The organism is Psychromonas aquimarina ATCC BAA-1526, from assembly GCF_000428725.1.
In the GTDB taxonomy this organism is placed as follows: Bacteria; Pseudomonadota; Gammaproteobacteria; order Enterobacterales; family Psychromonadaceae; genus Psychromonas; species Psychromonas aquimarina.
On the sequence record NZ_AUAM01000029.1, the window covers coordinates 1 to 57,671 of the forward strand.

Consider the following 57,671-nt stretch of genomic DNA (forward strand, 5'->3'; position numbering starts at 1 on the left):
CAGTTGAAATAACAGCGCATTTCGACGCTTTATAAAAGTAAAACGTTATTCCTGAATAGCATAAAAGTTTTAAACCAGTAAAAAGCACTTGGCTTGTTAAAAAAGTAGATAACCTTATGTCTGAATCTGAGCACTCTGTTGTTGATAATCAACCGCCTAAATTTATTCACCTGCGTGTGCATAGTGATTTTTCCATGGTGGATGGTTTAACCAAAATAAAACCGCTAGTTGCTAAAACCGCTTCTATGAAGATGCCGGCGCTGGCAATTACCGATCAGACCAATTTCTGCGGACTGGTTAAATTTTACGGAGCTGCCCACGGTGCGGGTATTAAACCGATAGTGGGTGCTGACTTCTGGGTTCAGAGTGAACTGCTTGATGATGAGCAGTTTCGCTTAACCGCGCTGGCAATGGATAATGACGGTTATAAAAACGTCACTGAATTAATCTCCAAAGCTTATCTGCGCGGCCATGTCGGCGGCCGTGCGGTTATCGATCAGGACTGGCTGATTGAGCATAATAAAGGCGTGCTGCTGCTTTCCGGGGCAAAAGACGGTGACCTGGGCCGTATGCTGTTAAAGGGCAATGATGAGGCAGCTGAACAAATAACAGCGTTTTACCAGAAGCATTTTCCGCAGCGTTATTATCTCGAATTGATTCGTACTAACCGTGTTAATGAAGAAGATTACCTGCATCTGGCGCTTGCCTGGTCGGAGAAGTATGCACTTCCTGTGGTGGCGACTAATGAGGTGGTTTTTGCTGATCAGGAACTCTTTGACGCCCATGATATTCGCGTATGTATCAACCAGGGCTATACGCTGGGTGATGACCGCCGACCCAAAGACTACAGTCCGGAGCAGTATCTGCGCAGTGAACAGGAGATGTGTGAGCTTTTTTCAGATATCCCTGAAGCACTTGAAAACAGTGTCGAGATAGCTAAACGCTGTAATGTGATCCTGCGTTTAGGCGAGTACTTCCTGCCGGACTTTCCGACCGGGGATCTGTCGATCAACGATTACTTCTGTGACGTTTCCCGAAAAGGTTTAGAAGAGCGTTTAGAATTCTTATTTGATAAAAACTCTCCTGATTTTGCTGAAATCCGTAAACCCTATGATGAGCGTCTGCAGGTTGAATTAGACGTTATCAATACTATGGGATTCCCAGGCTACTTCTTGATCGTAATGGAGTTTATTCAGTGGAGCAAGGACAACAATATTCCGGTCGGCCCCGGTCGTGGTTCCGGTGCCGGTTCTCTAGTTGCCTATGCACAGAAAATCACCGATCTGGATCCGCTGGAATTTGAGCTGCTGTTCGAACGATTTTTGAACCCGGAACGTGTCTCGATGCCCGATTTTGATATCGATTTCTGTATGGACAGGCGTGACGAAGTAATCGATCACGTAGCTGAACTCTACGGGCGTGATGCGGTTTCGCAGATTATTACTTTCGGTACCATGGCGGCTAAAGCGGTAATTCGCGATGTCGGCCGTGTACTTGGCCATGCTTACGGTTTTGTTGACGGGATTTCTAAACTGGTGCCGCCGACACCGGGCATGACCCTGACTAAAGCCTTCGAAGAAGAACCGCGCCTGCAGGAACGTTATGACGGCAGCGAAGAGGTACGCGCATTAATCGATATGTGCCGTACCCTGGAAGGTACGATTCGTAACGCGGGTAAACACGCCGGTGGTGTCGTTATCTCGCCGACCACTATTACCGATTTTGCACCGCTTTATTGCGATGATGAAGGCCATAATCCGGTTACGCAGTTTGATAAAAATGATGTAGAAACCGCCGGTCTGGTGAAATTCGATTTCCTGGGTTTGCGTACATTAACTATCGTGCAGTGGGCGCTAGATATGGCTAACGCGCATAAAAAAATGCGTGGTGAAGAGCCTATTTACATTGAAAAAATAGATCTGGCTGAACCGGCCTGCTTTGACCTGTTAAAACGCTATGAAACCACCGCGGTATTCCAGTTAGAGTCGCGCGGTATGAAGGATCTGATCCGCCGTCTGCAGCCCGACTGTTTTGAAGATATGATCGCACTGGTTGCATTGTTCCGCCCCGGGCCGTTAGGCTCAGGCATGGTAGATAACTTTATCGAACGTAAACACGGACGTGAAGCGGTTTCCTACCCCGATGAAAAATGGCAGCATGAGTCATTAAAAGATATTTTATCACCGACTTACGGCATCATCCTGTATCAGGAACAGGTAATGCAGATCGCCCAGGTTCTGTCGGGTTATACCCTGGGCGGCGCCGATATGCTGCGTCGTGCTATGGGTAAGAAAAAACCCGAAGAGATGGCTAAGCAGCGTGCCACCTTTGAAGAGGGGGCTATTGCTAACGGCATCGACGGCGAACTGGCGATGAAGATCTTCGATCTGGTAGAAAAATTCGCCGGTTATGGTTTTAACAAATCTCACTCAGCGGCTTACGCATTAGTTTCTTATCAGACACTGTGGATGAAAACTTTTTATCCCTCCTATTTTATGGCCGCGGTTATGTCTGCGGATATGGATAATACGGAAAAAATCGTTGTTCTGGTGGCTGAATGTCAAAGCATGGGTTTAGAGCTTGGTCCTCCGGATGTCAATGAAGGTTTGTTTAAATTCAACGTGGATCCGGATCTGCGTATTGTTTACGGCATCGGCGCGGTTAAAGGGGTTGGTGAAGGTCCTGTTGATGCGATTATCGAAGCACGTGAGGCGGGCGGCAAGTTTAAGGATCTCTTTGATTTCTGTAACCGTATTGATCTGAAGCGCTGTAATAAACGTATCTTAGAAAAACTTATTTTAGCCGGCGCATTAGATAAATTAGGACCGCATCGGGCTGCTTTAATGGAAACTCTGCCGGGAGCACTGCAGTCTGCTGTACAGCATAAAAAAGCAGAAGCATTCGGACAGAGTGATCTGTTTGGCGTGTTAACCACTGACAGTGAAGAGATTGCTGATAAATTTGCCTGTGTAGCGGAGTGGCCGGAAAAACAGTGGTTAGCAGGTGAGAAGGAGACCCTGGGTTTATACCTGACCGGGCATCCTATCAATCAGTATGAAGCGCATGTGCGTGCATTCCACTGTACTAAACTGATTAATCTGGTTGCTAACCGCCGCGGTCAGAACAGCCGCGTGGCCGGTTTAATTCTGAGTATGCGTGTGATGGTAACCAAGTCGGGCAAACGTATGGGCATTATCACCCTGGATGATAAAAGTGCGCGTATGGATATTACCGTATTTGCGGATCTGCTGGATCAGTATGAAGAGCTGCTGGTTACCGATAATGTGCTGATACTGCAGGGGCAGGTAAGTGAAGACTACTTTAACGGCGGCCTGAAAATGAACGCCCGGGAGGTGATGAGCATTGATCAGGCGCGTGAACGTTTTGCTTCGAAATTACGTTTGAAAATAAATGCAGACTTTATCGGCCCGGATTTCCAGAGCGAGTTACACCAGGCTCTGCAGCCTGCGATCGGCGGCTTATGCCCGGTGTTTATTGAATATACCAATAAGCAGGCGCAGACCGAGCTTACCCTAGGGCGCCAGTGGGCAATAACACCGACAGATGATCTGCTGTTTGCTCTGGGACGTCTGCTTGGTGAAGAAAATGTTACTCTGCATTTTGACCATGTTAATTAACCCAAAGCGGATTTAAATAGATGACCGACAGTGATTTACTGGCTCCTTTTTCCAGGCAGTTAAATACATTAGCAGTGATGCAGGAACAAACAGAGTTTAATATTGCCTTAAGCGGCGGTTTAGATTCTGTTGTACTGCTGCATCTGTTTGCCCGGCTGCGTGATAGAGATAAAAAACTGTCGCTCTGCGCACATCATGTCAATCATGGTTTAAGCGCTAATGCTGAGTCCTGGACGCTTTTCTGCCGGGATTTATGTGAAGAGCTGGGTATTCAGTTTATTGTCTCGCATGTCAGTTTATTAAAAAAAAGCCGTACCAGCCTTGAAGCTCTGGCAAGAGAAAAACGTTATTTATGCTTAACAGCAGAGCTCTCTGAAAAGTCGTATTTAGTAACAGCCCATCATCAGGATGATCAGCTGGAAACCGTTTTACTTGCATTAAAGCGCGGTTCTGGTACTACCGGCCTGCAGGGGATCCTCAGCAGGCAGAAACTAACCTGCGGACACTTGATCCGGCCGTTATTAAATTTCTCGCGCCAGCAGCTTGAGTCCTATGCGCGGGATTTTCAGTTAAACTGGATTGAAGATGAAAGTAACAGCGATCAGGTGTTTGACCGTAATTTTATTCGTCATAGTATTACGCCGTTATTAAAAGAGCGCTGGCCGGCTATTACTAAAACCGCGGCACGTACAGCCGGACTTTGTCAGGAGCAGCAGGTCTTATTAGATGAAATCGGCGCAATCGATTTTCAACATTGCAGTAGTGCTTTGTTAAATCAACAGGTTGTAGATATAAGCCGTTTAAAAGAGTTAAGCACCGCACGTCGTAATAATGTTCTGCGCTACTGGTTTAAAGAAAGCAGCTATAGTTACCCGTCATCTAAGCAGCTGCTGACGATCTGGCAGGATATTGTTCTGGCTGCTGAGGATGCCTTGCCCGCTATGCAGTTTAAGGGCTACTCGGTGCGACGTTATCGCGGGCACCTGTATTTAGTTAAAGATCTGCCGGCACTGTCTGTACATGAGCCACCGAAAGTCTGGTCTGGTGAGCCGCGGCTAAGCCTGCTGGACGGACGGGTTAACTTACAGTTTAATATTGTTAGAGATAAGGCTGATAACGGCGAGGTCCTTTGTTTTAAGCGCGGTGCAGAAATTGCCGTCTATTTTCGTCAGCAGCTGCCTGCAAAACTGAGCTGCAGACCGGCCGGGCGCAGCGGTTCGCGCACTGTTAAAAAGCTCCTGCATGAGTATCATGTACCGCCCTGGTTACGTGATTTTGTCCCTTTTATTATGATTAACGGCAAACTGATGTCAGCCGTAGGTTTATGGTTGTGCAGCCCTGAGCCGCCTGGAAATACAGATTCCTGCTTAACGGTTAGCTTTGCTTAAAGCTTTATTCTGATAAAGTTTCTGGTCTGCCTGAGAAAACAGCTCATTGACACTTTTACCCATTTCCCAGTGACTGAAACCGATGCTGGTGGAAAACTGCAGTTCAGTTAAAAATGTATTGGCGCCGATTTCTTGAGACAAGCGGCTGATAACTTTATTAACTGAGCACTGTTCACCGGGCTGCAGAATAACCGCAAATTCATCGCCGCCTAAACGAAACACCATATCCGATGTACGCACGCTTTTTGTCAATAATCCGGCAAAAGTCTGCAGTACCTTGTCACCTTGTAAATGCCCGTAGGTATCATTGATAAGCTTAAAACCATTGATGTCTAAGACCATTAAAGATAAGCCCTGCTGGTTGCGGCTGCTTTGTTCAATTGCCCGGTTTAAACTTTCATCGTAATAGGCACGGTTGCCGATATTGGTAAGATGATCTTTGAGCACCATGGAATTTAATTCAGAGAATTTTAATGCATGCCTCAAACTGGGAACCAGCAGGTTGTGCAGTTCAGTTAATAGTTTATTTTCCGGTACAGAAAGCGGTTTATCACTCTGGTAGGTTATTGAGCCTATTCGTGCACTGGTTGAGGGTAAAGACAGGTTATAACTTTTGCTGTAATACGCCTTAGTGTCACTTTTTGAACTGAAAAAACCATGCGCAGACTGGAAACTGATATTCAAGGGGCGGACAAATTTTGCCGTTATAGAGGCAAAACTGTTCATCATGGTTTTTAAGTCCAATGATTCATGCAGCAGTTCGAGAACGGTTAATTTATTTTCAGGCGTTAAGACAGAGTCGTTAGAAAACACCGTAAACACGTTGGTGCTGATAGGAAATGCCCCAACTTCTGCTTGTGTGATTGTTTCCATATAAATACCTCTCTCTCTGACAAAAATAATGCTTACCAAATATTAAAAGCACAATCTATGCCATAACTCCAAAATGTAGTTGATCTTTTATTTATCATGCTTTGCCGAGGATTAGCTATGCTTAAAGTAATGCTTTTTATCTGGTTAAATTTGAATAGATAACTGATTAATTTATTTGCCTTTTTTAAATCTTACTGGCAGAAATATTTATTAAATAAAAATTATTAGGTGCAGATCTAATGATATTTCACTGTTTGTGTTCTTTTTTTGAAAATGATCGATGACATTTAAATGGCGTTATTTGGCAGTTTTTGTCAATTAGGAGGTCTTTAGGCTAGTGCTAAGCGATCTGTTATTACTATTATCTTTTGCCATTATCAGTGTGATTGTATTTCGGCGGGTTCGCTTGTCGAATATTGTTGCCTATTTGTTTACTGGGTTTGTGCTCGGCCCCTCCCTGCTTAATTTTCTAGATTCATACCATGAGATAGAACTGGTTGCGGAGTTCGGCATTGTATTTTTAATGTTTTCACTGGGACTGGAGTTTTCATTAAACAAGCTGATTGAAATGCGCCGCTCGGTTTTTGGTGTCGGCGCCCTGCAGGTAATTGCCTCATTTTTTATGTTTTTCTTTATCAGCCACTTGTTTGCTATGAGCTGGCAGCAGTCGTTTGCTGTTGCCGGTGTCTTAACCATGTCGTCAACGGCAATTATCGTTAAGGTGCTGGGAGATCAGCAGCGTCTGCATTCTAAAACGGGGAAACTGGCAGTTGCTATTCTGCTCTTTCAGGATCTTGCTGTTGTCCCTTTTTTGATTGTTATCCCGATTATTGCCGTGCCCGCCCAGGAAGGCGCAGTTCTGATGCCTTTGTCGATTGCTTTTGTAAAAGGCGCATTTGCAGTGGCAGTGCTGCTGTCTATCGGGCGCTGGTTACTGCCGCGTTTTTTTGATGAGATGGGGCGGGTCAGGTTTGATGAGGTTTTTATTTTATCGACTCTGTTTGTTACTTTACTGGCAGCCTGGTTTACCCAGCTACTGGGGTTGTCAATGGCATTAGGCGCTTTCCTGGCGGGCATGATGCTGGCAGAAAGTCACTACCGCCATCAGCTTTCTGCTGATATTCGTCCTTTTAAGGATATTCTGATGGCGATGTTTTTTATCTCCATAGGCACTCTGTTACAGTTTCATATACTAAGGGATAACCTTAGTACGCTGTTTTTAATTGTGGCCGGTGTGATGCTGGCAAAAACACTCACCATTATGCTGGCTGTTTTGTTGATGAAAGGGAGGCTGGCAACGGCGCTGAGTGTGGGCATTGCGCTGGCGCAGATGGGGGAATTCGGCTTTATCCTGGTTGCCTTAGCCAGCAAGTATCACCTGCTGGATGCACAGTTAGCATCGCTGCTTATAGCTACCGGTGTGATCAGCATGTCGGTTACTCCGGTTCTGGTTAAATACAGTCAGAATATCAGCCGTGAGGTATTACATCACTCTGAAAAAGTATTTCGTTTTCAAAAGACACTGCCCGGACAGTTTCATGAGCACACCATAATCTGTGGTTACGGACGTGTCGGACAGATTCTTTCCCGCTTTTTAAGAAGCGAATCTCTACCGTTTATTGTTTTAGACCGGGATCCTATGCGTGTTAAAGAGGCACGGGAGGGCGGTGAGATGATTGAATTTGGTGACGCCAGCCGCCGTGAAATCCTGCTGGTTGCCGGTATTGAAAAAGCCAGGCTGCTGATTATCACTTTTGATGATCTGCAGCGTTCGCTGACTTTATTGGAACAGATCCGTTCGGTTAACCCCAATGTTAAAGTACTGGTGCGTACAAAAAATGATAACGGCTTAGATATGTTAAAGGATGCCGGCGCAACGGAAGTTATCCCGGAAGTTTTGGAAGGAAGCCTGATGCTGGTCGCGCATGTGCTTTATTTATCCGGGGTACCGCGCCGCCGCATTCTGCACCGTCTGGACTGTGAACGTAAAACTAAGTATCAGCACCTGCATGGTTTTTATTATGGAGAGAACAGCCAGACAGAAAAAAATGCCTGGCATATAGAGCAGCTGCATGCGGTTACTCTGACCGAAAATGCCGAAGTAGTCGGTAGTTATGTTAACCAGTTTCACCTTGCTGACATTATTATTAAATCGCTGCACCGCCGCGGGGGAGAAGAGGTGGTGATATCGGCTGAAGTACGCTTTAAAGCTGGTGATGTGATCCTGCTGCAGGGGGAAAAAAGTGACCTTATACAGGCGGAGAAAATATTACTTAGGAAGCCGCACCAGGAATCTCTTTAAGTCAGCCGGCTGAAAGCGCTAAGCTGCAAATATTGAGCTGGCTAAAAAGAATGCTTGAAAAGCAGTGCGAAATAACGCCAATAATTGCTGTTCTTTTATATTCTCGGTAATCTATAGGGCTAATTGGTTAACTTTTAATGAGCAGCTTATGTCTGAAAATTTATCTAAAACGCTTTTTGCCCATAAATTTCATGTGCAGGAGACCTCGACACTTATTCCCAATTCTTCATCCAAAAAAAATCATAAGCAGGATAACGTTATTATGGATGGTGAAGAGCAGGACGGCTGGTATCGTTTATTAAAATTTATGCTCTGGTCATGGCAGGGATTAGATCTTATCGACTGTTATGATGTGCTTTCGCATATTTCAGTTTCAAAAAATAAGCGCAGTGATGAAGAAGTTTTAGATACGGTGATCGGCTTTCGTCCGGGAAACTGGAGCTATGAGTGGACGCAGAAAGGCATGTTTTATCAGAAGCAGGGTAATGAGTTTGCTAAAGAGGGCGATAAAGAGAAAGCTAAAGAAGCTTATTATACTGCTTCGCAGTTTTACAGCGTGGCCAGTTATCCGCATCTCAAAGGCGATGAATTAAGCATTCAGGCACAAGTTTTAGCTTTTAATAATTACCGGGAAGCATTTAAATACAATGATAATGCGCTGTTAAAAGAGATAAAAGTCCCCTTCAAAGGTAAGCAGATCAGCTGTTTTTTACATCTGCCGCATACTGAAACAATTCTGCCCGTGGTTATTGTCAGCGGTGGTCTGGATACGCTGCAGTGTGACTTATTCCGCCTCTTCGAAAAAGAACTCGCACCTGCAGGTATTGCTATGTTAACGGTTGATCTGCCCGGTATCGGTTTTTCATCGCAGATAAAACTTGAGCAGGATTCCTCTAACCTGCACCAGGCGATTATTCATTATTTAAAAGATGTGCCCTGGGTAGATCATGATCGTATCTCATTAATGGGCATGCGTTTCGGCGGCAATATTGCTACTCGTTTAGCTTTTTTAGAGCCTAAAAGCGTAAAATCAGTTGTCTGTGTCGGGGCTGCTGTCGGCAGTGTTTTTGATAAGTTAGATAATTATAAAAAGCTGCCGCCTATGCTGCTGGACTGCATCGCATCACGTATGCAGATTAATAACTCCAGTGTTGATATCCTATATCAGTACTGCGTACCCTTTTCATTAAAAAAACAAGGCCTGCTGGCACGTATGCGTATTAATACGCCGCTGCTGAGTATTGGTCATAAAAATGATATTCTCTGCAATGAGCAGGATTTAAAATTAATTGCTCATGCCAGCCGTGAAGGGGAATCGCACATTATTGATAAACCTCCCATTTTTGAATCATATTTAAACTCTTTAAGTTATTCTGCTCAATGGTTAACAAGACATCTGGCAGAGTGAGTGTTAAATTAACTTTTACTATCCCTTGGCATCAGGAATAAAAATTATGACTTCAGCTGTTAAAAATGGTCCGTCTCGCGGCCGGTTGTTTAAATTGTTCACCGATTTAGGTCCCTATTTTCGTAAATTGCAGTCAACTGAATCTTCCTTCTACTTTGACTGTTTAGAAATTTGTGTTGATGCAGAAAAAGAACCGGAAGAGAGGGAGTTTTACGGCTGGTGGCTGGTGGTGACCGAAAAAGAAACTTGTTTTGATTATGAACGCTTTAACGGTCGTTATAATTTAGAAGGGGACTGGGTGGTAGAAAGTCTTTCTAAAAAAGAGCAACAGCAGCTGGATCATTCTTTTGAGCTGTTTATTGACCGTTTACAAACATTGATTGATACAGAGACCGAAAAAACATTCTGCGAATTACAAACGGAATTAACTGAAGTCTAAAGACATCAAACCCTGAAAGGTGTTTTTACTTAATTTCATTGAATCAATAATGATATACTGAAAACAGTAACGAAAATTTCGTTACTGTTTTTTTATGGGCTTTTAAAAATTTGCCGCCAAAGCAAACTGTAAATGAGATTAAGCATGAAAACCAATAATAAGACAATTGTAGTCAAATTAGGCACCAGTGTACTCACCAGCGGTACAGCAAAATTAGATCGTGCCCACATGGTTGAGCTGGTACGCCAGTGCGCATATCTGCATAGTCAGGGGCATCATATTATCGTGGTGACATCGGGGGCGATTGCCGCCGGCAAAGAGCATTTAAATAAACCTGATATCGAACCCACTATTGCAAATAAGCAGATGTTAGCAGCTGTCGGGCAGGGACAGCTGGTCAGAGAGTGGGAAAATCTTTTCAAAATATACGGGCTGCATGTCGGGCAGATGTTATTAACACGCGCGGACCTTGATGATCGGGTACGTTTTCTAAATGCTCGAGATACACTTAATACCCTGTTAAAGCACCGCATTATCCCCCTTATCAATGAAAATGACGCAGTAGCAACCAGTGAAATCAAAGTCGGAGATAATGATAACCTCTCGGCATTGGTGGGATTACTTGCAGATGCAGATCAGTTACTGTTATTAACCGATCAGGTTGGTTTGTTTACCGCCGATCCGCGCAGCAACCCTGATGCGCGGCTGATCCCTGAAATTGAGCAGATTACCCATGAAATTCATGCCTTAGCCGGCGGCAGTGTCGGCGGTTTAGGAACGGGCGGCATGGCGACTAAAATTGAGTCTGCCAGTGTTGCTCACCGTGCAGGCATTGAAGTGGTTATTGCTTCAGGCCATAAAAAGAATGTTATTATTGATGCGGCTGCAGATAAAGCGGTTGGCACACGTTTTATTTCCGAGAATAGTCCTTTAGAAGCCCGTAAAAACTGGATTTTTGCAGGGTCTCGAGTTGCAGGTACAATCGTAGTTGATGACGGCGCCGCCAAAGCGATTGTTAATTCCGGTAGCAGTTTATTAGCTAAAGGTATTACCGGCACTATGGATACTTTTGTGCGCGGTTCGATTGTTGTGATTAACAATCAGGCCGGCAAAGGATTAGCACGCGGGGTTGTGCGTTATAAAAGTATTGATATTGAAAAAATTAAAGGGCTGCACTCAGAACAGATTGAATCCTGTTTAGGTTTTGAGCACGGGCGCGTTGTTATTCATCGTGATGATTTAGTATTGTTGTAAAATATTTTAATTTCTATGCGCAGTATGGGTGGCGGTTTTCTCTCTTATGTTGTGTATGAACATGCATCTTAATAAAGGAAAAGTTAATGGATTTACAAGCAATCGGAAAGCTGGCAAAAGAAGCAGGTTATGAACTTGCCGTTACTGACAGCAATAAAAAGAATGAAGCATTAGAGACCATCGCGCAGGCCTTAGAAGCAAACCAGGCTGAGATTATTGAAGCGAATAAACAGGATATCCAGGCGGGTATCGAGTCCGGATTAACGGATGCATTATTAGACCGTTTATTACTGGATGAGGCGCGTTTAGCCGGTATTATCGGTGATCTGCGCAGTGTTATCAGTCTAGCCGATCCGGTTGGTGAAGAGTTTGACAGCAAACTGCTGGAAAACGGTCTGAAACTAAGCAAACGTCGTGTTCCCGTTGGTGTACTCGGCGTGATTTACGAAGCCCGTCCGAATGTCACTATTGATATTGCCGCACTGAGTTTGAAAACGGGTAACGCCTGCATTTTACGCGGTGGTAAAGAGACAATCCGCTCTAATATGGTATTAGTTAAAATCATCCAGGGGGCGCTAAAGCAGGCGGGTTTACCAACTACAGCCGTACAGTATATTGAAAGTACAGATCGTGCTTTGGTTGGTGAGCTGCTTAAAATGGATCAGTATGTGGATATGATTATTCCACGCGGTAATTCCGGTCTGCAGCAGTTTTGTAAAGAAAACAGCACTATTCCTGTGATTATCGGCGGCATCGGCATCTGTCATCTATATGCTGAAAAAACAGCTGATTTTGCTAAAGCGATTGCGATTATTGAAAATGCGAAAGTACAGCGTCCGTCGGTTTGTAATGCGCTGGATACCCTGCTGGTTGATGAAAGTATTGCACCGGAATTTTTAGCGAAATTAGCCGAGCATTTATTACCGTTAGGCGTAACCCTAGTTGCTGAGCCGAAAGCCAAAGCGATTTTAGGTGATAAAGCGCAGGCCGCCGAGCCGGGAGATTTCTCCCGTGAATGGTTATCACTGAACCTGGGGGTTAAAGTGGTACAGGGTTTGCATGAAGCATTAGGGCATATTCGCGAGCACAGCTCAGAGCATTCTGACGGTATTTTGACCAATGATTTCAGCATTGCTAATAAATTTATCAATGCAGTGAATTCAGCTGCTGTGTACGTTAATGCCAGCACCCGCTTTACCGACGGCAGTCAGTTTGGTTTGGGTGCAGAGGTTGCCGTTTCCACTCAGAAGCTGCATGCGCGCGGCCCGATGGGACTGCAGGAGTTAACTACCTATAAATGGATTGGTATTGGTGAAAACCTGCTTAGATCTTAAGCGTAAATAAAATAAGATCTTAAGTGTAAATCAAATATTTATGATATATGCTGCGGGTCTTTTTTTTTCTTTTGGGTTGATGCTAGAGTTATTTGTAGTTGATGTGTTTATTGTCGGATCACTAAATTAGCAATGCGCTGTAAATCTATTACATGCTGCCGTTCAAACTTCTGTTCGGTAGTGATATTTTTTTAAGCGTAAATCTTATTATGTGCTTATATTAAAATACATTTTAAAAATATAGGGTCTTTTTATAATGAAAAAACAATCTGGTTTTACGCTAATTGAATTAGTGATAGTAATTATTATCTTAGGTATTTTAGCTGCTACAGCTGTACCGAAATTTGTCGACCTGCAGGGCGATGCCCGTGAAGCAGCTATGAAAGGTATGAAAGGTGCATTAGAAGGCGCCGCTACTTTAGTTTATTCACAATCAGCAATTGCTGGTCAAGAAAAATCTCCAGCTACTACATCTACTTCTACCTCTGGATTAAATATTGTGTATGGTTATCCGAAGGCAACAAGCGCTGATTTATCATTAGTAATGGAGCTAGACTCAGCTGACTGGACGATTACCGGCACAGGTCCTGCGTATATTACTGCCGCAGGTGCAACATCAGGCGCGAGCAGTACGTGTAAGGTGACTTATACAGATGCGACCAGTGTTGCCCGTCCAACAATCGAGGTTGATAATACTACCTGTTAATTATTGCCTCGTTCCCATGCTTTGCGTGGTAATGAATAGTACTTTAAATCCCGCGTATATCGCGGGATTTTTTTACCTGAAAAATGATTATCCCCGATAATAATCAAAATCACCAATCAGCTTTGCTGAGTTCAATATTTCAGCTGTTTAGTTACTCACTATCATTTGTACGCAGAAAGAACTGCGACGCAGATAAAAAGCGTAAGACATCTTTAATAAAAAGCACCTAAGTTTAAAAACAGGGTTATAATTTAAAGCTTACAATACAAACAGATGGATATTAAATGTCACGTGGTTTTGCTCAAAATCTCAAATCTAAACAACAGGCCTTTACTTTGATTGAGCTGGTGATCGTGATTATTGTACTTGGAGTATTAGCCGCGGTTGCTGTGCCTAAGTTTGTCAATAAATCAGGTTTTGAAGATTATACCGTCCAGGATCAGCTGATTGCTCGTTTACGTCTGGTGCAGCTGCAGGGCATGAATGCCGATCCGGATGCAGGCGCGGTTGAAAATGCCTGCTACTGGCTGGTGGTTAAATCGACCTGTTTTTATCATGAACATACAGTTAAAACTGCCGGCGGCTGTGCGCCTCCCTCTGCCCCTAATGTATGCGCTAGCGATGATTACAACCAGTATAATGCTGTCAGCTACCCTAGTGGTATGCTGACAGCTGGTAATTATCGATTTGATCTGCAGGGGAAACTGATTTCCGGAACCAGCCCGATTTTGATTAATGGTGATAATAATTTAAAGGTAAAAATTGAAACAGAGGGGTATATTCATGAGCAGTAAGGTTGTGGTTAAAGGCTTTACGCTCGTTGAACTGGTGGTCGGGATCGTGGTGCTGGCAATAGCCATGATGGTAATGAATACCATGATGATTTCGCAAAGCAAAGACTCTCTGGAGCCGCTTTACCGCTTACGGGCTTCGCAGCTTGGGCAGAGCATTATGGAGAATATTTTATCGCGCTCCTTTGATCACAACTCGGATCATAACGGCGCCCGTTACCGCTGCGGTGAAATATGGGGAGATGCCGGTTTATGGTATGACGGCAGCAGCTGGCAGACAACAGGCACGCCGACAAAAGTAGCCTGCTCGACAGTTTACGGCATCGATGCCGGTGAAACGGCAGGAGAACATCAGGATTTTAATGATGTGGATGATTTTATCACCGACGGTTTTGTGAATGCAGTAACTTATGGTGATGCGCTGGGTAATAATTTAGCGGATCAGTATAAGAACTACTGGGTACAAATTGCAGTGACTGCGGATGATTCTATGCTGGCTGTTGATGGGCTGCCTGCTGCCGAGCAGATGAAACGCATTGATGTGACTATCCGGACGCCGAGTGATGAACAGATACTCTTCTCTGCATTTAAGGGGAATTATTAATGAATTCTCTTAAGTCTGTTAAATCAATGGCGCACAAAGGTTTTACCTTAATCGAGCTGGTGATTGTGATCATTATTTTATCGGTATTAGGTATTGCAACCAGTAATTATATTGTCAGCGGTGTGGATATTTATACGGATATCGCAGAGCGTGATAACTCTCTAAACAGTGTGCGTTTTGTGATGGAGCGCCTGCGCCGCGAAGTCTCAAGCGCTTTGCCGAATAGTGCACTGGTAACCTCTGGCGGGCAGTGTCTAACCTTTACTCCAATTGCCGCCAGCTCAACATATGCGAGTGATTTTCCGATAAGCCCCCTAAGTGCAGGTGTCGCAACTATCGCACCAATGTCCATCAATTTCAGTAGTGCCAGTGCCGCTGTATATCTGTTATCTCAAAGCGAATTAAGCAGCAGTAAGGTTCGGGCTGTAAGCAGCTATACAGCAGGGCAAAGCACCTTAAGTTTTACTGAAGATGTCAGTTTTCCCCTAGGCTCTCCGGCAAAACGTATCTATATTATTCAAAATAATATCAGCTATTATTTTACTGCTGATGGCAGTTTACGCCGTGGAAGCGGGTGTTCGGATGGTGTTTTGATGGCAGAGAATATTAAAGGCAGTTTTACGGCAAGTGGAGCCTCATTGCTGCGCAGCAGCTTAGTGAAAGTCACTTTTACCTTAGATTTCGATGGACAGGAGGTGCCAGTTGAACAAACAGTGCATATCAATAATGTCCCATAGAATGAAAATAGCGAATTTAAAGAAACAGTCCGGCAGTGCTATTGTGGTCGCTGTCTTTGTGATCCTTGTTATCTCATTGTTAGGAGCCAGTTTAGTGTCACTGCAGCGGGACAGCGCCGAAGGTGCTGGTTATGAAGTATATGCGGCCCGTGCTTATCTATCGGCATATTCAGCAAGCGAAACGGCATTGGTGCAGTTATTTCCACTTAATGCTTCTACGGAGTCTAGCTGCGCCGCTGTCACTACTCCAACACTACCCGGCGATAATGCCGGATTTCACGGATGCACTGTTAATGTCACTTGTACCTCAACGCCGGCCTCTGCCGGATTCGCAACCCGCTATAGAGTTATCAGTACGGCAACATGTGAAAACAGTCAAATCAATACCCGCCGTCAAATTACCGTAGAGGCGTCTAATTTATGAAACCTGTTTGTTCTTTTTTCTTTTGGTTTTTAATCGTTTTTATGCCGAAAGTCTGGGCTGCTTGTGAGCCTCCCGCTGATCTGGCTGATTATACCGTTATCAATGGTAACCACGTCTTAATTTTTGCTAACGACTCCAGCAGCCCCGGTATATATGTTGACGGTAATGTGACTCTGGTCGGCTCTATCTTTACCGGTAATATTTACGCCACGGGAAATATTTCTCTGCAGTTATTTTCTTTGGTTAACGGAGCTGTTTACGCAGAAGGTTCGGTCTCAAAGATTCTGTTCAGCAGTGTGACAGGAGAAGAATGTGATGGTGTCCCCCCGCCTGCCGCCTCGTATTGTGACAACCCGCCCGATGTCAGCGGTTATATTTTTCATGGGGGAGATTTAACTGTTGGCAGCGGAACGACTTTAACTGGAGATCATTATGTCACTGGTAATCTTACACTTGCAGGAACCACAGGTAACAGTACAACTGAATTAAACGGCAATGTTTATGTGCAGGGCAATGCTCTACTAAATAAAAAATCTTATGTGTCCGGTGATGCTTATGTGGTTGGAACTCTTAATACAGATAATCAGGGCAATACAATTATTAACGGCGATCTTTGTGAAGGAGGTGATCCGATAGATCCGCCAGATATCCCTGAATGTGATAAATCCCTATGGGAGCATGTAAATACACAACAATGTAATGGTGATTTTGTTGTGCATGGATCTTCATCAGCCAGCTGTAATGGAGCTGCATATACTGACTGGTCTGTCCCTTTGAAAGTAAGCGGCTCAGTTTTAATTGAAGCCGCGGGTATTAATAACTTGAATATATTAGCCGTCGGTGCAGTACTGGTGAAGTCAGGCGGAAAATCTACGGGTCGTTTATATTCAGATACAAGTGTAACAGTTGAAGATGGTGCCGAGGTGGCCGCTGGACTGATATGTGTAAGTCCAGATCCTGGTGATGATTATATTTTTGAGATTATCACTTTGCCTGATGCGCTGACCTGTGAGCCGCATTCAGTGACAATACAAGTTAAAAATAGTGACGGTTCCACGGCAGTTGACTATACAGGGCTTATCACCTTAAGTACAAGCCCTGCATTAGGCAGCTGGAGTAAAATTAATGCATCGGGAACATTAACAGACAGCGGTAATGTAGATGGTCAAGCCGCTTATCAGTTTGTCAGCACAGATAACGGGGTTATTGAACTGGGTTTATTTAATAATGTCGCCAGTGGTTTAACGGTTCTGGCGGCCGGCGGTGCAGTAAGTTCGAACCCTGCATCCATTAGTTTTAGAGTTTATCAGCTAAAAAGTGTGCTTAGCTGTGTCAGTAATGACGCTGCAAACTGTTTTACCGTTGCTAATCGACCATTTTCGATGAGTTTAAGCGCCGTGGGTAAAGATCAAACAACGGATGCCTGTAAAGTGATTGAGGAGTATACAGGTGTTCAGCAGTTAAAGTTCTGGTCGAGTTATTTAAATCCAGTTTCAGCTGCTGGATTAAATGTTGAAGTTAATCAAACTGCGATTGAAAACAATGCTGCGGATGCCTCGGAGCAAAGTATTACTTTTTTAAATGGAGTGGCGACGGTCTCTGTTAATTATCCTGATGCAGGGCAGATTCAAATTCATGCGCGGGATGATCAAGGCATCGGCGCGCCGCCTGCGGATCCTGGTCAAGGTGATGAATTACAAGGCAGCGCGATTGCAGTTGTTAATCCTTTAAAATTAACTATCAGCAAGGCAACTAAGCATTTTCGTAATCTTGCCGCCGGCAGGGGTATTTCAGAGCAGGGCTGGATCCGCGCAAGTGTACCTGATTATTCTAATAACCCGTTAGAGGTTGATACATTTGATGTAACTGTGAAAGCTATTATAGATTGTACAAGTTCAGGAGTAGCTGCAAATTGTGGAGATACGACTGGTGATGATATCTATATTGAGGCGCCAAGCTTTGTAAATAGTATAAACCTTGAAAGTTCGCTTATCTCCCCTGCAGGCGGCAGGCTGGGCAATATTGCTTATGATAATAACAACCCCAAGGAAGATGCATTACCCTTAGAGGTAGAAATGAGCGGCGGAAAGTTTATCTATTCTGATTTAGCTTATGATGAAGTGGGGACTTTAGGTTTGCAGGCTACCAGTAGTAACTATCTTGCTATTACTGGTAATAATATTGCTGCTTCTGATATAAAAGTAACAAAGCGTTTTTTCCCAGATTATCTGGCTTACGGTGCCTATAGCCTAACTCCTGCCTGTAATAATGATTTTACTTACCTTGGGCAGCAGGAAGCTGTTTTTAATTATACAATGCAGGCTTATTTCCAGGGAGCCAGTCCTGGAGTTACTGAAAATTATGATCATAGTATTGGTTATCCAGTGGCAGAAAAAGCTAATTTCTCACATTATGCTTATGATCAAACATCACCTGCTGCCGTAGATTTAACCAGTCGTTTATTAGCAGGTGATTATTACCAGGAATCAGGCTGGGATGAAGGGAAATATACGATAAGTGAGCTGATGGGGATAAATAAAGACAGTTCCCCAGACGGGCCTTATTTCAGTTCAGATAATGCTGTTAACTACTTTATTAAATTAAATGGTAATGATGGGGAGAAAGTTCAAACTGACAGTGCAACAAGCTGTGATGATGACAAGTGTGTAATAGGCAGCTTAGGTGATTTAGCTTACGGCCGTTTACAGGCGGGCAATGGTTACGGCAGTGAATTTCAGCCGGTTCGTACTAATGTTGAAGCTGCTTATTATAACGGAACGGTTTTTGTGCCTATGACTCGTGATGTCTGCACTACTGTCTCTATGGCACAGGTAAGCACAAACCCTGTTAAAAATGGAGCAGATGAAATCACTGTTGGGACAGGTAAAACTAAATTAGAAATTTTAAACAGCCCGCTGATTGGTGGAAAAAGTTATTTTGATTTTTCTGCACCAAAGGATCGTGGAAAATTAGATTACTTTATCGATATACACACGGTTGCCCCTTGGTTATTAGATGGTGATAATGCCGTTGCTTGTCCAGGTGCTGCTGGTACTGAAAAAGAGTGTATATTTGGTGAGGTTTCATTTGGACTGTTCCGAGGAAACGATAGAATTATCTACCGCCTGCAGACGTTTGAATAAAGTATTTGTGTGACAAATTTGAAGGCGTATGTTGGAACGCCTTCAAGCTTTTCTGCCTTAAAGCACCAGCGCTTTAATCTCACCTTTATCTACACGGATACTTATCTGCTGGTCACTTTTGACTGTAGAGGCGTCGGTTACAACCCTGCCTTTTTTATCTTTTACAATTGCATAACCGCGTGCCAGCGTTGCCAGCGGGCTGACCGCATTTAACTGCGCTATATTGCTGTGCAGATCTGTTTCACTCTGCTTAAGTTTGTTTAACATTGCGCTTTGTAAACGGCTTTTAAGCTGAGTTTGTTTCTGCTGCTCAACATTAATGGTCTGCGCCGGGCTATGCTGCATTAAACTGCTGTGAAGCTGCTGCACATAATTACTCTGCTGATTTAGCTTCCTGGTCACTGCATGCTGCAGGCGCAGTGATAATTCATCCAGCTGCAGGCTCTGCTGCTGCAGTTTATGCTTAGGATCGTGCTGCAGCAGTTTCTGCTTTAACAGATTCTGCTGATGTGCTTTTAACTGCAGGTCTGCTGACATTGCCTGCTTGAGGCGGTTTGATAATGCCGCTAACTGTGTTTCCACAAAAGCTTTATTCTGGCTGACCAGTTCAGCAGCCGCAGATGGAGTAGCTGCGCGGATATCGGCAACAAAATCACTGATAGTGACATCAATTTCATGGCCCACCGCACTGATAACCGGTAGTTGACTGTTAAAAACAGCATAAGCAACAACAGCTTCATTAAAGCACCACAGATCTTCTAATGAACCGCCTCCGCGTCCGACAATCAGTAAATCACATTCATTACGTGCATTGGCTAACTGGATCTGCGCCGCAACGGACTCGGCACTGCCGGCACCCTGAACCTGACTCGGGTAGATAATTACCTGTAAGCGCGGATCGCGGCGTTTTAATACACTTAAAATATCGTGCAGGGCTGCGCCGGTTGATGAGGTGATAATGCCGATTCGTTTGATAATCTGCGGTAACGGTTTTTTATTACTTTCAGAAAACAGGCCTTCAGCGGCCAGCTGACATTTTAATGCTTCAAACTGCTGTTTTAACAGACCGTCACCTTCGGGGGCCATACTTTCAACAATCAGCTGATAATCACCGCGTGCTTCATAAAGGCTTAGTTTTGCGCGTACCAGCACCTGTTGACCATGTTTCGGGGTAAAACCAGATCGTCGGTTATTACCTTTAAACATAGCGCAGCGTACCTGAGCACTGTGATCTTTTAGAGTGAAATACCAGTGCCCGGACACTGCTATGGTTAAGTTGGAAATTTCCCCTGATAACCATACGACGCCGAGACCTGTTTCTAAAAGTGATTTAGCCGCGCGGTTAAGGCTGCTGACGCTGTAGATATTCTTATTTTGTGAGATCATTATCGTTTATCGCAATTTATTAGCAGTGAAAATTGAGCTGGATCTTAGCATTATTTGTAAATTGATAAAAAGATATGCTTAACAGATGAATTTTTAATTGTAGTTGTGTCACAGAAGGATTAAAATCCCTCCGCAATATCATACCCAAGTAATTTGGGTATACTGAAAAATCCTCCCAACTATAAGTGAGATATTGCAATGCTACGAATTGCCAAAGATGCATTAACATTTGATGATGTATTACTAGTGCCAAGTCATTCGACTGTACTTCCAAATACCGCGGACTTAACAACCCAGCTAACTCCAACAATATCATTAAATATTCCAGTTGTTTCTGCAGCTATGGACACTGTTACAGAAGCGCGTTTTGCTATCGCTTTAGCGCAGGAAGGCGGCGTAGGTTTTATCCATAAAAACATGTCTATTGAGATGCAGGCTGAACAAGTACGTTTAGTAAAAATCCATGAAAGCGGCGTAGTTGCAGATCCTGTGACCGTTTCTCCGCAGACAACTTTAGGTCAGATTATAGAGCTGACAGAAAAGCATGGTTTTGCCGGTTACCCGGTTGTTGAAACTTCCGGTGAACTAGTTGGTATTATCACAGGTCGTGACGTTTTATTTGAAACTGATTTAAGTAAACCTGTTTCTGCTTTAATGACCGGCAAAGCAGAGCTTGTTACAGCTAAACCAGATACGCCGCGTGATGAAATCGAAGCATTAATGCATGCAAAACGTATTGAGAAAGTATTATTAACCGATGATAACTTTAAACTTAAAGGCATGATCACGGTTAAAGATTTCCGTAAAGCCGAGCGTAAACCAAATGCATGTAAAGATGAATTAGGCCGCTTACGTGTAGGTGCTGCTGTAGGCGCCGGCGCAGGTAACGAAGAGCGTATCGACGCTTTAGTTGAAGCGGGTGTTGACGTACTGTTAATCGACTCTTCACACGGTCACTCTCAAGGTGTATTAGATCGTATTAAAGCAACTCGTGCCAGTTATCCGGATCTGCAGATTGTCGGCGGTAATGTTGCAACGGGTGAAGGTGCTAAAGCGTTAGCAGCTGCCGGCTGCAGTGCTGTTAAAGTTGGTATCGGCCCGGGTTCTATCTGTACTACACGTATCGTTACCGGTGTTGGTGTGCCGCAGATTACTGCTATCTCTGATGCGGTTGCCGCGCTTGAAGGCACAGGTATTCCGGTTATCGCTGACGGCGGTATTCGCTTCTCCGGTGATATCGCTAAAGCATTAGCTGCCGGCGCGTCATGTGTCATGATGGGCAGCATGTTTGCCGGTACTGAAGAATCTCCAGGCGAAATTATTTTATACCAGGGCCGTTCATACAAGTCTTACCGCGGAATGGGGTCCCTTGCAGCTATGTCTTCGGGTTCATCGGATCGTTACTTCCAGTCTGATAATGCCGCCGATAAATTAGTACCTGAAGGTATTGAGGGCCGTGTTGCTTATAAAGGTAAAGTGAAAGAGATCGTCCATCAGCAGATGGGCGGCGTGCGTTCATCAATGGGTTTAACGGGTTGTGCAACAATCCACGAGATGAACACTAAAGCAATGTTTGTAAAAATTACCAGTGCAGGTATGGGTGAAAGTCACGTGCATGACGTTGCAATCACTAAGGAAGCACCTAACTACCGTTCCGGCGGCTAGTCTTTATGGTTGAAATCAGCTGTTGATTAGAGTCGGCAGCTGGTTTATCCAGGTTGTAATAAAACAACTTAATAAACTTCCAAAGACGGTTTTTATCGTCTTTTATTCTTTATAAAAAAGGATCACCTAAATGAGCAAGAACATTCATGAACAGCGAATTCTGATTTTAGATTTCGGTTCTCAATATACACAATTAATCGCGCGTCGTATCCGTGAAATCGGTGTTTACTGTGAGCTTTGGAGCTGGGATGTTGATGAGCAGGATATTAAAGACTTTAATGCCAACGGTATTATTTTAGCGGGCGGCCCAGAAAGTGTAACTGCTGCCGGGTCTCCACGTGCACCTGAGTATGTTTTTAATGCCGGCGTGCCGGTACTTGGTATCTGTTACGGTATGCAGACTATGTCTGAGCAGCTTGGCGGTGCGGTAATAAAAGGCGAAGGTGAAGGCGAATTTGGTTACGCACAAGTTGAAGTGCAGACTCCTTGTGAGTTATTTAAGTCTATTGAAGATGCAGTTGCACAGAACGGTAACGCACTATTAGACGTGTGGATGAGTCACGGTGATAAAGTATCGGCAATTCCTGAAGGTTTTGTTACTGCAGCTAATACAGCAACCTGTCAGTTTGCTGCTATTGCCAATGAAGAGAAACGTTTTTACGGCGTACAGTTCCACCCGGAAGTAACTCATACCCGTCAAGGCGAACGTATGCTGCGTCATTTCGTAGTTGATATCTGCGGCTGTGAAACATTATGGACGCCTGCATCAATTATTGACGATGCAGTTGCGCGTATGAAGGAGCAGATTGGTGATGATGAAGTTATCTTAGGTCTGTCCGGCGGTGTTGATTCTTCGGTTGTTGCTATGCTGCTGCAGCGCGCCATTGGTGATAAACTGACCTGTGTTTTTGTAGACAACGGTTTACTGCGTTTAAACGAAGGTCAGCAGGTAATGGACATGTTCGGTGATCATTTCGGACTGAATATCGTTCATGTTGATGCTGAAAACCGTTTCTTAGATGCAATGGCGGGGCAGAGTGATCCTGAAGTTAAGCGTAAAACTATCGGTCATGTTTTTGTTGATATCTTTGATGAAGAATCTAAAAAGCTGTCCAATGCAAAATGGTTAGCGCAGGGCACGATTTATCCGGATGTTATTGAATCGGCGGCTTCTAAAACCGGTAAAGCACATGTTATCAAATCTCACCATAATGTCGGCGGACTGCCCGATGATATGGAGATGGGCTTAGTTGAACCGCTGCGCGAACTGTTTAAAGACGAAGTACGTAAAATCGGTCTGGAATTAGGCTTGCCGTACGACATGCTTTACCGTCATCCGTTCCCGGGACCTGGTTTAGGTGTACGTGTGCTTGGCGAAGTTAAGAAAGAGTACTGTGATCTGTTGCGTCGTGCTGATGCTATCTTTATTGAAGAACTGCATAAAGCGGATCTTTACCATAAAGTAAGCCAGGCATTTGTGGTATTCCTTCCTGTACGTTCCGTTGGTGTAATGGGTGACTGTCGTAAATATGACTGGGTTGTATCACTGCGTTGTGTTGAAACTATCGACTTTATGACAGCGCGCTGGTCACACCTTCCGTACGATTTAATCGGTCATGTATCAAACCGTATTATCAATGAAATCGATGGTATTTCCCGTGTAGTATATGATATTTCAGGTAAACCGCCTGCAACTATCGAGTGGGAATAAGCTCTTTTGAGCCATTAAAATAGAAGGCGCTTTTAGCGCCTTTTTTTTTGCTTATTTCAAATATTGATTGTTTTATGGCAACTGTCAAAATTTTGTCCTCTTTAAAAGACTGTACTGTTTACCGCTGTCTGTTTTTCTGCCGCTGTTGAAATAGTATTAATTAGAGGTGCAGTCCTCTGATGCATACCTATTTTCGCATAGGAATTTAGAGGTGAATGTGTGAGAATAGTTTCTTTTGACTATTGCTTGTTTTTCATCTGGACCTATTCATTTATGCGTTTATTAATGCTTGTGCTTTTTTTCCTGCTGGCTCTGCAGCAGTATCATTTGTGGTTTGGCAAAAACGGCTTGCAGGAAAACCATGTTCTGCAGAAAGAAGTTGAGCTGGCAGCTGCTGGTAATGAAGAATTGAGACAGCGTAATCAGTTGATGTTTTCAGAAATTTATGATTTAAAACAGGGCTCTGACGCTATTGAAGAGCGAGCCCGCAATGAATTAGGCTTAGTGAAAGAGGGAGAAACCTTTTTCCGTATTGTGCCGAAAGAGGATTAAACTGATGAGTTTATTTAATTTAACGGCAGTGATCCCTGCCGCAGGTATCGGTAAGCGGGTCGGCGCCGATATCCCTAAACAATATCTGCAGCTGCTGGGTAAAACGATTATCGAGCATAGTCTTGAGCCTTTTATCAGTCACCCGGAAATCAATAAAGTTATTGTTTCAATTGCAGAAAATGACTGCTGGTTCAGAAGGTTAGCGGTTGCTGAACATCCTAAAATAGAGATTGTAAACGGCGGGAAAGAGCGTGTTGATTCAGTATTAGCCGCACTGCAGGTTATTAATAAAAATGATTATGTATTAGTCCATGATGCCGCACGCCCTTGTATTCAGCGTTCTGATATCGATAAGCTGATCAGCTCTGTACGGCTTGCAGAAAAAGGTGCGATTCTGGCCTCGAAGGTACGCGATACCATGAAACGCAGTTCAGACAGCGGGAATATCCTAGAAACCGTGGATCGCGAAAATCTATGGCATGCGCTGACTCCGCAGATGTTTCTTAATAAAGAGTTAATAACTGCGATAGAAACGGCTGCTGAACCGCAGAATATCACCGATGAAGCTTCTGCAATGGAAATGTCGGGAATGGCGGTTAATATTGTTGAAGGGCGCAGTGATAATTTAAAAGTGACTCGCGAAGAAGATTTAATTCTGGCTGAGCTGTATCTGTCTCAGTAAATGGTATAAATAAAAAAGGAAATCAACATGATTCGTATCGGACATGGTTTTGATGTACATAAATTTGGCGGGCAGGGGCCGATTACGATCGGCGGTATTAAAATTCCTTATATGCAGGGCCTGATTGCTCACTCTGATGGTGATGTAACCCTGCATGCTTTATGTGATGCTGTGTTAGGCGCATTAGCACTTGGAGATATCGGTCATCATTTCCCTGACAATGATGAGAAGTATGAGGGAATTGACAGCCGTACACTGCTTAAGGAAGTTTTCCACCATGCACAGACCAAAGGTTATCGAATTGGTAATGTGGATCTGACTATTATTGCTGAAACACCGAAAATGGCGCCGTTTATTGAAGAGATGCGTCAGGCTATTGCATCTTTACTGGATACTGAAATCGGCAATATAAACGTTAAAGCAACAACCACAGAAAAACTGGGCAGTATCGGCAGAAGTGAAGGCATTGCAACACATGCTGTGGTTTTATTAATTAAGAATAAACAATGAATCAAGTAAGTAAAAGCGAAGAGCACCCTGCGCCTGAAAGCAATAAAGCAGTTTTCAGCCTGGATTTTAATTATCTATACGGTAAGCCGCAAAGCTCCGGTGTATTTAAGCAGTCATGCGCGGATTTTAATGTCCAGGAACACCTGGGTTTTGAGCTGACCGGAGAAGGTGAACATGTCTGTCTGTGGGTGCAGAAAGTGGGCGAGAATACCCAGTATTTAGCTCGTCAGCTGGCGAAGTTTGCGGGTATCCCCGCCCGTAATGTCAGTTATGCAGGTCTTAAAGACCGTCAGGGCGATACTAAGCAATGGTTTTCGCTGCATATTCCCGGAAAAATAACGCCTGATTTCTCTCTGTTTGAGTCCGAGGGGGTGACGATTTTAAAAGTAATACGTCACAATAAAAAAATTAAAACCGGCGCACTGGCCGGCAACTATTTTTCCATTGTATTACGTGAAATCAGTGATCGAAAAGCACTGCAGAAAGCCCTGTCTCAAGTAGAGAAGGGCGTGCCGAACTATTTCGGTGAACAGCGTTTTGGTTTTGACGGCCATAATATCAGCGCCGCATTAAGCATGTTTCAGGGACGTAAAATTAAAGACCGCTTCAAGCGCAGTATGTATTTAAGTGCCGCCCGCAGTTATCTGTTTAATCAGGTGATATCTGCACGTATTAAAGATGATTTATATAAGCAGCCGCTGCCGGGAGACTGTGTACAGTTTGTCGGAAACCGTTCGTTTTTTCCGCTGACAGAGCTTGATGAGAGCAGTAAACAGCGTCTGCTGGATCGTGAAATTTGTTTAACAGCTCCTTTATGGGGCGCAGGAGAACTGACCTCTGAGTCGGATGCCCGCTCCTATGAGACTGATTTGTTATCTTCTTATCAGGAACTTCAGGCAGGTCTGGCAAAAAACGGCCTAAAACAGGAACGCCGCCCTTTACTGCTGATTCCAGAACAGTTTTCAAGCTCCTGGCTTGATGACAGTACGGTGAAAATCGATTTCTATTTGCCGTCCGGCTGCTATGCAACCAGTGTGATACGTGAATTAATTAATACGAAATAGTTCTTTCGTGGTCTTTTACCGTTTTAGACCCCGGGGTTTTTATTTTTAACCGCAGCTGGCCAGCCTGGATGAATAACTGTCTGCTCCATTTTTGAAGTAGTATATATTGATATAAAAAACTTGACTCACTATTTAACAAAAGAGAAAAACGTTGAAAATATTTTCCCCTCTATATACAAAGGTAATGATCTGGTCAAAACATAAATATGCGCCTTTTTATCTGTATTTAACCGCTTTTGTCGAGTCAGTTTTCTGGCCTGTTCCTGTTGATATCATGCTGGCGCCGATGGCACTTGCTAAACGTCACCTAGCCTGGCGTTATGCACTTGGAGCAACCGTTTTTTCTGTACTTGGCGGGGCTGGCGGTTATTACATCGGGCACGCATTGTATGAACCGCTGGTTCTGCCTTTTGTCGAGTTTATGGGATATCAGGACAAGATGCAGACTGCTCAGGTCTGGTTTGCTGAATGGGGTGTAATGGTTATTTTTATTGCCAGTTTTACGCCGATTCCTTTTAAAGTTTTTACTATTACTGCCGGTATAATGGCTATGGTGTTTTTACCTTTTATGCTGACGGCACTGGTTGGTCGAGGTCTGCGTTTCTTTTTAGTCGCCGGTTTAATGGTACTCGGCGGCGAGAAAATGGAAGCCAAGCTTAAGCAGTACATTGATATCTTAGGCTGGATAACTATTCTAGCCGCTGTTGTTTTATACTTTTTCCTTAAACATTAATACGTTATGAATAGACTGCTGTTTTTATTGATTACTATTTTTAGCTTAACAGGGTGCTCCTCAACGGGGGGGCGGGCTCCTGTAGCGGATATCACGCAGGGTAAAAAAAGTGTTAATTATAAAAGCGCTGGAAAAATAACGGGACAAAAAAGCTACAAAGTAAAAGCTGGTGATACCTTATATGCGATTTCATGGCGATCTGGTATGGATGTGAATACGCTTGCCGCCCGTAATAACTTAAGCGCCCCTTATATTATTTACGAAGGGCAGATACTAAGTTTAGTTAAAAGTAAGAAAAGCAAATCGACTGCTGCTAAAAAAGCAAGTGTAAACAGTGATCTGTCTTCACAAACAAGCAGCAAAAAAGTACAAACAGGCTGCACAGGTCAAAGCTGCGGCAAAAACAGTTCGCAGGCGCTTGTTAAGAAAAATTCAAAAGCATATTCTGAGAATCAGAGTGATAAAAAAGCAGTAAAAAATATACAAATCACCAATAAAAAAGTAAGCGGCTGGTCCTGGCCGGTAAAGGGCAGGCTGACTAAAACATTTTCATCATCACAGGCTGGAATGAAAGGCATTAGCCTTTCACATCAAAGAGGGACATTTATACAGGCTGCTGCATCAGGGAAAGTTGTTTATGCTGGGAATGGTTTACGTGGTTATGGGAATCTAATCATTATTAAACATAATTCTGATTATTTGAGTGCTTATGCACACAATGAAAAATTATTGGTTCGTGAGAATGAACTGATAAAAATGGGCCAGAAAATTGCATTGATGGGAGACAGCGGAACTGATCGTGTGCAGCTGCACTTTGAGATTCGCTATCGAGGAAAATCGGTTGATCCGTTACGTTATTTACCTAAGAGGTAATGAATTGACAGCGATAACCGCCTTAGTGTGAAATAAATATAATTTCTTTAAGTTATCAGGGAGTTATAGGGTTCATGGCAGAACAACTAGTTTATCAACTAATAAAAATTTGGTCGTTATAAGGGGGCGTTAACTATGGTTAAGGCGAACGAGAATAATTTAGAAGTAGATGAAAACGAAAAGAAATTTGAAAATAATAATATCGACGACAAACTGAACGAGGAGCAGTTTGTTGACGAAGCCTTTATCGATGAAAACCTTGTCGAGAACAATAAAAAAGAGGATGCCGCTAAAAAGGCCGCCGCACACAGCGAATTAAAAGTAATGGATGCTACTCAGCTTTATTTAGGTGAGATTGGCTTTTCTCCATTATTAACCGCTGAAGAGGAGGTTTATTATGCCCGGCGTTCTTTACGTGGAGATGAAGTTTCACGTAAGCGTATGATTGAAAGTAATTTACGCCTGGTGGTTAAAATCTCCCGCCGTTACAATAATCGTGGTTTATCACTATTAGATTTAGTCGAAGAGGGAAATTTAGGCTTGATCCGTGCCGTTGAAAAATTCGATCCTGAAAAAGGTTTTCGTTTTTCAACCTATGCAACATGGTGGATACGTCAGACAATTGAACGTGCCATTATGAACCAAACCCGCACTATTCGTCTGCCGATTCATATCGTTAAAAAACTCAACGTGTATTTAAGAACTGCACGCGAACTCGCTCATAAACTCACTCACGAACCAACAGCAGAAGATATCGCTAAAGAGTTAGATGTCTCTGCAAAAGAGGTTGCAAAGATATTGAAGCTTAATGAGCGGATCAGCTCCGTTGATATCCCTATCGGTAACAACTCAGATAAAGAGTTACTGGATATTATTCCGGATCGTAAGGAAGCAACACCGGAGAATGAACTGCAGAGTGATGATATGAAGCTGCGTATCGTTGACTGGCTGGAAGATCTTAACCCCAAACAGCGTGAAGTATTAGCCAGACGTTTTGGTTTATTAGGTTATGAAGCGGCAACCTTAGAAAATGTAGGTAAAGAGATAGGTTTGACGCGGGAACGTGTTCGCCAGATCCAGGTCGAAGCACTAAAAAGTCTGCGTGATGTACTTTCCGAGCAGGGACTGTCAATCGAGTCTTTATTTCAGATCTGATATCTGAGTAATATAAACAGACAAAAGGTGCAGCCTCCTGTGCCTTCTGCCTGCCTGTTTGTCAGAAATAAAAAAACGCATCTAACAAGATGCGTTTTTTTAGCGCTTTAAATTTTATACTAAGTCATTTCTGCAGTAATCAAACTCCTGATCAATATCGCGCAGTTCTCTTGATAGTTTCTGACGGGCTTTTACGGCTTCAATTTCGCGCCATTTCCTTGCTTTAGCTGTTCTTTTTTTAGGGATGAAAAATAGTGCTTCATCAGTAATGAATTGAATATCAGTGTCAGTATTCTTGTATTGCATATTATCTCCTTTTTTTCACAGTTAGTAAGGTGACAATAAGCATTAACCATTGCAGTTTTATGACATTATTTTATTAATTTTCAGACGCTGTTATTCCGCCTGTGAGGGCTAAACACGAACTAAGCAGGCATGCTTAACTGTTAACTTTATATTCGGTTGTTATCTCCATTAACTCCTGAATCCGAGAGTAGTTTGCTTATAATTAAGATGTGGACTTAAATTATATTTATCAGGGTGCGGGATAACAGTGATATTCTGCAGGTTATCAGCTTTAATCGCTTAATTTAATAGCGAAAAAACTCTGTTCAGCTAAACTTTGAAAGCTCACAATAATTTTAGGTATTAACAAACTATGGCATTACCCAGTAATTTTTTTTCGACACAGGCTGTTCTTGTAGTTGATGATATCGACACCATAAGAAGCGCCATAAAAGGTATGCTGCAGATGTTAGGCTGTAAAGAAATTTCAGTCGCAAGTAATGGTGACCGAGCAGTTGAATTGTGTGAGATAACAAAGTTTGACTTTATTTTATGTGATTTTAATTTGGGAAAAGGAAAAGACGGTTATCAGTTATTTGAAGAGTTAAAACTAAGAGATCTGTTAAAAAGTAATACCGTATTTATTCTGATAAGCGCAGAAACTGCGCTGCAGGTTATCCATGGTATTGTAGAACTGCAGCCCGATGACTATTTATTAAAACCTTTTTCTTATAAGACGCTGGAAGCTCGTTTAGTCAGATCATTAGAAAAACGTAAAGTACTCGGCGGCATTTATGATGCACTTGCTGTACGCAACTACAAAAAAGCGCTGGCTGAGTGCGGCAAAGCCGGCAAGGAGCACCAGAAATATGCACTGCCGATTATGCGCCTTAAAGGAGAAGTTTTATTAAATCTTAAGCAGCCTAAGATTGCCCTGGATTTATATAATTCCATTTTAGCCCATCGAGACTTTTCCTGGGCAAAGCTGGGCAAGGCGATTGCTTTTTATCATCTTGAAGATTACACCGAATCGGCAGCCCTGTTAACTGAACTTTGTGAGTTACCAGAAACCCGTATTGAAGCGTTAAACTGGTTATCAAGTATATATGCCCAGCGTGAGTGTTATTCGCAGGCAAAAGATATATTAGTCGAATCGGTAAAACTATCCCCTAAAAATATCCCCAGGCAGCGTGCTTTAGCGAATCTTTCCTTACTGGAGGGGGACTGGGAAATCGCGCAGCGTTGTTTTAAAACTGTGCTGGATAATACCCGTCATTCAGTACACGAGAATATTAATCATCATTTTAATTATATCCACTGTTTATTAGATCGTGCCAAGGCCGGCAGTGAACTGCAGCAGGCTAAAGTTTTTTCACAGGTTCAGGCGACCTTAAAAAGTGCTTCGCTGCGTTTTAGTAAAGAACAGTTTTATGAACTGGAAAAGATAGTCTCGGCACGAATGGCAATTATGCGCGGGGCGTTAAAATCAGCTTCAGAAAATTTAACTGACTGTAATGCCGAGATAGTGATTGAATGCGGCCGGGACAGCGCATTAACCTTAGCGAAAGCCTGGCTGGAACTGGGGAACTCTGATAAATATGAGGAAATTCTGGCGCTGATCTCTTTTCCGGAAGATGATAACAGTATTGAGGTTATGAGTGATCTGCTGCTGATTAATAAAGTCAAAGATCATAATAAAGAGCAGATAGCTAAACTTCTCAGCCTTAATGAGCAGGGAATAAAACTTTACCGCAGCGGTTTATATCCTGCATCAACCAGTGTGTTCCTTGAGGCATACGAGATTATGCCGAATAATACTCAGTTGTCGTTGAATCTGGCACAGTCAATGACTAAAGGCTGGCCTGTGAGTGTTGAATTTTCTAAGAAAAAACGTATTGCTAAGCTGTGTATTAATGTTATCGAGTCGCAGCCTCTTGATGATATGTCGAAGAAGCGTTACAGCTCTTTTGAGCAGGAGTTAAAGGCTATATAAATTGCCCTTTTAAGTATCTTCTGAGTTTTTTTTATGAAAATAAATAGACGTAAAAATATCGGTTTTACTTTAATTGAATTACTCATTTCAGTCTTTATTGTTGCCATATTAGTCGTAATTACCAGCAGCTCTTATAGTGGAATAATTGCCAGGCAGGCATTGCTGGATTATACGGATCGGCTTTATGGTTTTTTAAGTTTAGCTAAGATCCAGTCAGTTAAGCAGAATGAAAAGGTTTACGTACACTTTTGTCAGTTTGAAAACAGCACAAAATGGGATATGGCAATGACCACACTGCCTGCCTGTGACTGTTTTACTGCTGATTCATGCTTGTTAAACGGTGCTGAAAAAATACAAGAGTTAACTGACGGCAAGGTGGTATCTGCTTCTGCTTCCGACATTACCTTTAACGGTAAACAGGCTTCGTACAGCCCGATGAGGTTTAGTGTTAATGCCGGCAGTGTAACACTTACCAACTCTTCGGGGCAGAAACTGAAAGTTATTCAGTCAACAATGCGCTTAAGGATTTGTGCGCCTGATAAGGCTCAGCTGGGATATAAAAAGTGTTAGCTAAATTTCAGGGATTTTCATTAGTTGAACTGTTAATTGCACTGCTGCTTGGCTCTGTGCTGTTAGCTATGGTGATAGGTTTATATGTGACCGGGATTTCTACCGGAAGCAGAAGCCTTAAATACTCACGTTTACGCAGTGATCTGCAGTCAATTATGTCTATTATGGAAACGGATATCAGACGCGCCGGTTTTGGCGGTTCTGAGTTTATGGTTGCCAGCGGCGGCAGTAAAACCGTTGATTCAGTCAGTAATGCAGAACAAGACTGTATTGTTTATTATTATAACCATAACTCTTCCGCTTCAATTACTGACAGCAATAAAATGGGGATTCGACTTGTTCCTGCTGAAAATGAAATTCAGTTCGGCACCGGTGTCGATCCGCTTGCGGACAATTGTTACTCTTCCGGCACCTGGACTGCGCTTTCTGATAAACAGTTTATCAAGATTACCGTCCTGGAGTTTTCTGAAAGCAGTGTTTCTAATGCAGCCGCCACGCTTCGCAGTGTATCCATTGATTTAACCGGAGAGCTGGTTTCTGACAGCAGTTTCACCCATTCAATCAGCACTACGGTACAGGTACGTAATTTAGAGTTCAATTAATCTTGTGTCAGCCTTGTTTTATACCGCTGAATATCAATAATTTGTAGATACCTAGCAAGCTTTCAGTTTCATTAGGCGGCCCTCGTCATTTTTTCTTTTATGATCATAAAATCAGACTCCTGTTATTCTTTAGGAGTCTGTTAATGATGTTTTCCCTTAATGGTGAATGGCTGCTTGACTGCATTGATCAGCCTGAAATTCAAAATATTGCAGTTCAGTTACCCGGTGATGTGCATTCGGCACTGCTCGAGGCCGGAAAAATTGTCGATCCCTACTGGGCTGATAATGAAAAGCAGGTACAGTGGGTCGGACAGTGTGAATGGCGGCTGAGACGTTCTTTTGAGCTTAGTGAAGAGATATTTAATGCGGCTTCGCTGGATCTTAGTATTGAATATTTAGATACCATAGCTGAAATAAAAATTAACGGTCAAGCTGCCGCAGACAGTTCCAATATGTTTCTGGCATTAAATGTAAATATTCTTCCTTTTGTTGTGATCGGTGAAAACAGCATTGAAATATTATTAAAACGTGCGGATCTTGCCGCCCGTGCACAGGCTGAAAAATTACCCTTTCCTATTCCCTGGGCTGTCGGTAATAATCAAATCCCGCATATGAATACATTACGTAAAGCTCAGTGTCATGCCGGCTGGGACTGGGGAATCTGTTTATCAGCCGCGGGTGTTTACGGTGATATCACTCTGCAGGCGGTAGAGAATGCTGCGTTATTAGCCGTGCAGACTGAGCAGGTTTGGTGTGCAGAAAGCTGCACAGTTAATGTCAGTATTGATTATAAAGCAGTGCGTAATTCTCCCTGTTCAGCCGTTATTGAATTTAACGGACAGACAGAAGAAGTACCGCTTGATGTACTGAGTAATAAAGTTGAACTGTCATTTTCCGTCACAGAAGCTAAGCGCTGGTGGCCGGCAGGTTACGGAGAGCCGCATCTTTACCCGTTAAAAGTGACACTCGACGGACAGGTTATTTGTAAAAAAATCGGTCTGCGCGAACTGCAGTTAATTACCGAAGAGGATGAAACTGGCTCAAGCATGTACTTTAAGGTTAATGGTTTTGCTGTCAGCGCTAAAGGTGCTAACTGGATCCCCTTAGATGCGATGCCTGGCCGTAATAGTGAGCAGCGTTACCGGCAGATGCTCAGTGATGCGGCCGCTGCTAATATGAATATGCTGCGTGTCTGGGGAGGCGGTATTTATGAGCACGATATCTTTTACGAGTTATGTGACGAGTTAGGCTTATTGGTCTGGCAGGATCTGATGTTCGCCTGTGCCTTGTATCCTTCAACAGCTGATTTTATTGACCAGGTAAGTGCGGAGGTTGACTATCAGGTTAAGCGTTTACGAGATCATGCCTGCATTGCTTTATGGTGCGGTGATAATGAAGTAATTGGAGCAATCGGCTGGTACCCGGAGTCGCGCGCTAACCGCGAGAAATATGTGGTTAATTATGACCGCTTAAATAGAGCGCTTGAACAAAGCGTTACTCAAGCCGATCCCGGGCGGCGCTTCTGGGCAAGCTCTCCCTGTAACGGCGAGCTGGATTTTGGTGATGCCTGGCATGATGATAACCGCGGTGATATGCATTACTGGGATGTCTGGCACTCAGGAAAATCTATTGATGCCTATACCGAAGTTAACCCGCGTTTCTGCTCGGAATTTGGTTTTCAATCCTGGCCCTCTTTACCAACGGTGAAAAAATTTGCACCGCAGAGTGACTGGAATGTGACTTCTCCATCCTTTGAAAACCACCAGAAAAATGCCAGAGGTAATTCCATTATTACCGAAATGTTTACCCGTTATTATCGTTTTCCCAATGGTTTTGAAAACATGCTTTATCTTAGTCAGGTGCAGCAGTCTACAGCGATTAAAACAGCCAGCGAATACTGGCGTTCATGTAAGCCGCTTAACCGCGGTATTTTATACTGGCAGCTGAATGACTGCTGGCCGGTAAGTTCATGGTCGTCAATTGAGTATGACGGGCGCTGGAAGCAGCTTCATTACCAGGCGAAACGTTTTTTTGCACCGTTATTAGCGGTATTTGTTAAGTCTGAAACTCATTTAACCCTGCGCGTGGTTAACGATGCAAAAACTGCCGCTGAGTTAGACGGAGAGCTGATCTGGCAGAGCTGGAATGGTGATGTTTTATCTCGGGAGCCGTTGTCAGGATATGCTGAGGCTGACGGAAATATTGAGCTGTGGTCTTGTCCGTTAGAGAAAATCAGCGGGTCTGAAAGCGAAGGTTTCTTCTATGTGCAGCTGACGAATCAGAAGGTCTGCTTTGATAACACTTATTTTGCTGCTAAACCTAAACAGTGTGATTTTTCCGATCCTGAAATCAGTTATGAGGTTATCGAAACATCATCGGGACTTGAAGTATTAATCCGTGCAGAAAAACCGGCGTTTTTTGTGCATTTAGAGTATCAGGGGGCGGGGCGTTTTGCAGATTCAAGTTTCACTTTGCTGCCCGATGCTCCGCGCTCAATTGCTTTTATTGGAGAGGCTGGGCTCGAGCAGTTAAAAGAGGGATTAAGGGTTTACGATTTGTATCATAGCTATGCATAGAACTTTTTAACAAATACAGTAAAGGTTGATGTAATATCAGCCTTTTTTATTTGTAACTCTCATTAATTCATAGAGGTGTCTGTTGTTTACTATTGCTGCTAAATCCTGGTTAACCCTGTATTTTGTTGCTTTCTATTTTGTATGGGGAGTATTTTTACCTTTCTGGGGCGTGTGGTTATCAGGGCAGGGGATATCCGCTGAAGATATTGGTTTATTATTCTCGGTCGGGCTGGTACTGCGTTTTGTCAGTAGTATGGGATTACTGCCGCTGGTCAGCAGCGGTTCCTCTATTCTGCGTTTATTACGTGTATTAAGTTTTCTGACCCTGCTGGCATTCAGTGTGCTTTTTTACCTGCAGGGGTATCTGTGGCTGGCCGTCATTACTTTGACGATTAACTTTGTGATCGGACCTTTGGTGCCTTTAGGGGACATTATTGGTACCCGCTTAGTAAATCAAATTCAGTTAGATTACGGGCGGGTGCGTTTATGGGGGTCATTAAGTTTTATTGCAGGATCCAGCTGTATCGGCTGGTTAATTGCTGAGTATGGTCAGCCGTCAATATTATGGCTGATTGTCGCTGCCTCTGCGGTTATGTGGACAGTCAGTTTATTAAAATTAAGTCCGCATTTAGATGACGGGGAAACGCGGCACCAGGGGGGGAAGCAGTCCCTTACTGGATTACTGAAACAGCGAAATGTCCTGCTGTTTTTAATTGTTGTCGGTTCAATTCAAGGCAGTCATGGTGCTTATTATGCCTTCAGCTCAATTTACTGGAACAGTATCGGGATTCCAGAGTCGAGCATTGCCTGGTTATGGGCGATTGCAGTGGCCGCAGAAGTTCTGCTGATGCGTTTTAATAAAAAGCTGTTTACTAACTGGTCAATCAAACAGATGATCCTTTTAGGCTTGTCAGCAGGTATTGCCCGCTGGTGGGTGATCTCGTTTACGGATAATGTTTATCTGCTGGCAGTTATTCAGACATTTCATGCATTTACTTTTGCTGTTACCCATTTAGCGACTATCCGTTATATCAGTCTGCAGAAAGGTGTTGATATGGTGCCTTACCAGACGCTTTACTCCGGAGTGGCATTGGGACTGTTAATGGCGCTGTTTACCTATTTATCCGGTATTTTCTATGAACAGCTTCAAGGGCAGGTATTTTTAATTATGTCGCTGCTGTTAATACCCGTTTTATGGTGTCTTAAAATCTGGAAAACGCAGTAATTCGTTAATCAGTCTCTTGCCGGTGCGTCAGCCGCACTGGCAGATAATTGTTTGTATAAGTATTTATTCCCTCTCTGCCCGCTGAACTGTATTTTTTAACCTGTATCCTATTGTCTTCTCTCAATATTGACTATTATAAACGACAGATATATTGAACTTTTCTTATACTTTACTGACTAACATAACTGAAGCTTAGCGCGTGAATTACGCTGCAGAGAAGTGATCAGAAAGTAAAGAAAAGTTGTTTTTAAGTTTCTGAATAAATTTATTTAATCTAATAAATTAGTTAATAAGGTGATGAAAATCATAGGTTTTTCAGTAATAAATTGGACTTGTTAGGTCAAAATATAAACTAGGCCCTTGAATTTGTCATAATCTGTCCATATTTAATTACTAGTATGACAGATTAAAGTTATTTAAATCCTTATCAGGAGTAAGCATGTTTGCAAGATTATTTTTAGTTTTTACCAGCGTTTCATTATTAGAGATTTTTGTTCTGGTTAAAGTGGGTGGTTTTTTAGGTGCGTGGCCGACGGTTGCTTTAGTGATCGTTACCGCGTTAGTCGGATCGGCCTTAGTACGCAGTCAGGGATTACAGTTATTACAGCAGCTGCAGGAACGTATAGCGCGCGGTGAAATGCCCGGGCAGCAGTTGATTGAAGGTATAATGTTAATTATTACCGGAGTGTTATTAGTGACTCCGGGGTTTGTAACAGATTTTTGTGGTTTATTACTTTTGCAGCCGTCTATTCGAGCCGCAATAGCACAACTGCTGCTGGCAAATGTTAAATTAGCACCCCATGCCGCTATGTCAGGGGGATTTTCTCAATCACAAAACAGCTCTTCTTTCAGCCGCTCTCATGTTGAAGAAGATGTAATTGAAGGTGAATTTGAGCGTAAGGATGATAAAGAATAGAGTTTTTCGATGAGTATCACAGAAATGGGTAATTATTACGGAAAACGTGTCTTGTAGAGGAGGTATTTGTAAAGAAGGGTTGAAATCGGTTTAAATTTCATTATTTTGTCAAAAAATAATAATGAGTTAGCGCATTTTATTAGTGAAACACTTAATGAGTTCGAGTATTTAGTAGTTAGTGTTTCAGTTATGTGATTTATTTTCCAAAAAATAATAAGGGATAAATGTGAATATTAAAAATTCGATAACGCTAAGAAGTTTTAAAAAGTATCATCCTCGTCAAATTGCTAAGTTTGTAAAAGGATTTTTTAACGGTCGTATTTTTATTGCTGGTTTAGGCCGCTTAAGGGTGGTTGAAGGTAAGGTTGTTGCTTACCAGCATCAGAAAACGGAAAAAAATATTCTGATAGCAGTCAGTGAGATTAATCAGATAATAAACGAATTATCGCAGCCGAGACCGGCCCTCGCTTAGGTTAACTCCCTTTAGATAGTCTTTTTAAAAACCTGTATTTTGAATACAGGTTTTTTTTGGCTTAATGAAAATTTTTTAAGTCTGTCACTTGATAAACTATTTTTAATCCCCATCTGTTTTGTACATCCAAAGACAAACATTTTTAAGGAAAAACCATGACTATTCGTCCATTACATGATCGTGTTATTTTAAAACGTACCGAGCAGGAAACAACTTCGGCCGGCGGCATTGTATTAACTGGAAGTGCAGCTGAAAAATCAACGCGTGGTGAAATCCTTGCTGTGGGTAACGGTCGTCTTTTAGATAATGGTGAAGTAAAACCACTTGACGTAAAAGTGGGTGATATCGTTATTTTCAGTGAAGGTTACGGTTTGAAAACAGAAAAAATTGAAGGCCAGGAAGTACTTATCTTAAGTGAAAGCGACATTCTAGCGGTCGTTGAATAATAATTTATTGTTTTAATCCAGCGCAATTACCTTAAAAGGCAAAAGCGCTTGTCTCAAAATTAAAGGAAAATAAAATGTCTGCAAAAGAAGTTAAATTTGGAAATGATTCCCGCATCAAAATGTTAGACGGCGTAAATATTTTAGCTGATGCCGTTAAAGTAACTTTAGGTCCTAAAGGCCGTAATGTTGTTATCGATAAAAGTTTTGGTGCTCCGCAGATCACTAAAGACGGTGTAACTGTTGCGAAAGAGATCGAGCTTGAAGACAAGTTTGAAAACATGGGCGCACAGATGGTTAAAGAAGTTGCATCACAAACCAATGATGCAGCCGGTGACGGAACAACAACTGCAACAGTACTAGCACAGGCAATTATTGCTGAAGGTTTAAAAGCGGTTGCTGCCGGTATGAATCCGATGGATTTAAAACGCGGCATTGATAAAACAGTAAAAGCGGCTGTTACTGAGCTGAAAGGATTATCAACTCCTTGTTCTGATTCAAAAGCTATCACCCAAGTAGGTACTATCTCTGCTAACTCTGATACTGAAATCGGTGAAATCATCGCTTCAGCTATGCACAAAGTAGGTAATGAAGGTGTTATTACAGTTGAAGAGGGCCAGGGCCTGGAAACTGAATTAGACGTAGTTGAAGGTATGCAGTTTGACCGTGGTTACCTGTCTCCGTACTTTATGACTAATCAGGAAGCCGGTACCGTTGAACTGGAAAGCCCGTTTATTTTATTGGTTGATAAAAAAATCGGTAATATTCGTGAATTATTACCAACACTTGAAGCGGTTGCTAAAGCATCAAAACCTTTATTAATTATTGCTGAAGATGTTGAAGGTGAAGCATTAGCGACATTAGTAGTAAACAACATGCGCGGTATCGTTAAAGTATGTGCTGTTAAAGCTCCTGGTTTTGGTGACCGTCGTAAAGCTATGCTCCAGGATATCGCTATTCTGACTGCCGGTACGGTTATCTCAGAAGAGATTGGTTTAGATCTTGAGAAGATCCAGCTTGAAGATTTAGGTCAGGCAAAACGCATCGTAATCAGCAAAGATGAAACAACTATTATCGACGGTATTGGTGACGAAGCTGCTATCACTGCACGTGTTGCTCAGATTAAACAGCAGATTGAAGCTTCTTCATCAGATTATGATAAAGAGAAGCTGCAGGAACGCTCTGCAAAACTTGCCGGCGGTGTAGCGGTAATTAAAGTCGGCGCATCAACTGAAGTTGAGATGAAAGAGAAAAAAGACCGTGTTGACGATGCTCTGCATGCGACACGCGCAGCGGTTGAAGAAGGTGTTGTTGCCGGCGGCGGTGTTGCACTGGTACGTGTTGCCGGTCTATTAAAAGAGCTTAAAGGCGATAACGACGAACAGAATGTTGGTATCCGTGTGGCGCTTCGCGCAATGGAAGCTCCGCTTCGCCAGATCGTATCAAACTGTGGTGAAGAAGCTTCTGTGGTTGCTAACAATGTGCAGCAGGGCGAAGCAAACTTTGGTTATAATGCGACAACTGCTGAATACGGCGATATGCTGGAAATGGGTATTCTTGATCCGACTAAAGTAACACGCAGTGCATTACAGTTTGCTGCATCCGTTGCCGGCCTGATGATCACTACAGAATGCATGATCACAGACCGTCCAGTAGAAGCACCTGCCGCACCAATGCCGGATATGGGTGGTATGGGCGGTATGGGTGGAATGATGTAATTCTGCAGCATATCTTCCTTATTTTAGAAAAGCCTGAATAGCAATATTCGGGCTTTTTTTTTATTACGTGTCTATTAATATCTTCATTATAAAAATGGATTATCAGCTTCCATGGCTTGTATCTGCATAGACTTTTCACTTTGAACCAGTTGAATAGTATGTAGCGGGCGAGATAGCTGGATAGCAATGGTTATATCCTTAAATTGAATATAACTGACAGTCCAGTCGTATAAGTCATACTGCATATCAATAATTTTTCCGTAACGATAAATTTCATCAATGCTTTTCTGGTATATATTAATGGCTTCTCTGTAGCTTTCCAGCTTAACTTCTTCCATATAATAGTTGTGTTGATTAACGACAAAATTGGAGCGTCGAGATAACTTACCGTATTTTAACCATTTCAGACTTGCTCGATTAAGCAGCCAAAATAAGCTGGTGATAAAAATAATAATGCCGATTAAATACTGCATAAACAAAAGTCAGATATCGGCCAGTTTATTCAGCCACTGACAAATATCATCTCCCACTAACAAATTGTTCGCTTTGATTTTATCTTGTGATCTGGCGTCATCTTTATTTAACCTGATTAGATGAGTATGAGGAAACTGGCTGCTAAATTGTTCAAATGGAAAGCGAGTAATTGCCGGCGTGTTAAAACCAACGCCAAGCTCCAGCAGTGCAGTTTCTTGCTCATCCAGGGTAAAAGGAGGAAGGGTATTTAAAACCGCTCTTAACAGCTGCCTTTTTTGCCGTTCTCCATTTGCGGGCTTGCTTATTAACTTTTGTGCATAGGGCTGCAGCGCTGTTAATAACTGCTCAGTAATATATTGAGCTGTATGTTGATGTTGCGGCATAGAATTTACCTTTAAGCATAATTAGCGCTCTTATAGGAAACATTGTAAAGTTTGAGGGAAATAGACTTCTATTTCCCCATTGGCATTGTGAAAACTACAACAATGCAGTTAATTGCAGCTGCCCATAAAACCAATTTAGGCGAATTGTTATTAAGTGCTTTCCTTTACATGGTAATTAACACTGTGTATCAGTAAGAAATCCTCTTGAGCAAAACCAGGAAAAGCGTCTATTAATCTATCCATTGCACCTTGCTGAGTTTTTTCAGATTCAGTTATATCAAGGAACTGCTGTAGGTAGCCTTTCATATTTGTTACTAACGTTTGGTCTCCGCTCTGACCATGTCCGGCATAAAACGTCCATTTATCAGCGTCTTTCATTTCTAATGTTTCGTCTAAAATATTAATCCACTGATGTATTTCCTGCCTGTTAGTGCCTGGTCCGCACCAGGCGTGTACCTTGTCGTATAATAAATCGGAAGCAAGGAAAGCTTTTTGCTCAGGTATTGTCAATGTTGTTATATGCCCGCATTCATTCCCAGGGTAGTCTGCATGAACATGAATGCGGTTAGCCTCCAAAGGAAGTTTTAAAAACGGCTCATCAATAACACTCACTAAATTGACGTAGTCAAATCCAGCAGGATTTTCGGGTGTTTTTACTTTCATCTGCGGCTCGTTTTCCAGCCAGCCGACAGATTCCATCCATTGTGAAAACCCAATAAGGTCATCTTTAATGGCTGTCGTTGCCACTTTTACTGGTACATTAGGGAAACGGCGCAGGAGAGCTCCCAGACCCATATAGTGATCAGCATGTCCATGTGTAATAAAAATGCAGTTTAGTTTTTTACCGTCTTTCTCAATATGATCGGCAAGACCCTCAGCTTCGACGCTGTTTCGCAGTACGTCAACAAGAATAGTATTTTCATCATCGGAGAGTAAATAACTGTTTACATTGGCCTCAGTGCCTTCATAACGTTCAATATTAATCATTCCAAGTATCCTTACATTGATGGTAGGTTTTATTGATTAACTACTTGGCTTTTGCTCTAAAGCTCAAAGCACAAGTAGTATTTAACTGCTGGTAATTACTTCATATGATTATCAACACTATATTTCAGTAAAAAGCCGGCTTCTTTATACTCTGGGTAGAGCGCTTCCATTTTCTTCATCGCTTGTTCTTTAGACTTAGCCGTTGAAGTAATGTGGTTAAAGTCATCAATATACTCGACTAAGGTGTCAAACAAGGTGATATCAGCTGGTTTACCATGACCCGGGTATACTTTGGGGTTAAGCTGGCTGTATTCAGACTTAAATTCCTGCAACTGCGCTCTCCAGTTAGCCACGTGCTGTTTGCTTACGCCTTGTCCCATCCATAAATGTACCTTGTTATAAGCTAGATCCGACGAGAAAAGTCCATTTAAATCATCAACAAATACTGTTGTTAAATGCTCAGCTTCGGTTGGAGAATAGTGAGTATTAAGCTTTAGCTCACCGCCGCCGTTCATCGTCAGTTTATTTGTCGGAAGTACATGGATATTGTTCAGATAGTCGAAACCATTAGGATTTTTGGCAGATTTTGGTTTAAGTAAAGGCTCGGCATCTAACCAGCCGACACTTTCCATCCAAGTCGAAAAACCAAGGATATCTTTTTTAATCTCTTCATTCGCTACCACGATTACTGCTTCTGGAAAGGCTTTTGACAGCCAGTTCATGCCCGTGTAGTGATCCGGGTGACCATGAGAAATTAGAATATGGCTTAAAGGAAGTCCTTTCTCTTTGATGATCTTGGCCAGCTTTTTCGCTTCAGCTGTTGAGCGTTGAACATCCATAACAACTAACGATTCACCATTTGAAAAAATATATGAATTGACTGTTGCTGTTTCACCTTCAAAATATCGACAGTCACTGCACTAGATGCATGAGATATCAAAGGGGTACCTAAGAAGGTCATGGCCGCAAAGATAATTGGTGTAATAATTTTTTTCATTGTTATATCCTTATAATTTAAATAGTTATGTCTAATTTAGTTACCTGCAAACGCTTTAAATGTTTGCCCTGTTTCGACTCCTAATACTGAGCGAACATAATATTTCGCTAAATCTTCTGCGTTAATTGAATTGAAGCCCGGGAAATAATCGCCATAGGTCTCTAATGATTCAGTAACGACTGTTGGACTAACAACATTGATACGTATATTTCTAGGCAGCTCTACCGAAACTGCTTTAGCAAAATGCTCTATTGCGCCGTTTAATGCAGCTGCACTGCTTCCGTAAGCAATCGGATAGTCAGCGATAATGCCGCTTGTTAATGTTATGTTTCCTCCATCATGTAGATACTTACTGCCAATTTGCGTTAAGTTAACTTGTCCCATCAAGCGGCTATTAATACCAAGGTCCCATTCTTCACGAGATAGTTCTGAAAATGCATTAAATGCGACATTTCCCGCCGCACATACAATGGCATCGACCTTGCCGATAGATTCAAATACTGAATGAATTGATGCCGTACTGCTGATATCAATTTGCACGTCACCACTGCTGTGGTTTGCTTTTATGACCTCATGCTCAGCTGCTAGTGCTTTTACAATTTGACTGCCGATGGTGCCTGATGCGCCGATAACTAATACTTTCATTTTTTGCTCCTGTTGTTTGAATATTTGAATCATATACAGTTACTATCAGGTTAAAAACCGCATAAAATAAACGCATTGTTTACATAATGGAGTTAATAAATGAACCTTAGCTATTTACAGACTTTTTTAGCCGTTGCAGAAGAGGGCAGTTTCACAAAGGCTGCGGACGTACTTGATGTATCTAAAGGGTTAGTTTCTCGTCATGTATGTAATCTTGAAAAAGCGTTAAATTCCAAATTGTTTCATCGAACTACTCGGCGTATAGCGCTGACAGAAGTTGGAGAAGAATTATTTACCAAAGCCAAACAAATCCAGCTTTTAGCTTCTGAAGCGGAAATACGGGTAAAGGATATTACCCAGGAGTTCTCTGGGGATTTAAAAGTGAGTGCCCCGTTTGAATTTGGGCGGGCACTTTGTCATCATGTTATTCCATCATTTCTGCGTCAACATCCACAAATAAACCTTATTCTTGATTTTGGTCCTATCAAAAGAGAAGTTGCATCTGGTGACTACGATGTTGCTTTTCGGGCATATGAGGAGTTACCGAATGATGTCGTTGCTAAAGAGTTAGGCTTTATTAGAAATGTACTGGTTTGCAGTAAAGACTTTGCCCTGCATAATGAGATTCAATCAATTAAAGATCTGCATCATTGTGCTTTTATCTTAAATGGACAGAACGAGCGCTGGAATCAACTTGAGCTGGTAAATGGTGATAAAAAATATCAAATTGAAGTAGGTGGAACTCTACGCTCAAATACATATAGTTCTATCTTGTCGCTTGCTGAGCAAGGCTTAGGGATCGCCAGTCTGCCTTACTACCAGGTAGAGAAATCGATAAAAAGCGGGGAGTTGATTCACCTTCTTCCTAACTGGGCAGTAAAAACACATAAGCTAAGTTTATTATATGCGCAAAGACGAATAACGCCGAGAAAGCTGCTGACCTTTAATCTGGCGGTAAAAGAATGGCTGGGATCTAGTCCGTTATATTTGATATAACGGGCATAGCGCCCGCTTAGGTGAGTGGTGAATTCGAAGGAGCATAAAGTTAGAGGTAACAAAGCTCCCGCCTAAATATCTCATAAAATATGTAATTCTAATATGGGATGCATGATGTAAATAATATCAATCACTTAAATTAGTAATATGATGATTTTTAGTTAATTCGATCACAAAAAAGCAACTTCGGTTGCTTTTTTTTATACCTAAATTTTCCAGCAGATAACACTAACATATTGATTTTATTTTATTTTTCATTTATTAATTCGAGATCTGAAATAAGTCAGCGCCTTGATTAAAAAAACAACTGATTGTACCCTTCGGTTTGCTCGTATTCGCCATTTTATTGAGCGTTAGAAGGCTTGCTATATAATGAATAGTCTAATTTTTGCATCTTTGGTTGCGCTGTGAAATTAGTTTGGTTTGTAAAAAGTGTATTTATATTAGCAAGTTGTAAAACTATTGAGTTCAAGGATGCAGTTGATAGTCGATTATCAGGGATAGTTGTGTTTAGTTTCCAGATGATTCTGTCTTTTATCCTCTTTACTTCTTCAGCTTTACTCTCCTGATGCTTAGTTTAAATGTTTTTATTTTAATTAAGGATGATACAAATGTTTACATTTAGTCCAGCAAAAAAAGCAGTATCCATTGCTTTATTGTCTTCAACAATTTCGGTATTTGCAAATGCAGCTGAAACCATTACACCCTATATTGCAGGTGAAACAACAGTCGCTAATGGTGATATTGTTTCCTACAACGGTGAATGTTTTCAGGCAAAAAACAGCCCGGGGTTATGGGAAGCTCCAAGCACGGCTTCCTGGTTCTGGGATGTCGCCTCTTGCGGCGATACTCCGGTTGACCCAGTTGACCCAGTTGACCCAGTTGACCCAGTTGATCCAGTTGATCCAGTTGATCCAGTTGATCCGGTAGATCCGGCACCAGTACCGAGTGATGTTCCTGAATTTATTGCCGGTACAACTAAAGCATTAAACGGTACAATTTATTCTTATAATAATGAATGTTTCCAGGCGAAAAATAATCCCGGTATGTGGGAAGCGCCTAAAGCCGGTTCCTGGTTCTGGGATGCTGTTGAATGTCCTTCAACACCTGTTGAAGAGGTAACCTGCCCGGATGGTTCAAAAGCACCGACTCTAGAACAGTGTCCTTCAACACCAGTTGAAGAGGTAACCTGCCCGGATGGTTCAAAAGCGCCGACTCTAGAACAGTGTCCTTCAACACCAGTTGAAGAGGTAACCTGTCCGGATGGTTCAAAAGCGCCGACACTCGAAGAATGCCCGGCGGTTGTAGTCAGCGATGAACAGTGTCGTCCGGCTGGTTTATACGCAACACCCGGTGTTGATGTGCCTTACTGTAGTGTTTACGATACCGATGGTCGTGAAATTATGGGGGCAGATCACCCGCGTCGTATTATCGGTTACTTTACTTCATGGAGAAACGGGGCAAACGGTCAGCCGTCTTTCTTAGCCTCTGATATTCCATGGGACAGCATCACGCACATTAACTATGCATTTGCGCATATTAATAAAAGCGGTGAAGTTTCTATAGGTGATACAACTGATCCGAAAAACCCTGCGACAGGTATGACATGGGAAGGTGCAGAAAATGCGATGGATCCGTCTCTACCCTACCAAGGTCACTTCAATTTATTAAACCAGTACGCGCAGAAACATGACGTTAAGTTATTATTATCTGTCGGCGGCTGGGCTGAAACCGGGGCTCACTTTGATGATGCCGGCCGTTATATGGACGGTGGTTTCTACAGTTTAACAATCAAAGAAGCAACGGGTGAAGTTAACTACGCCGCTATTGATAAATTTGCAAAATCAGCTGCTGTGTTTGTTAACAAGTATGGCTTCGACGGTATTGATATCGATTATGAATATCCGTCATCTATGTCTGATGCGGGGCATCCTGAAGACTGGGCTATTTCCAACAAACACCGTGGAAAATTATTTGACGGTTATATGGCGCTGATGGAAGCATTACGCCGCGAACTTGACCAGCAGGGAGCCGCGGATCAGCAGCACTATATGCTGACTATTGCTTCTCCTTCATCTGGTTACCTGCTGCGTGGTTTCCGTGGTTTCCAGGCTCTGCAGTACTTAGATTACGTTAATATTATGTCTTACGATCTGCACGGCGCATGGAATCACTTTGTGGGTCACAATGCAGCACTGTATGACAACGGCGTGGATAACGAAATTGCTGATGCTGGCATCTACTCGGGTAACGATGCGAAGTACTACAACGGTCAGGGATATTTAAATATTGACTGGTCTTACAAATATTTCCGCAGTGCTCTGCAGGGCGGTCGTATTAATATCGGTCTTCCATACTACACGCGTGGTTTCCAGCAGGTTCAAGGCGGCACAAACGGCCTTAACGGCTTAGCTGCATTACCAAACCAGAGCGAGTGTTACTTAGGTACGGGCGGTAATTTAGGTCCTGATGCGTTAAGTCCTAAAGCGGGCGCGCCGTGTGGTTACGGTGCACAGGGAATTGACAACCTGTGGTTCGATCCGGATCCTCAGGGTAATGAAATGTTCGCAGGTGCCGGCCCTATCTGGCATGCAAATAACCTGCGTGACAATCTGGCAATGCCTTACTTAGATATCTACGGTCACGATACAACTCAGCCTGCTGCACAATATACGGGTGATTATGTTGAGAACTATGATGAAGTTGCACAAGCTTCCTGGTTATGGAATGAAGACAAGAAAGTCTTCCTTTCTACTGAAAACATGAAGTCTTACAAAGCCAAAGTTCAATATGCAATTGACCAGGGCGCTGGTGGTATTATGTTCTGGGAAATGGCAGGTGACTATTCAACGCCGGAGCAGAATGGTAAAGGTTATTACTGGTTCGGCAGCACATTAACTGATACTGCTTACAATATGATCAAAACTGCGGCGCCTTACGGTGTGAAAGCGGGTGATGAGAACTTTGTTGTTGCGCAGGAAACCGTGGATGTAGATGTTGATCTAGTCGGTTATCTACCAAAAGGTGAAGATAACTACCCGATTCAGGTGGCGCTTAAGTTAACCAATAACTCCGACGTTGATCTGTCCGGTGCTAAAATAGCGTTTAATGTTTCGCCTGCTGTGCCGATGAATGCGCAGATCTCTGATACGCTTAAACCATACGCAGTTCCATCAGGTAATGGTATTGTTAATCTGGTTGATATGTATTCTGGTGTTACATGGTCTGTGGATAATCTGGCGGAAACGGGTTTATCTATGGGTAATGTTGGCGGTTTATCTAATGATTTCCACCGTTTCGGTGCGCAGTTGAAAGCTGACGGCTGGGGATCTGTAAAATGGCTGCCGGGTGAGACAATTTCTATTGCAATTCGTCTGTATATGCCTATGCCGGTACCAACTAACTTCACATTTGAAGTTGCTGGTAAAACTTACGGCCGGACTGCTGAAAAGTAGTTTTTTGTAAAAAAGCAATGTTAAGGGAGTGTTAACAACACTCCCTTTTTTAATGCCTAAAATTATTCTTTAAAATTTATATCTGCATCACGCTTCTACTTTGTTTAAAAAACTTTCTGGCCTAGCCTTAGGGTATTATTCCCACTTCATTCCGCCCCAGTCAGGGCACAGCATAGGTATCTCAGATGAATTCAAGACTCAATCAAAAATCAGATATTTTAGAGCAAGTATTTTCCCGGCTAAAACGACACTTTTCCGAGCGGGAGCAGAAGACCTTAAAGCAGTTTATCTGCAGTGTTTATCGTGATGTAGCCACTATAGATTTAACACAAATGTCACAAACTGATTTGTGCGGCCTGACTGTTTCATTGTGGCGTGAAGCACAGCAGTGGAAGTGTGACGAAGCTAAAGTGCGGGTATTTAATCCCGATGTTGAACAGGATGAATGGCAGTCTGCGCATACGGTGATCAGTGTATTATGTCGTAATATCCCTTTTGTTATTGATACCTTAAAACTCATTATTAATGAGAAAAATATTAAGATACACCGTGTTTTTCATAGTGAAATAGCCGTAGAGCGCAGTAAAACGGGGAAACTGAAATCACTTGACGGTGAAAACTTAAATGAATTACTGCTGTATTTCGAAATAGATCAGACCAGCGCAGAAGGCGAACGGGATGAAATCAGTGCCAGCCTGCAGCTTGCCCTGCAGGATGTCGCTCTGGTTGTAGATGATTTTGAAGCGGTTAAAGATTATGTTAAAGAGGCCGTAAAATTCAGCAAGGTGACTAAATGTAATAAGAATATTATTGATCTGCAGGAGCAGCAGACTTTCTTAACCTGGATGCTCAAAGATCATTTCACTTTTATTGCCGGTGAAAAACTAATTGTTAAAGATGAGCAGGTGGTGTCCGTCGAAGGCAGTCAGTTAGGCCTGCTAAAACGTGTCGATTTCAAAAGTGAAACCAGCCAGCTGCAGTCTGTGGAGGTGCTCAATGAAAATACTCTGGTGTTTTTCACTAAAGCTTCAAAACGCGCCATGGTACATCGTCCGGCCTACCCGGATATTATTTATCTTAAGCAGTTTAACGAAAATGGAGAATGTGTCAGCGCTTACCGTTTTATTGGTTTGTATACCTCTTCAGTTTACAGCGGCACGCCGGTGGATATTCCGGTTGTACGTAATAAATTAAGCAATGTGCTGCAGCAGTCTGGTTATAGTCAAGGCGGTCATTATTATAAAGAACTTGCGCAGATTCTTTATACTTATCCGGTAGAAGATCTGCTGCTGTGTAATGAAAATGAGCTGCTGCAGAATGTAACGGAAGTATTACATGCTCAGGAGCGTAAAGACTTAAAACTGTTCCTGCGTACCGAAGGGCATAATCAGTTTGTTGTCGCTATTTTGTATGTACCGCGCGATGTTTACAATACCGAGGTAAGACTGAAGTTTGAAGAGCTTATCAGCCGCACCCTGGAGGTTACAGACAGTGATTTTCAGACCTATTTAAGTGAGTCAAACTTAGCGCGTTTACGTCTGGTTTTACGTCTTAAAACCCCGCTTAATGAAGTACTGGAAGTACAGGCTATTCAGGATCGTATGAAGCAGTTAACTAAACTGTGGAGTGATGAACTACATGAATCTTTAATTGAACACTTTGGTGAAGAGCTAGGCACTAAGCTTAATAAAAAATACACAAACGCCTTTGCCGGCAGTTATCAGGATACCTTCAGCTCTCGGGTTGCAGTGGCTGATATTGAGCGCATTGAATCTTTATATAAGGATCAGAAACGCGCCATGACACTGCGTTTTTACCGTTCAATTGAGCCGAACAGCAGTGAATTGAAATTAAAACTTTTCCATCAGGACGGTGCTTTACTGCTTTCGGATCTTATTCCAATTTTAGAAAATCTGGGGCTAAAAGTTGCCGAAGAATATCCCTACAAAGTTACCCCCTGCGGTGAAAAAAACTTCTGGCTGTATGACTTCACCCTGATCTACTCGCAGGTTAATAATTTTGATCCGAATGCTTACGGTGTTGTATTTGCGGATGCATTTTTATCCATATGGTATGGAAAAACAGAGAATGATCCCTTTAATAAACTCATTCTCGGAGCAGGTCTGGCATGGCGTGATATCGCTATGCTGCGTGCCTATGCAAAATACTTAAAGCAGTTATGTTTTGGTTTCAGTCACGGCAGTATTGCAAAAACATTATTAGATCACAGCAGGCTGGTTAAAGAGCTGGTGAAGCTGTTTAAGCTGCGTTTTGATCCGAGTAAAGCTGCCGATTTAGAAAAACAGCAGAAATTAGAAGATAAAATTTTAACTGCGCTTAATGATGTGACTAACCTTAATGAAGACCGGGTGATACGTAAATATGTCGAACTTATTATGGCAACGCTGCGTACCAATTACTTTCAAAAGAGCGATGGAGCAAATAAACCTTATATTAGTTTCAAATTTGATCATGACAAAATATGCGATATACCGCTGCCGCGCTTGAATTATGAAGTTTTTGTTTACTCTCCGCGCGTTGAAGGGGTGCATCTGCGCGGCGGAAAAGTGGCTCGCGGCGGATTACGCTGGTCAGATCGACGTGAAGATTTCCGTACTGAAGTATTAGGTTTAGTAAAAGCGCAGCAGGTTAAAAATTCTGTGATTGTTCCGGTCGGGGCAAAAGGCGGCTTTGTTGCCAAGAGACTCAATCCAACTATGGACCGGGAAGCGTTTATGGCTGAAGGTATCAGCTGTTACAAAGTGTTTATCAGTGCATTACTGGATATTACTGATAATTTAAATAAGGGGCAGATATTACCTCCTCGTGACGTGGTGCGTTACGATGGTGATGATCCTTATCTGGTTGTAGCTGCCGATAAAGGCACGGCGACTTTCTCTGATATTGCTAATGAACTGGCTGTGCAGAGAGATTTCTGGCTGGATGATGCTTTTGCTTCCGGCGGCAGTAATGGTTATGACCATAAAAAAATGGGCATTACAGCTAAAGGTGCCTGGATCAGTGTGCAGCGTCATTTCCGTGAATTAGGTAAGGATGTACAGAAACAGCCGCTGAGTGTGATCGGCATTGGTGATATGGCAGGTGATGTATTCGGTAACGGTATGTTGTGTTCACCGTTTATTGCATTACTGGGTGCATTTAACCATATGCATATATTTATTGATCCGACTCCCGTGGATCTGGCTGCTAATTTCAGTGAACGTCAGCGCCTGTTTGATACCCCGAGAACGGGATGGAATGATTATAACCGTGATTTAATCTCACAGGGCGGCGGCATCTTTGAGCGCAGCGCAAAATCAATTCCGGTAACGCCGGAAATGGCCAAACGTTTTGATATTTACCAGAAAAAAGTAACCCCGACGGAGCTTATCAATATTTTATTGAAAGCCCAGGTAGACCTGCTATGGAACGGCGGTATAGGCACTTATGTGAAGGGCGGGCTGGAAACTCATGCCGATGTCGGTGACAAAGCTAATGATATTTTACGTGTTAACGGCAATGAATTACGCTGCGCGGCGGTTGGTGAAGGCGGTAATTTAGGAATGACTCAAAGCGCGCGTATTGAATATGCGGTAAACGGCGGTTTATGCTTTACTGATGCCATTGATAATGCTGCCGGCGTGAACTGTTCTGACCTGGAAGTTAATATTAAAATACTGCTTGATAAGCTGGTTTCAAAAGGCGATTTAACGGTTAAGCAGCGTAATGTCTGGTTAGTTAATATGACCGATGAAGTGGCTGAGATAGTGCTTAAAAATAACTACCGTCAGGCACAGTGTATCAGCCTTTCTTATTTTGAAGGTTACAAGCGTCTGGAAGAGTATCGCCGTTTAATTAATGATTTAGAAGATAAAGGCAAACTCAACCGTGCCCTTGAGTTTATTCCGACAGACGACGTGCTGCTTGAGCGCAAAAGCAGTCAGCAGGGATTAACCCGTCCGAGCATTTCTGTGATGCTTTCCTATGCAAAAAATGAAATGAAAGAAGCATTAGCTGATGAAAAAGTCGCAGATGATCCCTATCTGCTTCTGGAAGCGGAGAAGATTTTCCCGGCCTCACTGGTTAAAAAGTACCGCAAAGAGGTTCATCAGCATCCGCTGGTTAGTGAAATTGTTGCCACTCAGGTAAGCAACGATATCTTTAACTGTATGGGGCCGACCTTTGTGCATCGTCTGATGGTGAGCGCAGGCTGTTCGTTTTTAGATGTCTGTAAAGCCTGGGTCGCCGCTCGTGATATCTTTGACTTTACTGCTGTTTTAGAAGAGATTGAAGGTTTAGATCATCAAGTTTCATCACTGCTGCAGAGTGAGCTGACTGCTAAACTTCGACGCATGGTACGCCATGCTACCCGCTGGCTGGTACGCCGTAACCGCGGGGATATCGATACCGGTGCATTAGTTAAGCAGTACCAGAAGCCGCTTAAAAAGCTGGCCGGTCAGTTTGATGATATTTTAATGGGCGCTTCAGTGACTCATCGTCAGCAGGAAATTGAGTTATTAACTAAAGACGGAGTGCCTTTAAACCTGGCGCAGTCCCTTGCCAGCGTGGATCAGGTTTATGCCATGTTAGGTGTGCTGTCGGTTGCATCCAAGTTAGAAATAGAACCGCAGTCGGCTGTACAGGTTTATTTCCATAGCGGCGAACATTTGAGACTGTTTGATATTGCCAAGCAGCTTAACCAGCTGCCCGTTGATAATCACTGGCAGTCACTTGCCCGGGAGTCGATGCGTGATGACCTTGAGTGGCAGCAGCTGCGTATCACTAAACGTATCTTAGAGATAACTAGCGATGATTGTGATATTTCAGAGGCATTTGTTGAATGGCATACATCGCATCATATTCTTTCAGAGCGCTGGCAGAAAATGACAGATGCGTTACTGGCTGTTACTAAACCTGAATTCAGTATGTGTCAGGTTGCGCTGCGCGAGTTACTGGATCTTTCTCAGGCTTAGTTTTCCTGCTTTTTAAAACAAAAAACACGCTGAATATCGCGTGTTTTTTTATTTCCGGGCATTTATGCTTTAGCCGCTAGTTTTTTGAGGATAAATGCACTGCCGACAAAAGCAAAACTTGCTGTTACCATGGTTGATGCACCGAAACCACTGGCGCAGTCCATTTTCATTGAACCGTCAGACTGGGCTTTTTCTTTACAGACTTCACCGTTCATATCCGGGTAGCTTAACTGCTCAGTGGAAAATACACAGTTAACTCTAAACTTACGCTTAGGGTTGGTGGTAAAGTTGAAATGGCGGCGCAGTTCTGATCTCACCTTGGCTGCCAGAGGATCCTGTATGGTACGTGCTAAGTCGGTCACCTGAATTTGTGTCGGATCTAATTGACCGCCGGCGCCGCCGCAGGTCAGAAGCGGAAACTTATTACGTTTACAGTGAGCAACCAGTGCGACTTTGGCATGAATGCTGTCAATGCCGTCAAAGATATAATCAAATTCGCTGGATAGATAATCAAAACAGTTCTGTTTATCAATAAAATCATCAATGCAGGTTACTTCAATCTCTGGATTGATCTGTCTGCAGCGTGCCGCCATGGCCTCTATTTTTGTCTGGCCTATGGTATCGCTTAATGCATGTACCTGACGGTTGGTATTAGTAACACAAATATCATCCATATCAATCAGGGTAATTTTACCAATACCTGAACGTGCTAATGATTCTGCAACCCATGATCCGACACCACCGATGCCGACTATACAGATATGACTTTTTTGAAATTTATTAAGTGCTTTGCTGCCGTACAGGCGTTTAATACCGCCAAAGCGGTTTTCATAGTTTGACATTGCTGCTCCCGAATTTAGCCGGACATTATACCCTGAAGGTGGTTGTTGTGAATGCCTTTAATTAGTAAATATTTATTCCTTTGATTCAACTGGTTAAAACTTAGCTAGAAAAAAACAGTAATTAATTGAAATTTTTTGTGATGTAGATTGTTCTTCTCTATATGTGCTTAAGTGTTTTTTAGTCGAAAAGGAGAGATGATTATGAGTAAGTTAATAAGCTTATATGCTGTTGTGATCATGACTACAGCGCTTTTCACTGTACCAGCCTCAGCGGCGTCTACAACCCTGATGGTCAATGAGGATGTTGTTTATACAGATTGCATGAAATTGAGCGGAGCGGCACAGTTGGTCTGTTTGCGTAGAATGGATGGAAGCGACCGTTAGGAGCCGGTTTCAGGTGTTTAATATCTGCATTTTTAGCTGCTGCGGATGTTTAACTGCCGATGCAATTCTACAGGAGAGATTGCTATGAAAAAATTAACTGCTTTATTTGCGGCTGCGTTAATGAGTGTTTCACTTTTTGTGACTCCCGTAAGCGCACTGCAGAGTAATCAGCTTAGCAGCGAACAAGTGTTATATGGTTCGTGCAGGGATGTTGATCAGACAAACGGTCCACAACTAATTGAGTGTCTGCAGGGCGGTCGCGGTGGTGGTCGTAAGTAGGCAGTAAATTACTTCCCCTGCCTGAAAGGCGCTGGTTGTTTTGTTAAGCCAATTCTCTTATATGGAATTGGCTTTTTTACTGAAATGTGTTTTTTAAAGAAAATAACCGCCAGGTTAATCTTCCATGCTCAGCAGCGCCATCGCGCAGCTGGCGCTGGTGGCAAGTATATCAATACTGCCGGTACGCAGGGCGCCAAGCATAGCTAATACTTTTCTGTCTTCTGTCGCAATAGCGATAACATTTGGAATGCGCTGCAGATCGTCTGTGCCTAAACCAATAACACGGCTTCTTAAGGTCGTATTAGCATTTTCACCATTGAGTTTAAAGAAATCAAAACCGCCGATATCGCCGACAACCCCTTGATTGATACGCGCTTCAACAAATTCCTGAGGAGTAAACCAGCCGAGCTGCACCATATGACTGTTTTCATTCATATCACCTATACCAACCAGAGCAAACTCTGCAATTCTTGCCTGATTCAGGGTTTCCGCAACGGTCGCATGTTCAAAGAAAGTCTGGCGTACCTCCGGATTATCAACATAGGCGGGTGCATATAATGTTTCACTGGTTCCGCCGAATTTTTTGGCTAGACGTCGGCAGATATGATCCGCATTGGTGCTGTCTCCGCTGCGGTGTGTGCCGCCGAGTGCGCAGACAAAGCGGGCATTACGCTGGGTCACTATGCCGGCATGATCCGCAACGGCGGCGACATTTCTGCCTTTGCCCACTGCAACGGTACTGTTTTCGGTTAGATTATTAGCGAGAAATCCTGAGACCAGTATTGCAACTTGTTTACGCTGCTCCTCAGTATCAGTTTGATCCAGGGCGATTAGAGCGCGTTTTAACTTAAATTTATCAACTAAGCGGCGCTCAAGCTGGGCGCTGTATACCGGGTGGTACCTGACATTAATCTCAACAATACCTTCTTCCCTTGCTCTGCGCAGAAGACGGCCGATTTTAACACGAGAAATAGAAAACTTTTTTGAGATCTCTTCCTGAGTTGCTCCTTCCTGATAATATAAAACTGCAATTTCAGTAAGCAGATCCTGATCGTTAGTGGTGAGTTCGTTAAAGCTAGTATTAATTTGAGACATGTAATGTTACTCATCGAATAATTGAAAAGATTAAAGGCGAACTACTTTTTGCTCGTGCTATTAAACATTAATTATACAGATCTTTCCATCACCTCATGATGTTTTGCAGATGTATGCAGTAAAACTAAATTTATAACCGGGGATAGTTAACAGACTTTTTATTAAAGCGGCTGTTAACAGCCGCTTTAATCGATAATTACTGCATGAATTTATTGACAGTCGTCAGCAAATATCTCATCTGCCCACTGCGGGTTGTCCACATAGGGGTTACGGTTGCCCTGGATCTGCTGAATCTTATCATTACGCTGTGCTTCAAATGTATCAACCGGATCCTGTGTGTTCCAGTCCAGCAGGGTACAGATATTACCCATTGCGGTGCCGTTATCTGTGACTGCCTTAACCAGCTCAAGATCCGGAGTTTTTGCATCATTTCCTTCATAACGTGTTGCCATATAGAACATCATGCGTGCCACGTCTCCTTTAACGGCATCACGCGGTTCAAAGGTAGTGCCGGTTTTTTTATTACCTGCTTCTGGAGATTCACCGGTTGCTGAGCCGCCGTTATCAAATTCCAGATTGCCGCGCTCATTATTGATTGATGCATCGGTCGGACGAAGATGGTGAATATCCGTGTATCCTGATGCGCTTTTATCGTTAAATCCGCCGTTGGATTTTGGATAAGTATGCTCACGGTTCCATGCATCGGGATCATTATTGCCGCTGGATGAAAAGGTTTTTAACTGTGAACGTCCGGTGTACATTAAAATAACATTATTCTCGTTATCCGGATCCTGGTCGGTCACGGCCAGGGCATCCCAGACATCGAATTCAGATGAAGAGTAGGGCAGTTTGGTTACACCCGTTGAGATAATCTGATTCAGTTTGGCTTTAAGTTCAGCACCCTGCAGATTTTCAGTTCCCGCATAATAGTCATTAGGATCTGTAGGATCCGTCGGGTCAACCGGCTCAACTTTTTTACATAGTACTGAAAACGGCGCAACGATATGCGGATCATGAGCTTGAATATTAGCAGCCTGAGCACTAAAAGAGGTCACTGCCAGCAGTGCGATAATTGTTTTTTTCATTTCTTTTCTTCCATAAAAAAGGAGGCTGTTCAGCCTCCTTATAATTAAATCAGGTCATGATTATTTCGCTGTTCTACGGCGAAGGAAACCAAGTCCAAGTAGAGCAATCAGGCTGAATAAACCCGTTGAACCACCCTCTTTTTCCGTTTTTGTTGTAGTTGGAGTTGTATTTGTAGTTGTAGTTGCAGTTGTAGTTGTAGTTGTCTCAGCTGTTTCAGCGGAAGTCTCTTTAGCTTCTGCCGAAAACTCTACTGCTTCTGAAGCAAATTTCTGATTACCTTCGGCATCCTGGATGATTTTTGTCATTGTGTAATCACCGGCGTCTAAAGCTGGAACCTCAAACTGAACATAACCTGCTGTAAAGTCATCTGCATCCAGTACTTCTTTTAGAGTTTTGGACATTTTAACTGCTACCTGCTCAGTACCGTCAGTGATAATTAATGTTGCTACATCACCAACAACAAGTTCTGCATTACCAGCTGCTTTTGCAGCTTTATTTGCTTCAATCAGGTTTAATGCAACCTTGAATTTCGCATCAGGTACTACTGCTTCTGGCGCTTCTTGAACTTTAGAAGGCAGTTCAACTTCTGCTGGTAATTCAGGTGTTACTACCGGGTCAACTGGGTCCACTGGGTCAACCGGGTCAACCGGGTCAACAGGATCAACTGAGTCATCAAAGTTTAGGATAACAATTGCCGGATCGTGATCCGATGAACTGTAGGCATCATCGTATTTAGGCAGATCACCTGTGTATTTTGACGGATACTCAAATAAAGTGGTTTCCGATGAATTGATGTTCCAGTCCATGCTGTCAACAATCTTATCTTTAAGTGATGCAGAGGCTAAAATGTAATCCAGTGTACCCACTTCATCATTATAAGAATAACTGTGAGACTCAGGGTGC

The 57,671-nt window shown here is 42.9% G+C and carries 49 protein-coding genes (1 of these 49 running past the window's edge); 36 read left to right on the plus strand and 13 right to left on the minus strand.

All coding sequences use genetic code 11. The features are described 5' to 3' along the window. Positions 1-116: 116 nt before the first annotated feature. Both dnaE and tilS read left to right on the plus strand, forming a co-directional pair. Positions 117-3,638 (plus strand): DNA polymerase III subunit alpha, encoded by a 3,522-nt coding sequence (gene dnaE, locus G337_RS0111985; RefSeq protein WP_051303199.1) that lies wholly within the window; start codon positions 117-119, stop codon positions 3,636-3,638. Between the two features lie 20 nt (positions 3,639-3,658). Then, positions 3,659-5,026, plus strand: coding sequence for a tRNA lysidine(34) synthetase TilS (gene tilS / locus G337_RS0111990; RefSeq protein WP_028864100.1), 1,368 nt, complete (start codon positions 3,659-3,661; stop codon positions 5,024-5,026). Here the strand turns inward: tilS and G337_RS0111995 are convergent. After that, positions 5,006-5,899 carry a GGDEF domain-containing protein gene (locus G337_RS0111995; RefSeq protein WP_028864101.1) on the minus strand — a complete coding sequence of 298 codons (894 nt, stop codon included), beginning with the start codon at positions 5,897-5,899 and terminating at the stop codon, positions 5,006-5,008. The two genes, tilS and G337_RS0111995, sit on opposite strands and share 21 nt — an antisense overlap. A 337-nt stretch (positions 5,900-6,236) precedes the next feature. On the opposite strand from G337_RS0111995, the gene G337_RS0112000 reads away from it, so the two are divergent. The 11 genes from G337_RS0112000 to G337_RS0112050 all read left to right on the plus strand — a co-directional run bounded on the left by G337_RS0112000 (position 6,237) and on the right by G337_RS0112050 (position 19,041). Continuing rightward, positions 6,237-8,201 (plus strand): monovalent cation:proton antiporter family protein, encoded by a 1,965-nt coding sequence (locus G337_RS0112000; protein WP_028864102.1) that lies wholly within the window; start codon positions 6,237-6,239, stop codon positions 8,199-8,201. Between the two features lie 148 nt (positions 8,202-8,349). Beyond that, a complete protein-coding gene (frsA, locus tag G337_RS0112005; RefSeq protein WP_028864103.1) occupies positions 8,350-9,609 on the plus strand; it encodes an esterase FrsA in 1,260 nt (419 codons plus the stop codon). 46 nt (positions 9,610-9,655) lie between these two features. Further along, positions 9,656-10,048, plus strand: a complete 393-nt coding sequence (gene crl / locus G337_RS0112010; RefSeq protein ID WP_028864104.1) for a sigma factor-binding protein Crl — start codon at positions 9,656-9,658, stop codon at positions 10,046-10,048. Between the two features lie 144 nt (positions 10,049-10,192). Next, positions 10,193-11,302, plus strand: coding sequence for a glutamate 5-kinase (gene proB / locus G337_RS0112015; protein ID WP_051303201.1), 1,110 nt, complete (start codon positions 10,193-10,195; stop codon positions 11,300-11,302). An 86-nt stretch (positions 11,303-11,388) separates the two neighbouring features. After that, the gene (locus G337_RS0112020; protein ID WP_028864106.1) at positions 11,389-12,636 is read left to right on the plus strand and encodes a glutamate-5-semialdehyde dehydrogenase; all 1,248 of its coding nucleotides are present in this window, start codon (positions 11,389-11,391) and stop codon (positions 12,634-12,636) included. A 256-nt stretch (positions 12,637-12,892) separates the two neighbouring features. Then, positions 12,893-13,342: a prepilin-type N-terminal cleavage/methylation domain-containing protein gene (locus G337_RS0112025; RefSeq protein ID WP_028864107.1), complete on the plus strand. Its 450-nt coding sequence runs from the start codon at positions 12,893-12,895 to the stop codon at positions 13,340-13,342. A 284-nt stretch (positions 13,343-13,626) separates the two neighbouring features. Continuing rightward, on the plus strand, positions 13,627-14,136 hold the full coding sequence (locus G337_RS0112030) for a pilus assembly FimT family protein (protein ID WP_051303203.1): 510 nt from the start codon (positions 13,627-13,629) through the stop codon (positions 14,134-14,136). Beyond that, entirely contained in the window at positions 14,126-14,737 is a 612-nt protein-coding gene (locus tag G337_RS0112035; protein ID WP_028864109.1) for a type IV pilus modification PilV family protein, read from the plus strand. The genes G337_RS0112030 and G337_RS0112035 overlap by 11 nt, the downstream gene beginning before the upstream one ends. Further along, positions 14,737-15,474, plus strand: a complete 738-nt coding sequence (locus G337_RS0112040) for a prepilin-type N-terminal cleavage/methylation domain-containing protein (protein ID WP_028864110.1) — start codon at positions 14,737-14,739, stop codon at positions 15,472-15,474. Before G337_RS0112035 ends, G337_RS0112040 begins: the two co-directional genes overlap by 1 nt. Position 15,475: 1 nt before the next feature. Beyond that, positions 15,476-15,898, plus strand: coding sequence for a hypothetical protein (locus G337_RS0112045; RefSeq protein ID WP_051303205.1), 423 nt, complete (start codon positions 15,476-15,478; stop codon positions 15,896-15,898). Further along, on the plus strand, positions 15,895-19,041 hold the full coding sequence (locus tag G337_RS0112050) for a DUF6701 domain-containing protein (protein WP_028864112.1): 3,147 nt from the start codon (positions 15,895-15,897) through the stop codon (positions 19,039-19,041). Before G337_RS0112045 ends, G337_RS0112050 begins: the two co-directional genes overlap by 4 nt. A 57-nt stretch (positions 19,042-19,098) precedes the next feature. Here the strand turns inward: G337_RS0112050 and xseA are convergent, their stop codons facing one another. Next, on the minus strand, positions 19,099-20,427 hold the full coding sequence (gene xseA, locus G337_RS0112055; protein WP_028864113.1) for an exodeoxyribonuclease VII large subunit: 1,329 nt from the start codon (positions 20,425-20,427) through the stop codon (positions 19,099-19,101). Positions 20,428-20,625: 198 nt separating this feature from the next. On the opposite strand from xseA, the gene guaB reads away from it, so the two are divergent. From guaB to rpoS, 9 genes are all read left to right on the plus strand, one after another. Next, on the plus strand, positions 20,626-22,092 hold the full coding sequence (guaB, locus tag G337_RS0112060) for an IMP dehydrogenase (protein WP_028864114.1): 1,467 nt from the start codon (positions 20,626-20,628) through the stop codon (positions 22,090-22,092). A 130-nt stretch (positions 22,093-22,222) separates the two neighbouring features. After that, on the plus strand, positions 22,223-23,803 hold the full coding sequence (gene guaA, locus G337_RS0112065; RefSeq protein ID WP_028864115.1) for a glutamine-hydrolyzing GMP synthase: 1,581 nt from the start codon (positions 22,223-22,225) through the stop codon (positions 23,801-23,803). Positions 23,804-24,076: 273 nt separating this feature from the next. Beyond that, positions 24,077-24,355 (plus strand): cell division protein FtsB, encoded by a 279-nt coding sequence (ftsB, locus tag G337_RS0112070; protein WP_028864116.1) that lies wholly within the window; start codon positions 24,077-24,079, stop codon positions 24,353-24,355. Positions 24,356-24,359: 4 nt separating this feature from the next. Further along, positions 24,360-25,037, plus strand: coding sequence for a 2-C-methyl-D-erythritol 4-phosphate cytidylyltransferase (gene ispD / locus G337_RS0112075; RefSeq protein ID WP_028864117.1), 678 nt, complete (start codon positions 24,360-24,362; stop codon positions 25,035-25,037). A 27-nt stretch (positions 25,038-25,064) separates the two neighbouring features. Beyond that, positions 25,065-25,547 carry a 2-C-methyl-D-erythritol 2,4-cyclodiphosphate synthase gene (ispF, locus tag G337_RS0112080; protein ID WP_028864118.1) on the plus strand — a complete coding sequence of 161 codons (483 nt, stop codon included), beginning with the start codon at positions 25,065-25,067 and terminating at the stop codon, positions 25,545-25,547. Further along, the gene (gene truD, locus G337_RS0112085) at positions 25,544-26,611 is read left to right on the plus strand and encodes a tRNA pseudouridine(13) synthase TruD (protein ID WP_084605359.1); all 1,068 of its coding nucleotides are present in this window, start codon (positions 25,544-25,546) and stop codon (positions 26,609-26,611) included. Before ispF ends, truD begins: the two co-directional genes overlap by 4 nt. A 151-nt stretch (positions 26,612-26,762) precedes the next feature. Further along, positions 26,763-27,344, plus strand: coding sequence for a YqaA family protein (locus tag G337_RS0112090; protein WP_028864120.1), 582 nt, complete (start codon positions 26,763-26,765; stop codon positions 27,342-27,344). Between the two features lie 6 nt (positions 27,345-27,350). Continuing rightward, positions 27,351-28,217, plus strand: coding sequence for a peptidoglycan DD-metalloendopeptidase family protein (locus G337_RS0112095; protein ID WP_028864121.1), 867 nt, complete (start codon positions 27,351-27,353; stop codon positions 28,215-28,217). A 135-nt stretch (positions 28,218-28,352) separates the two neighbouring features. Next, entirely contained in the window at positions 28,353-29,372 is a 1,020-nt protein-coding gene (rpoS, locus tag G337_RS0112100; protein WP_051303207.1) for an RNA polymerase sigma factor RpoS, read from the plus strand. 114 nt (positions 29,373-29,486) lie between these two features. Here rpoS and G337_RS26150 read toward each other — a convergent pair whose 3' ends face one another. Next, the gene (locus G337_RS26150; RefSeq protein WP_037027413.1) at positions 29,487-29,678 is read right to left on the minus strand and encodes a DUF3545 family protein; all 192 of its coding nucleotides are present in this window, start codon (positions 29,676-29,678) and stop codon (positions 29,487-29,489) included. A gap of 352 nt (positions 29,679-30,030) precedes the next feature. Here G337_RS26150 and G337_RS0112110 point away from each other — a divergent pair, with 352 nt between their 5' ends. From G337_RS0112110 to groL, 9 genes are all read left to right on the plus strand, one after another. Beyond that, a complete protein-coding gene (locus tag G337_RS0112110) occupies positions 30,031-31,650 on the plus strand; it encodes a response regulator (RefSeq protein ID WP_028864123.1) in 1,620 nt (539 codons plus the stop codon). A gap of 33 nt (positions 31,651-31,683) precedes the next feature. Next, on the plus strand, positions 31,684-32,220 hold the full coding sequence (locus G337_RS0112115) for a GspH/FimT family pseudopilin (protein ID WP_028864124.1): 537 nt from the start codon (positions 31,684-31,686) through the stop codon (positions 32,218-32,220). Beyond that, a complete protein-coding gene (locus tag G337_RS0112120) occupies positions 32,214-32,822 on the plus strand; it encodes a prepilin-type N-terminal cleavage/methylation domain-containing protein (RefSeq protein WP_028864125.1) in 609 nt (202 codons plus the stop codon). Before G337_RS0112115 ends, G337_RS0112120 begins: the two co-directional genes overlap by 7 nt. Before the next feature lie 143 nt (positions 32,823-32,965). Beyond that, positions 32,966-35,398 (plus strand): beta-mannosidase, encoded by a 2,433-nt coding sequence (locus G337_RS0112125; protein ID WP_028864126.1) that lies wholly within the window; start codon positions 32,966-32,968, stop codon positions 35,396-35,398. Positions 35,399-35,480: 82 nt separating this feature from the next. Next, positions 35,481-36,623: a 3-phenylpropionate MFS transporter gene (locus tag G337_RS0112130; protein WP_028864127.1), complete on the plus strand. Its 1,143-nt coding sequence runs from the start codon at positions 35,481-35,483 to the stop codon at positions 36,621-36,623. Positions 36,624-37,062: 439 nt separating this feature from the next. Next, positions 37,063-37,539: an FxsA family protein gene (locus tag G337_RS0112135; RefSeq protein ID WP_028864128.1), complete on the plus strand. Its 477-nt coding sequence runs from the start codon at positions 37,063-37,065 to the stop codon at positions 37,537-37,539. 226 nt (positions 37,540-37,765) lie between these two features. Further along, entirely contained in the window at positions 37,766-38,011 is a 246-nt protein-coding gene (locus G337_RS0112140; protein WP_028864129.1) for a DUF1107 domain-containing protein, read from the plus strand. Positions 38,012-38,166: 155 nt separating this feature from the next. Beyond that, positions 38,167-38,457, plus strand: a complete 291-nt coding sequence (locus tag G337_RS0112145) for a co-chaperone GroES (protein ID WP_019613141.1) — start codon at positions 38,167-38,169, stop codon at positions 38,455-38,457. Between the two features lie 74 nt (positions 38,458-38,531). After that, a complete protein-coding gene (gene groL / locus G337_RS0112150; protein ID WP_028864130.1) occupies positions 38,532-40,172 on the plus strand; it encodes a chaperonin GroEL in 1,641 nt (546 codons plus the stop codon). An 86-nt stretch (positions 40,173-40,258) separates the two neighbouring features. On the opposite strand, the gene G337_RS0112155 is transcribed toward groL, so the two are convergent. The 6 genes from G337_RS0112155 to G337_RS0112175 all read right to left on the minus strand — a co-directional run bounded on the left by G337_RS0112155 (position 40,259) and on the right by G337_RS0112175 (position 43,658). After that, positions 40,259-40,645 (minus strand): hypothetical protein, encoded by a 387-nt coding sequence (locus tag G337_RS0112155; protein WP_028864131.1) that lies wholly within the window; start codon positions 40,643-40,645, stop codon positions 40,259-40,261. Positions 40,646-40,654: 9 nt separating this feature from the next. Then, entirely contained in the window at positions 40,655-41,029 is a 375-nt protein-coding gene (locus G337_RS0112160; RefSeq protein ID WP_028864132.1) for a hypothetical protein, read from the minus strand. A gap of 150 nt (positions 41,030-41,179) precedes the next feature. Beyond that, entirely contained in the window at positions 41,180-42,016 is an 837-nt protein-coding gene (locus G337_RS0112165) for an MBL fold metallo-hydrolase (RefSeq protein WP_028864133.1), read from the minus strand. A gap of 95 nt (positions 42,017-42,111) precedes the next feature. Further along, on the minus strand, positions 42,112-42,855 hold the full coding sequence (locus tag G337_RS26155; RefSeq protein ID WP_051303212.1) for an MBL fold metallo-hydrolase: 744 nt from the start codon (positions 42,853-42,855) through the stop codon (positions 42,112-42,114). A gap of 5 nt (positions 42,856-42,860) precedes the next feature. Then, positions 42,861-43,013 (minus strand): hypothetical protein, encoded by a 153-nt coding sequence (locus G337_RS28630; protein WP_157619298.1) that lies wholly within the window; start codon positions 43,011-43,013, stop codon positions 42,861-42,863. Positions 43,014-43,049: 36 nt separating this feature from the next. Next, positions 43,050-43,658: a short chain dehydrogenase gene (locus G337_RS0112175; protein WP_028864134.1), complete on the minus strand. Its 609-nt coding sequence runs from the start codon at positions 43,656-43,658 to the stop codon at positions 43,050-43,052. Between the two features lie 99 nt (positions 43,659-43,757). On the opposite strand from G337_RS0112175, the gene G337_RS0112180 reads away from it, so the two are divergent. The 3 genes from G337_RS0112180 to G337_RS0112190 all read left to right on the plus strand — a co-directional run bounded on the left by G337_RS0112180 (position 43,758) and on the right by G337_RS0112190 (position 53,082). Next, complete coding sequence (locus tag G337_RS0112180; protein ID WP_028864135.1) at positions 43,758-44,654, plus strand: LysR family transcriptional regulator; 897 nt, start codon at positions 43,758-43,760, stop codon at positions 44,652-44,654. Between the two features lie 611 nt (positions 44,655-45,265). After that, positions 45,266-48,109, plus strand: coding sequence for a glycosyl hydrolase family 18 protein (locus tag G337_RS26160; RefSeq protein WP_051303214.1), 2,844 nt, complete (start codon positions 45,266-45,268; stop codon positions 48,107-48,109). Between the two features lie 185 nt (positions 48,110-48,294). Continuing rightward, the gene (locus tag G337_RS0112190) at positions 48,295-53,082 is read left to right on the plus strand and encodes an NAD-glutamate dehydrogenase (protein WP_028864136.1); all 4,788 of its coding nucleotides are present in this window, start codon (positions 48,295-48,297) and stop codon (positions 53,080-53,082) included. Between the two features lie 62 nt (positions 53,083-53,144). Here the strand turns inward: G337_RS0112190 and tcdA are convergent, their stop codons facing one another. Further along, a complete protein-coding gene (tcdA, locus tag G337_RS0112195; protein WP_028864137.1) occupies positions 53,145-53,924 on the minus strand; it encodes a tRNA cyclic N6-threonylcarbamoyladenosine(37) synthase TcdA in 780 nt (259 codons plus the stop codon). Positions 53,925-54,125: 201 nt separating this feature from the next. Here tcdA and G337_RS0112200 point away from each other — a divergent pair, with 201 nt between their 5' ends. Next, positions 54,126-54,308 carry a hypothetical protein gene (locus G337_RS0112200; RefSeq protein WP_028864138.1) on the plus strand — a complete coding sequence of 61 codons (183 nt, stop codon included), beginning with the start codon at positions 54,126-54,128 and terminating at the stop codon, positions 54,306-54,308. 84 nt (positions 54,309-54,392) lie between these two features. Beyond that, positions 54,393-54,587 carry a hypothetical protein gene (locus tag G337_RS0112205; protein WP_028864139.1) on the plus strand — a complete coding sequence of 65 codons (195 nt, stop codon included), beginning with the start codon at positions 54,393-54,395 and terminating at the stop codon, positions 54,585-54,587. Between the two features lie 114 nt (positions 54,588-54,701). On the opposite strand, the gene G337_RS0112210 is transcribed toward G337_RS0112205, so the two are convergent. The 3 genes from G337_RS0112210 to G337_RS0112220 form a co-directional block, all read right to left on the minus strand. Further along, positions 54,702-55,682, minus strand: coding sequence for a sugar-binding transcriptional regulator (locus G337_RS0112210; protein WP_028864140.1), 981 nt, complete (start codon positions 55,680-55,682; stop codon positions 54,702-54,704). 209 nt (positions 55,683-55,891) lie between these two features. After that, positions 55,892-56,767, minus strand: coding sequence for an endonuclease I family protein (locus G337_RS0112215; protein ID WP_028864141.1), 876 nt, complete (start codon positions 56,765-56,767; stop codon positions 55,892-55,894). A 60-nt stretch (positions 56,768-56,827) separates the two neighbouring features. Then, positions 56,828-57,671, minus strand: the 3' end of a protein-coding gene (locus tag G337_RS0112220) for an ExeM/NucH family extracellular endonuclease (RefSeq protein ID WP_028864142.1). It continues 2,255 nt past the right edge of the window; 844 of the gene's 3,099 nt are visible here — the last part of the coding sequence; its start codon lies off the right edge, out of view; it ends in the stop codon at positions 56,828-56,830.

Bases quoted from the DNA above. Each gene is read 5' to 3' on its own strand.
- G337_RS0112145 (WP_019613141.1), top strand. From the start codon at position 38,167: ATGACTATTCGTCCATTACATGATCGTGTTATTTTAAAACGTACCGAG.
- G337_RS0112095 (WP_028864121.1), top strand. From the start codon at position 27,351: ATGAATAGACTGCTGTTTTTATTGATTACTATTTTTAGCTTAACAGGG.
- proB (WP_051303201.1), top strand. From the start codon at position 10,193: ATGAAAACCAATAATAAGACAATTGTAGTCAAATTAGGCACCAGTGTA.
- G337_RS0112045 (WP_051303205.1), top strand. From the start codon at position 15,476: ATGAAAATAGCGAATTTAAAGAAACAGTCCGGCAGTGCTATTGTGGTC.
- frsA (WP_028864103.1), top strand. From the start codon at position 8,350: ATGTCTGAAAATTTATCTAAAACGCTTTTTGCCCATAAATTTCATGTG.
- G337_RS0112025 (WP_028864107.1), top strand. From the start codon at position 12,893: ATGAAAAAACAATCTGGTTTTACGCTAATTGAATTAGTGATAGTAATT.
- G337_RS0112210 (WP_028864140.1), bottom strand. From the start codon at position 55,682: ATGTCTCAAATTAATACTAGCTTTAACGAACTCACCACTAACGATCAG.
- G337_RS0112215 (WP_028864141.1), bottom strand. From the start codon at position 56,767: ATGAAAAAAACAATTATCGCACTGCTGGCAGTGACCTCTTTTAGTGCT.
- G337_RS26160 (WP_051303214.1), top strand. From the start codon at position 45,266: ATGTTTACATTTAGTCCAGCAAAAAAAGCAGTATCCATTGCTTTATTG.
- G337_RS0112050 (WP_028864112.1), top strand. From the start codon at position 15,895: ATGAAACCTGTTTGTTCTTTTTTCTTTTGGTTTTTAATCGTTTTTATG.
- G337_RS26155 (WP_051303212.1), bottom strand. From the start codon at position 42,855: ATGGATGTTCAACGCTCAACAGCTGAAGCGAAAAAGCTGGCCAAGATC.
- groL (WP_028864130.1), top strand. From the start codon at position 38,532: ATGTCTGCAAAAGAAGTTAAATTTGGAAATGATTCCCGCATCAAAATG.
- dnaE (WP_051303199.1), top strand. From the start codon at position 117: ATGTCTGAATCTGAGCACTCTGTTGTTGATAATCAACCGCCTAAATTT.
- truD (WP_084605359.1), top strand. From the start codon at position 25,544: ATGAATCAAGTAAGTAAAAGCGAAGAGCACCCTGCGCCTGAAAGCAAT.
- guaB (WP_028864114.1), top strand. From the start codon at position 20,626: ATGCTACGAATTGCCAAAGATGCATTAACATTTGATGATGTATTACTA.
- ispF (WP_028864118.1), top strand. From the start codon at position 25,065: ATGATTCGTATCGGACATGGTTTTGATGTACATAAATTTGGCGGGCAG.
- G337_RS0112030 (WP_051303203.1), top strand. From the start codon at position 13,627: ATGTCACGTGGTTTTGCTCAAAATCTCAAATCTAAACAACAGGCCTTT.
- G337_RS0112135 (WP_028864128.1), top strand. From the start codon at position 37,063: ATGTTTGCAAGATTATTTTTAGTTTTTACCAGCGTTTCATTATTAGAG.
- G337_RS0112040 (WP_028864110.1), top strand. From the start codon at position 14,737: ATGAATTCTCTTAAGTCTGTTAAATCAATGGCGCACAAAGGTTTTACC.
- G337_RS0112035 (WP_028864109.1), top strand. From the start codon at position 14,126: ATGAGCAGTAAGGTTGTGGTTAAAGGCTTTACGCTCGTTGAACTGGTG.
- G337_RS0112020 (WP_028864106.1), top strand. From the start codon at position 11,389: ATGGATTTACAAGCAATCGGAAAGCTGGCAAAAGAAGCAGGTTATGAA.
- xseA (WP_028864113.1), bottom strand. From the start codon at position 20,427: ATGATCTCACAAAATAAGAATATCTACAGCGTCAGCAGCCTTAACCGC.
- G337_RS0111995 (WP_028864101.1), bottom strand. From the start codon at position 5,899: ATGGAAACAATCACACAAGCAGAAGTTGGGGCATTTCCTATCAGCACC.
- guaA (WP_028864115.1), top strand. From the start codon at position 22,223: ATGAGCAAGAACATTCATGAACAGCGAATTCTGATTTTAGATTTCGGT.
- G337_RS0112155 (WP_028864131.1), bottom strand. From the start codon at position 40,645: ATGCAGTATTTAATCGGCATTATTATTTTTATCACCAGCTTATTTTGG.
- G337_RS0112115 (WP_028864124.1), top strand. From the start codon at position 31,684: ATGAAAATAAATAGACGTAAAAATATCGGTTTTACTTTAATTGAATTA.
- G337_RS28630 (WP_157619298.1), bottom strand. From the start codon at position 43,013: ATGAAAAAAATTATTACACCAATTATCTTTGCGGCCATGACCTTCTTA.
- G337_RS0112160 (WP_028864132.1), bottom strand. From the start codon at position 41,029: ATGCCGCAACATCAACATACAGCTCAATATATTACTGAGCAGTTATTA.
- G337_RS0112110 (WP_028864123.1), top strand. From the start codon at position 30,031: ATGGCATTACCCAGTAATTTTTTTTCGACACAGGCTGTTCTTGTAGTT.
- ftsB (WP_028864116.1), top strand. From the start codon at position 24,077: ATGCGTTTATTAATGCTTGTGCTTTTTTTCCTGCTGGCTCTGCAGCAG.
- G337_RS0112200 (WP_028864138.1), top strand. From the start codon at position 54,126: ATGAGTAAGTTAATAAGCTTATATGCTGTTGTGATCATGACTACAGCG.
- ispD (WP_028864117.1), top strand. From the start codon at position 24,360: ATGAGTTTATTTAATTTAACGGCAGTGATCCCTGCCGCAGGTATCGGT.
- G337_RS0112125 (WP_028864126.1), top strand. From the start codon at position 32,966: ATGATGTTTTCCCTTAATGGTGAATGGCTGCTTGACTGCATTGATCAG.
- tcdA (WP_028864137.1), bottom strand. From the start codon at position 53,924: ATGTCAAACTATGAAAACCGCTTTGGCGGTATTAAACGCCTGTACGGC.
- G337_RS0112165 (WP_028864133.1), bottom strand. From the start codon at position 42,016: ATGATTAATATTGAACGTTATGAAGGCACTGAGGCCAATGTAAACAGT.
- G337_RS0112205 (WP_028864139.1), top strand. From the start codon at position 54,393: ATGAAAAAATTAACTGCTTTATTTGCGGCTGCGTTAATGAGTGTTTCA.
- tilS (WP_028864100.1), top strand. From the start codon at position 3,659: ATGACCGACAGTGATTTACTGGCTCCTTTTTCCAGGCAGTTAAATACA.
- G337_RS0112180 (WP_028864135.1), top strand. From the start codon at position 43,758: ATGAACCTTAGCTATTTACAGACTTTTTTAGCCGTTGCAGAAGAGGGC.
- rpoS (WP_051303207.1), top strand. From the start codon at position 28,353: ATGGTTAAGGCGAACGAGAATAATTTAGAAGTAGATGAAAACGAAAAG.
- G337_RS0112190 (WP_028864136.1), top strand. From the start codon at position 48,295: ATGAATTCAAGACTCAATCAAAAATCAGATATTTTAGAGCAAGTATTT.
- G337_RS0112175 (WP_028864134.1), bottom strand. From the start codon at position 43,658: ATGAAAGTATTAGTTATCGGCGCATCAGGCACCATCGGCAGTCAAATT.
- crl (WP_028864104.1), top strand. From the start codon at position 9,656: ATGACTTCAGCTGTTAAAAATGGTCCGTCTCGCGGCCGGTTGTTTAAA.
- G337_RS26150 (WP_037027413.1), bottom strand. From the start codon at position 29,678: ATGCAATACAAGAATACTGACACTGATATTCAATTCATTACTGATGAA.